Raw genomic sequence first — 56556 nt, 5'->3', positions numbered from 1 at the left:
GCCTAAGCCTGGACAAGCTGAAAGAGACCCTCGATGGACACATCAGTGTTTTCGTAGGGCAGTCCGGTGTAGGCAAATCATCGCTGGTAAACGCCTTGTTGCCGGGCGTGGACACGCGTGTCGGGGCGTTGTCCGAGATAACCGGCAAAGGAACGCATACGACCACCACGGCCCGCCTGTTCCACTTCCCGGGCGGCGGCGATCTGATCGACTCACCCGGTATCCGCGAGTTCGGCCTGGGTCATGTAAGCCGTCAGGATGTGGAAGCCGGCTTTATCGAGTTCGCCGACCTTATCGGGCATTGCCGCTTCCGTGACTGTAAGCACGACCGGGAGCCGGGCTGTGCTTTTCTGGCGGCGCAGGAAGAGGGACGAATTCACCCTCAACGCATGGCCAGTTACCGTCACATTATCGCCAGCCTGCCCGAACCTGAGTACTAGGTCCGGGCAGGCCCTCTTTACCGCTAGGGCTTAGGCGGCGGGCTCATTTGCAGCGCACCGTCGTCGAAGGCGTTGATTTCCTTCTTCAGGTCGATGCCCTTGAGCGGGTTGGCCAGATTACTCGTAGCCTTCACGCTGCCGGGGTTACCGGTCGAGGCACCCGTGTCACTGCCTGCCGGAGCCTGGTCCGGAGTCGCGGCCGGCGGGGTATCGGCTTGGCCGCCATTGTCACCCTCGATGGCCTTCTGAGCCTTCTTGGTCAGAACAACAATGTCGATACGACGGTTGACCGGATCGAGCGGGTCCTTGCGATCGAACAGTGCCGACGAGGCATACCCTACTACACGGGCCACCTGGTTCTCTGGGTAACTACCTGCCACCAGCGCTCGACGGGCCGCATTGGCACGAGCAGCCGACAGTTCCCAGTTGCCGTAGTATCCCTTCCCTACGAACGGCTTGGCATCGGTGTGACCGCTGATGCTGATCTTGTTTGGAACTTCCTTGATCGTATCCGCCATGGCCAGCAGGATATTCTCGAAGTACATCTTCAGTTCAGCACTGCCCGAATCGAACATCGGCCGGTTTTCTGCATCGACGATCTGGATACGCAGGCCGTCCTGAGTGATCTCGAGCAGGATCTGGTCCTTGAAACGCTGCAGATCCGGGTTCTCGTTGATCTTGTTCTGCAATTCCTGTAGGAGCAGTTGCAGGCGCTCCTTGTCGATCTTCTCCGCGATGTTCTCGGCCTGCTGAGCATCAATGCCGCCCGCATCGGCTGGGCTCGGCTTGGTAGTCTGGTCGATCTGCTCCTCATCAGTGCTATCAGGTGAATCCGGCGTCTTAGGGTCATTTTCCATCGTCGGGTTCAGCGTCTGATTGGGAGACGGTGTTGGCGTACCGCCAAGGTCGATCACATAAGGACTTCCGCTTTCCGTAAACCCGATCGGGTCCTGAAAGTAGCCTGAAATGGCGATCCGCTGCTCGGGAGTGGTCGAAATCAACAGCCACATCACCAGGAAGAACGCCATCAGGGCTGTCATGAAGTCGGCGAAGGCAATCTTCCAGGCGCCGCCATGGTGCCCGCCTTCAACTTTCTTGACGCGCTTTATGATAATGGGCTGGTTGTTATCCATGACGGCTTAACCTCACGCGCCGCGCATTGCTTGCTCAAGCTCGATGAAGCTTGGGCGATGGGCGGGATACAGGACTTTACGACCGAACTCGACAGCCACGGTTGGCGGCATGCCCGATGCGGAAGCAACCAGGGTGGCCTTGATGGACTCGAGAACGTTCAGTTCTTCCTTGGCGTCATGCTCGAGCGAGGCCGCCAAGGGTGCAAAGAAGCCGTAGGACGCCAGAATACCCAGGAACGTACCTACCAGGGCGGTACCTACGCTCGCACCAATCTTGATGGTGTCCCCTTCGGCCAACAGGCCCATGGTAATTACGATACCCAGTACCGCTGCCACAATACCCATGGCTGGCATACCATCGGCGATCTTGGCTACGGCATGAGAAGGATGCTCAAGGTCAGCCTTGGTGCTATTCAGCTCCATGTCGAACAACCCTTCCAACTCGTGCGGAGCCATATTGCCAGACGACATCAGACGCAGATAATCAGTGATGAAGGCTGTCATCCGTGCATCTTTGAGGATGGCTGGGTATTTGCTGAAGATCGGGCTTTCGTTAGGCTCTTCAATATCGCCCTCGATGGACATCATGCCCTCACGACGGCTCTTGTTGAGGATTTCGTAGAGCAGCTTGAGCACGTCCAGGTAGTACGCATGAGTGAAGCGATGACCAAACATGGACAAAGACTTCTTAAACACGATCTTGAAGGTGCTGCCCGAGTTGGCCTGTAAAAAGGCACCCAACGAAGCGCCACCAATCGTCAGCACTTCGTAAGGATGCACGAGAGCCATGATACTGCCGCCCGACAGCACGAAGCCTGCGAGTATGCTACCGATGACAACGATAATGCCGATGATCTTGACCATGATTTTCAAACACTTCTAGTTAAACAAGGGCCCACAAAGAGGCTGCTGATTTAGTTATCGGATAATCTGCGCCAGACTGTAGGTATTTCTGTAAGCCATTCATGCGAGCTCTCTATGTCCATTACTACCGCTCGTCCAAATACGCTCGACGCCTGGCTGAAAAGGCTGGAAAGCGTACGTTTATCCGTACCCCAGGAAGTCAAGGAAGATGTCCGCAGGGCTCTTGCCAATGGCAACAAGACCGTTCCTGAAATTGCCGAGGTGGCGCTTCAGTCACCGATCCTGTCGCTGGTGCTGCTAAGGGAGTCCAACCGAAGCCAGCTTGGCCGGGAGAATCCTGCGGTTTCGCTGGAAGTAGCCTTGAGCCGGCTCGGGCTGGGTCCCGCTGAGTACCTGTTATCGGCACTTCCGTCGGAAGCTAAAGAGAAATACTCGCCAGCCCTCTCGCAGCTCCTGTTGATCAGCGAACACGCCATGGCGCAGGCCAATGGCCTCTTCGGCAATACCCTGGCCCGCCTGCGCCAGGAGGTTCGTCTCTCTACGCTTCTGTTCCTGGCGCCCGTGTGGCCACTGGCTCAGGCTTATCCAGAAGTCTGGGAAGAATGGGAGCAGCGGGTACTGGGCAACAACGAGCCGGCCATCACGGTCGAGCAGGAGCTGCTTGGCGTACCCCTTCTGGACCTGTGCCTGACCCTAGCCGAGCGCTGGAGCCTGCCCGCTTGGGTTGTAGACGGATATCGCCTGCTGGTGAAGGACCGTCGCCGCCTGGTCAAGGCGCTGCACATTGCCCACAACGATGCCCATCCTCTTCAGCAGCAACAGCGCTTGGATGAGGATTTGCCGCTACGTCGGTGGCTCACCCAGCCCGGCAACACGATTCTGTTGGCAAATGGTCTGGCCGTAGCTGCCCACCAGAGCTGGAGCAACCCGCATATCCTCCGCTGGCAACGGCTGGTCGGCCTCTATATGCATGAGTCACTGGATCATATTCAGCAGGTCACCCATCAGGCCGCCGCGCAGCATGCTCGCCAACAGTTCATTCCAGGCCTTTGGCATCCGGCCGAAGCCCTGATCTGGCCCTGGGATGCAAGACGCCTGCACTCAAACAGGAAGGCCGCGCCTGACACCCAATCAGCCGCGGCCAATAACCAAACGACAGGCGATGGGCTGGACGCATGGCGCCGATATTGTGCCGAACTGGTAAAGACGCCCAGTTCCTTTAGCAACGGCATCCAGCTGACGGCTTGCGCCAGGGATGCCTTGGCGGCAACCGGCCTGCCACGCCTGCTCCTGTTGACACCCGATGCGGACCAAACAGTGCTCATGGCCCAAGGCATCCATGGCCTGCCCGAAGCAGCCAAGGGGCTTCAGCTGCCTATCAACAATCATCCCCTGCTGCGCAAGCTGATGAGCGATCCCGCCCAACTTCGTATTACCCCGGAGAACAGCGCTCAGTTTCGCCCTCACCTGCCTGGTAATCTGCAAGCCCTGTTTCCACACTCACACATGGTGCTGCGCTCGATGGGCAACAAAGGTCGCGTTTCGATGCTGGCTATCATTGACAACGGAGGCGAGCCGTTTTCCGAGCGCGACCAGCAGGCTATCAATAAAACTGTCACCTGCATCGAGCGTGGCGTGACGAGTTACGCCCAACGACTCACATGATCGCTACAATCGAACCCATGATTTCAGACCGGATGACCTGATATGTCCTTTACAGACCTGCCGCTCGTGATCGAGCCTGCCGACCTTGCCGCCCGCCTCGACACGCCGGAGCTGATTCTGGTCGATCTATCCAGCGCTGCGCATTATGCCGAGGGGCATGTGCCCGGCGCCCACTTCATTGCGCCCCAGCGTACACAATTGGGCAAACCTCCAGCGCCAGGGCTTCTCCCTGAAAAAGCCGACCTGGAAATGTTGTTCAGCGAACTGGGCCATCGCCCTGAGGCCGTTTATGTCGTGTATGACGACGAAGGCGGTGGCTGGGCAGGACGGTTCATCTGGTTGCTGGATGTGATCGGTCATCACCGCTACCATTACCTTAACGGCGGCCGTCATGCCTGGATCGAAGCGGGCCTGCCATTGACGCAGGATGTGCCACCGCCGGTGGATACGCCGGTTAACCTCACGCTGCATGATGAGCCTACTGCAACGCGTGAGTATCTGCAGAGCCGCTTGGGTGCGGAAGATCTGGCCATCTGGGATGCACGCGGGCCACAGGAATATCGAGGCGAAAAAGTCCTGGCAGCCAAGGGCGGGCATATCCCGGGCGCCATCAATTTCGAGTGGACGGCCGGCATGGACCCGGCACATAGCCTGCGTATCCGCAGCGATATGGCCGAAACACTTAATGCCTTGGGGATCACGCCCGATAAGGAAGTGATTACCCATTGCCAGACGCACCACCGCTCGGGATTTACCTATCTGGTCGCCAAGGCGCTGGGCTACCCCCGAATCAAGGGTTATGCCGGCTCCTGGGGAGAATGGGGAAATCATCCGGATACACCGGTCGAACGCTGATAGCAGGTTTCCAGCAGCGAGCCGAATGGCTGTACAATGAAACGAGAACTGGGTCACGGCAATCTGACCCGGCCTTTTCTGTTTTGCCTTGTCTGGCCTCGCCCGCGGGTTCACGCTTCATATATTGCCGCTCAAGGACACACCATGAATTTGAAAGACCGCCTGTTCATTCTTAGCCAGCACGTACTGCCTCATCACTTCCTGTCACGGTTGATTGGCGGCTTCGCCGAGTGCCGGATGCCCTGGTTCAAGAATGCCCTGACGGCATGGTTTGCTCGTCGCTACGACGTGGATATGCGCCAGGCTCAGGTCGAAGACCTGACGGCATACGAAAACTTCAATGCATTCTTTACCCGCAGCTTAAAGCCAGATGCACGTCCGCTACCGGAAGATCCGACAGCCATTGTCAGCCCGAGCGACGGCGAAGTCAGCCAGATCGGTCAGGTCGAGCATGGCCGTATTTTCCAGGCCAAGGGGCATAGCTACAGTCTGCTGGAGCTTGTAGGTGGTGATGCCCAACGGGCTGCACCGTTCATGGGTGGATCGTTCGCGACGATCTACTTATCGCCCAAGGACTATCACCGCGTACACATGCCTATTGCCGGCACGCTGAAAGAGATGGTGTATGTACCCGGGCGAATCTTTTCGGTCAATCACCTGACCGCCGAGAACGTTCCGGAATTGTTTGCCCGCAATGAGCGTGTCGTGTGCATCTTCGATACCGAACGCGGTCCGATGGCCATGATTCTGGTCGGTGCCATGATCGTGGCCAGTATCGAGACCGTTTGGGCCGGTATGGTGACACCACCCAAGCGCATGTTGAAAACAACACGTTACGACGAAGCGGCACGTGCGCCCATTCATCTAAAAAAAGGTGAAGAAATGGGCCGTTTCAAGCTGGGCTCCACGGTTATCGTCCTGTTTGGCCCTGATCAAGTGAACTGGGCTCAGGAGCTAGGCGCCTTCAGCACGGTCAATATGGGACAGCAGATTGGCTCGCCCAAGGTCGCCGAGGTTATCGAGCCTCTGTTGGGAGACGTCTGACACCTGCGACACAGGGACGCTAGCCCGATACCGCTGGCGTCCAGTAGTTGAATATTGGGGATAATGACTGTTATCGCCGCTCAGTCTGGAGAACCGACAGTCAATGGATAGTAAAGGCCCTCAGCAGTTGCTGCGGGTACCGACGCCCACGCAGCGGAGCCTTACGTTCTGCGAAGCCAGCCCCGCCGGATTGAAACGCTGGCTGGACCAATTGCCGCGAGCAAAGCTCGGGGAAGTGGCGCGTCTGTTGTACCAGGGGATGCTGGAAATCAACCAGCTGATCCAGTCGAACGATCAACGTCTGCGCATGCTTGAGTTATTGCGACCGGAAGTGAACCGGACGTGTGTCATGCTCGAACGCCATGTTCTTGACCAGCCCATTGTGCTGGACGAGCGCTCACGCAAGGTAGCCAACCTGTGTCAGGCGCTACAGAACCATATGGCGGCAGGCTACAAGTTGGTGGTGGTCGACGAACTCAATACGCCCTCGCGTGATCGGGCCAGCCTGTTGCCATTGGCCCTACAGCGCGCCATGAAAGGCCTTTACGGCCCGCTGATTCGCGCAGCCCAATTGTATACCCCAGCAGCCGATCATCTCTGGCTGGAGCTGCATCAGCTCTTCCAGATCGCCCTGCGTCTCAACCTGCAGGGCCAGCGTGTACGGGACGACCTACTGACGCGCCCTGACGGCCAGAGTTTGCAGGAGGCCTATGCTGTCCCGCTGTTATTTGGGGCAGCGCGGTGTAACCAGATGCGCCAGCGTCAGATTGCCCAGCTGGTCGAGTACCTCGATCAATGGGCAAATCTCGTGCAGATAAAACCCGCTGACCAGCCAGGCGTACTGTTTGTAGTCGCACCTCAGATCGATGCGCCGCCACGTTACCGAACCCTCCTCAAGGAGGCCAGCCTGAGCGGCCTGCTAGGCCTGTCAACACAGGTATTGGTCAGCCAGATTTCTGATTATCTGGCATTGCCACCGGAGGAGCGCAGCCGTGCACGCCTGCCAGTGCAGCCGGACATCAGCACGGACCTGCTGCAACACCTGCGCGCGGCATGGGGGCAGGAATCCGACCGGGCCTTTCAGCGCACCCCGGGTCAAGGACGCCTGGAGATCTGCATTGGCATGAGTGCGCTGCACTATCACCTTTCGGGTCGCGTAGCCTTTGCCCAGACGCTCAACCTGCCGGAACCGCCCAAGTCCAAGCCGGACTTTGCCCCGGCCGAGAAGACGTCGGATGTATGGTCACTGGCCTTCGATGCCGAGCACAATACAAGTTTGGACGCGCATGAGGAAATCCACTACGACACGCCTGTGGATGTGAAAAGCGAACAGATTGAGCTGGATAAAACCTACCCCCTCTTCTCGCTGCCCATCGTCAATCACAGTCCGGGCGGCTACTGCGTCAGCTGGCCTGGGGAAGTGCCGGACCAACTGCAAGCGGGTGAAGTGCTGGGGCTGCGCGGCCTGAACGAGAACAGCTGGGGGATTGCAGTCATTCGCTGGATACGGCAGGTCCCTGGCAGCGGCACCCAGATGGGCGTTGAGCTGCTGGCGCCTACGGCTCGCCCCTGTGGATTGCAGCTGCTTCGCAAGACCGAGCAACATAGCCAATATCTGAGGGGCCTGCTGCTTCCAGAAATCAAGGCCATAGACCAGTCTCCCTCTCTTATTGCCCCGCGTCTGCCCTTCCAGGAAGGCAGCAAGGTTCAGATCAATCAGAAGGGAGTCGAGCAACAAGGCATGCTGACAAGGCGTCAAAATGCTACCGTTAGCTTCAGCGTCTTCGAATATCGTCTGCTGGAGCAGGCGCGACCGACGCCAGAAACACCCAGGCCGGGAAGCCAGGGACCGTCCTCCAACACAGAGGACGATTTTGACTCCTTATGGAAGTCTCTGTAGATTCCAGCCTCTTCGATTATTAACCGCTTTAACTGTCCGGGTTCATACGTAGACCTATGGCTATCGAAAAGAAGACCATCCGCCTGCTCATTGTTGAGGAGTCACAGAATGAAGCCGAGCGACTGGTAAGTCTGTTTCGAAATGCGGGCTGCGCAACCCGGGCACAGTGCGTCACAGAGCCGGACGAGCTGGCCACTGCACTTCAGCAGAGTTGGGACCTGCTCATTGCGGCGCCCAACTGTGAAGAGCTTTCTCCTCACGAGGCGCTCAAGACCATCAAGCGCCAGGCCAAGGATATTCCGGTTATCCAGCTGGTCGACCCTGAAGAGCCCGACGCGATTACCCAGGCTTTACTGAATGGGGCTCAGGATGCCGTCCCGCTGGGTGAAGACGAACGACTCGTGCTCGTATCCCGGCGCGAGATTGGCAATCTGGAAGTGCGGCGTGCCTATCGCACCGCCGAACTAGCCCTGCATGAAGCAGAAAAGCGATGCCAATTGCTTTTGCAAAGCTCCGAAGATGCCATCGCCTATGTCCATGACGGGATGCATGTTCATGCCAATCCCATTTACCTGCAGCTCTTCGGCTATACGGATGTGGAAGAACTGGAAGGGATGCCGGTCATTGATCTGGTGGCAAGCGATGACCAGCAGGCGTTTCGCGATTTTCTCAAGCAATACTCCAACGATCCCGAAGCCAACGGCACAGCCCGCTTCCTCTGCCAGGGCTTGCGCGCCGATGGCTCTACCTTCACGGCGGACATGAGCTTCTCTCCAGCCACCTACGAAGATGAGCCCTGCATTCAGGTTGTCATCCGTGACGGCGACCAGAACGATGCCGAGCTGGAAGAAAAGCTGCGAGAAGCTACCAGCGTAGACCCTGTCACCGGTCTGCTGAATCGCACCCGGCTTGTGGAGGCGCTGGAAGCGGAAATGGAGAAAGTGGTCCAGCACGGTCAGACAGCCAGCTTCGCCTACCTGCAGCTGGACCGGTACGCGGCCATCCTCGCTGAAATCGGCATTTCCGACATTGATGCGCTGCTGGCCGCCCTGGCCAACCAGCTGAAAGAGCACTTTGTACCGCCGGCGGTGCTTGCACGGTTCAGCGATGATGCATTTGCCGTCCTGGTTCAGGGCGGCACTGCTGAGCAGCTTGAAAGCCGCCTGAAACCACTGCTCCGTCAAGCGGTGTCACAGCCCATTGAAATCAACAAGCGGGCCTTGCAACCCTCCTATTCCATTGGCTTGACGGCTCTTGATGAGCAGACCGTCAATGCGCACGAAATCATGGACCGCGCTCACCGCTGCGCCCTGATGATTGCCAAACAGGGCGGTAATGCCATCAAACGATACGACCCGGCAGAAGAACTGGCCGCAGCGGCCAGCCGAGGCAGCCTGATTGCCATTGTGCAACAGGCGCTGGAACAGAGCCGTTTCCGCCTGCTCTTCCAGCCACTCATCAGCCTGCGTGGTGACAGCCGCGAGCACTATGAAGTGCTGCTCCGCCTGAACAATACTCAGAACGAAGAAGTACCGCCGGCCGAGTTCTTCCGGGTAGCGGAAGAAAGCGGATTAAGTGCAAAGATAGACCGATGGGTAATCCATAACGCCATCAAGGTATTGGTCGACCACCGCGCCCGTGGGCACGATACCTGCCTGTTCATTCACCTGTCCGCCGCCTCGCTACAGGACGCAAGACTCCTGCTCTGGCTGCAGGCGGCCTTGCAGGCCGCTCGCTTACCGGCTGAATCCCTGATCTTCCAAATCAGCGAGGCCAATGCTCTGGCTCACCTCAACCAGACCAAGATCATGGCCAACGGCCTGAAAAAGCTGGGGCATCGCGTCACTCTAGGTCAATTCGGCTGTGCATTGGCGCCGTTCAATATTCTCAAGCAGGTTCCAATCGATTTCCTTAAGGTAGACGGCTCGTATGTCCGCGACCTGGGCAATCCGGAAAACCAGGAAACGCTGAAAAACCTCATTAGCGGCATTCAAGAGCATAAAAAGCTGTGCATCGTGCCGTTCGTTGAAAACGCCACGATCCTCGCAACGCTCTGGCAGTCTGGTGTGAATTACATCCAGGGTTACTACCTGCAGGAACCCAGCCAGGCAATGAACTATGAATTCGTCGCGGACGAATAAGCGGCAGACATGAAAAAGCCGGCAATAGCCGGCTTTTCTTTCAGCGCCTGATCAAAGCACGTGGTCTCGGTCTCTGACACCCAGCAGATACAGCACGCCATCCAAACCCAGTGTTGTAATTGACTGGCGCGCCGACTGACGCACAAGCGGCTTGGCGCGAAAGGCAACGCCCAACCCGGCCAGACCCAGCATAGGCAAGTCGTTTGCCCCATCCCCTACGGCAATGGTCTGTTCAAGGCTCAGCCCTTCCTTCATGGCCAGTTCACGCAGCAGATCGGCCTTGCGCTGCGCGTCCACAATGGGCTCTACCGCCACACCGGTCACCTTGCCGTCCACTGTTTCCAACTCGTTGGCATAGACATAATCGATGCCCAGCCGAGCCTGGATCTGACGGGCAAAGTAAGTAAAACCGCCGGACAGGATGGCGGTCTTGTATCCCAATCGCTTGAGCTCGGAAAACAGTCGCTCGGCGCCTTCGGTCAGGCGCAGCCCTGCACCGATGTCTTCGAGTACCGTTTCAGGCAGGCCGTTGAGCAGGGCGAGTCGCTCCTTGAAGCTGGCCCTGAAATCGAGCTCACCGCGCATGGCTCGCTCGGTAATGGCGGCAACCCGCTCTCCGATACCAGCGGCCTTGGCCAGCTCATCAATGACTTCCGCCTGGATCAATGTTGAATCCATATCGAATACGGCCAGTCGCCGATGGCGGCGGAACAGCGTGTCAGCCTGAAATCCGATATCCATCTCAAGGTTCTGGATCGCAGCGAAAAAGGCAGCCTTGAGCCCCTCCAGATCCTGCGGCTCACCCGCCAGCGTAAATTCCAGCGCAGCACGCTCCCTGGCGTCAGGTGCCGACAGCCGCTCGATACGCTCAATGGTCATACCGTGGGACTCGACAAGTTCGCTCACATGCTGAACCTGGTGGGCGTCCAGCTGGCGTCCCATGAGCGTCAGGATATGGCGAGGAGCCAACTCGCTGGCCTGCCACGCGGCATAAGCCTCTGCATCCAGAGCAGCCAGATGCACTCTCGCTCCCAAGGCCGCAGCGCGCAGTTCGAGCGCTTCACCCAAGGCAGCGGCATCAGCGCCTTCGGGCAACTTGATGAGCAACGCAAGTGTTACGGCCCCCTGCACACGACTCTGACGAATATCCAGCAACGCTGCGCCTGACTCGGCCACTACGCTCGTCAATGCAGCACTCAAGCCGGGTCCGGCATACCCGGTGCTGGTAATGAGAAGAATGTCTCGCAAGGCGCAGCCTCCACCAAGGGGTCAAAAACCCGATTCTACCTGTTTCCGAAAACGGTGCAGAACCACCCATACGCAGACGAGTGGTTGACGGACTCGGTTAGTACGCTTTAACGACCTCTGGTCGCTGGTTATACTTCGCCCCACATTTTTGCCCAAAGAATTCACCAGTGACCCGGCACGCGACCGTCAAGCCCGACAATTTCTTCGTTCTGCTGTTTCGTGCAATGCGCCAGCGCCGTGTTCCTATCGCGCTCCGCATTGTTTCCCATAGCCTTATTCTCGTCATCGCCGCCCTGGTGATCTATGCCGTTGTCGTGGCCTTGCAGTTCCGGCATGCCATGCAGCAGCAGGCCGATGCCGTAGGTCAGACGCTGGTTACCCAGACGGCCGCCTCAGCGACGGAGCTGCTGGTATCCAACGATACGCTGAGCCTCAACGTGCTCTTGGGCAATCTGGCGCGTAATCCGCTGGTTGCCCACGCGGCAGTGTTCAGCCCGGATAATCGTGTACTGGCCGAAGCAGGCACCCGCCCGACGCGCAATCTTCTGGGCGAGGCGGAAGGCATCTACTCCACGTCGATCAAGTTTCAAGACGTGACCACTGGCCAGCTGCGTATCAGTCTGGACATGAATCAGTTCCAGCAACCCATGGTGATCAGCCTGCAAAACATGGGATTGTTGGCGCTTATTCTGTTGATGCTGACTCTGATTCTCAGCCTTCGCCTGGGCCGCAACATTTCCACGCCCCTGCTGGAGCTGCGCGTCTGGCTGCGTGACCCGGATGATCCGGCTCCCAGCGTTGGTCGTCAGGATGAAATTGGTGACTTGGCACGTCAGCTCCAGGCGCGGTTGGTCTCGGAAAAACCCAAACCGGCACCGGTTAAACCGTCCAAGAAAGCTAAGGCAGCAGCTCCGGTAGAAGGCGACGAGGACAACCCGTTCCTCGATGAAAGCGCCGGTATCAAGGTTCGCTCCACCTCACCACGCAAGGCTGCCGCAGCCGCTAAGAAACCGGCCAAAGCACCGGTGACTACCGAAGACGGTGACGACGAGTTCGACGAAGACGCCTTTGCCGATGTCATGCCGGACGAGGTAGAAAACGAAGTTGTAGAGACAGCGGCAGCCGCCGAGCCCGTTACACCGGCCATGGCGTCAGAACCCGACATCGTTTCCAGCGCGGTACTGGCGATCCAGCTCGGGTCTCAAGAGCAGTTACGCAAGCTGCCCCGCGCGCGTCTGGTCAGTCTTCTGGAGCGTTACAGGGATTGCCTGGAGCAGGCCACCTCGCTGTACAAGGGTGAACTGCATAGCCTCATCGATGGCGGCAGCCTGATCCTTTTCCACGAAACCCAGGGCGAAGATGATTATCTGACTCATGCCTTGTGCTGCGGTGAAATCATGCGAGCGCTGGGCCATGCCCTTCAGGTCGAAGTAGCCGACAGCGGGATCACGCTGCAACTGCAGCTGGGTCTGACGCAGGGCGAACGTCTAGTGAACCTGAAGCTGCCCGAGCTGCTCAATAACGACACGGTCCGGAACGCTATCGCACTCAGTCGGCACAGTCGCAACCTGCTCCTGGTCGAGCGCAGCATCGCCGATGATGAACTGCTGCGCCAGCGTGCCCGAATCCGCTCTATTGCGAGTCCAGAAGGTGCCAGCTGTGTCGAACGCCTGCTTGAACCCTATTCGTCTACCCTTGAACGCCATCTGGTTCGTCTCGAATCCCGTTAAAGCCGGCACACGCCGGCTGGCGGCCCGCATCCATCAGGGCCGTTCCCTCTGGATGGTAAGGCCGCCCTATCGGGCGACCCGAGCGCTTCTTCCCCTGGGGCTCGCCATGAGCCTCGTAATTCTTCCCGCCCCTTTCGCTCAGGCAGCCGAGATCCGTCTGCCGGATGGCTCGGTCTACCACGGCGATGTGGAGCGCGGACGCCTACAAGGTGAGGGGCGCCTCGATTGGGCCAATGGCAACTGGCTGCGGGCCTCGTTCAGAGACGGCCTGGCCGAAGGCCTGGGCGAGCGGTTTTTTGTGGATGGCACCCGCTATCGAGGCCGCTTTCACCATGGCCTCTATGAGGGCCAAGGGCAGCTGACCTCCCCCAGCGGACGTTACGAAGGCTCCTTCCACCGGGGGATGTACCATGGCAAAGGGGTCTTGGAGTCCAATGACGGCTGGCGTTACGAAGGTGATTTCTTCGAGGGCCGCATGCAGGGCCGCGGCGCGCGGACTGAAAGCGACGGCAGTCAATATAACGGCATTTTCACGGATGGCCGCCTGAACGGCAGAGGTCAATGGGTCGATCAGGAAGGCAATCTGTACGAAGGCAACTTTGTTGACAGTGCTTTCTCCGGCCAGGGTCGCTATCAAAGCGTAGATGGTAATGTCTGGGAAGGGTCCTTCCAGAAAGGGGAAATGACCGGCCAAGGCAAGTACCATGGCAGCGATGGCAGCCGTTACAGCGGCAGCTTCAAAAGCTGGCAGTACCATGGGCTGGGGCAATACACCGAGGCAGACGGCAGCGTGTATATCGGTGACTTCCTGAACGGCCAGTTCGATGGCAATGGCACCTACACCCATGCCGATGGGCGCCGCGAAAGCGGGCTCTGGAGCGAAGGCCAGTTCATCCGCAGCGATGACGGTGTTTACCAACCTGACCCCATGGAAGTTGCGCTACTGGAACAAGGCGAGCGCCTGGGTCAGGAACTCAATAACGTCCGTCCCTCTACGGCCAGTACCGAGCTTTACGGTATTACTCTAGCAGGCGATGGCGATCAGCGCGTGTTTCAACGTGAAGCCGATTATGTCGCCAAGCTGATGGTCAATCGTTTCAATGCCCGTAGCGTGGTTCGCCTGATCAATCAGCGTGATCTTAAAAGCGTAACCCCACTGGCAACGCGGGAAAATCTTCATCGCGCCATTGCCACCCTGGCCGAGCGCTCAGGGCCTGAGGATTTGATCTTTGTCTACCTCACCAGCCATGGCTCCTCCGACCATCGTTTATCCTTGAGCGAGCCGGGTCTGCAACTGGCCAGCTTGCCGGCCATTGAGTTTGCGTCCCTGCTTGAGCCGCTGAAGAACCGCGACAAGATCGTTGTCGTTTCAGCCTGCTACAGCGGCGGCTTCCTTCCCCCGTTGCAAGATGACCATACCATGGTCATTACCGCCTCACGTGCGGACCGGACGTCTTTTGGCTGCACGGACGAAGCGGACTTCACTTATTTTGGGAAGGCCTTGTTTGCAGAAGCCTTCCAGGCAACAGACGATCCCGAGCAGGCATTTTCGATCGCCAGCAAGCGTGTCGCCGAGCGCGAGGCGGCACAAGGGTTCGAGCCATCGGAGCCGCAGATCTGGGCGCCGCCTGCTGTTCTGAAAAAATGGCAGGCCTATCGCGCTGGATCAACCAGCCACGTTGCAGAGCAATGAGCCTTTCGCTCTGAAATGTTGTCCGATGGGATAAGGGCGGGCATTACAACGAAGCGGACCGGGCAGAAGCGCGGGCCGCCTACCTGCTCCGCCAGTCATGCTCATCGAAAGGAGCTTTGCGATGCACCTGACTCCGCAACATGTCCTGATTACAGGCGCCACGGGGCTTACCGGCGAACACTTACTGGATCGCCTGCTGAATGAGCCAACCATTCAACGTGTCCTGGCGCCCACCCGCCGACCACTTCCTGCTCATCCACGCCTGGAAAACCCGGTTGGCGAATTGCTGGATGTGCTGCCTCAGCTCACCGGCCCGCTGGATACGGCCTTTTGCTGCCTGGGCACCACGATCAAGAAAGCTGGCTCACAGGAAGCCTTTCGCGCCATTGATTATGACCTGCCCATCGCTGTCGGACGTCGCGCACGCGAACTGGGTGCCAGACACTTCGTGGTTATCAGTGCCATTGGTGCCGACGCTTCCTCCTCGATCTTTTACAACCGGGTAAAAGGTGAGCTTGAAGAGGCACTACAGGATCAAGGCTGGCCGCAGATCACCTTTGCACGCCCCTCGCTGTTGCTCGGCCCCCGTAACGAGCAGCGGTTGGGCGAGCAGATTGCCGCCCCGCTCTCCCAGCTGCTGCCTGGCAAGTGGCATGGCATTGAGGTCTGCGTGTTGGCACGAGCACTCTGGCGACTTGCGTTGGAGGAAGGCGACGGTGTTCGTTTTGTCGAGTCGGACGAGCTACGCCGGCTGGGGCGTTGACGCACTGGCCAGGGCCTCCTCAACCAGCCAGTCATGCAGTGAACGTACACGTGGATCAGCGAGAGCACCTTGCGCATAAAGCAGGACATAACGCTTGCGCGCCGGTACGGATACCCCGAAGGGAATAACCAACGCACCCCGCTCCAGCTCGTTAGTGATCAAATGACGCCGCGCGATGGCAACCCCCATGCCGGCAATGGCCGCCTCAATAGTCAGGTGATTGCGATTGAACGTATGACCTCGCCTGACATCCAGTGCAGGGGCGCCAATGGACGCCAGGTAAAACTCCCACTCGGCATATTCATAACTGCCGCGCCAGGCGGTGATGTCATGCAGCAATGGGTAATGATCCAGCGCCTCGGGACGATCAAGTGGCGGGCGCCCCTCCAACAGCGAAGGAGCACACACCGGAAATATCTGCTCGTCCAGCAACGACGTGGATGCAAGACCAGGATAACTACCGTCATTAAGATCAATGGCAAGGTCAAACTCGCCCTCGCGCAGTGACCATGAACTGTCCTCAGCAACAACCCGAAGCTGGATATCCGGAAAGCGAGCCTGCAGCTTGGGTAGCCGCGGCATGACCCATTTGCCGAGAAAGGAAGGAATCGAGCGTAGCCGGAGCACGCCGCCAAACTGACCGGCATTCAGCCGCCGCAGCTCCGCATCCACAAGCCCGGAAGCCTGATTGACTGTTGAGGCCAGCCGTTGCCCCTCCGCCGTCAGCTCCAGCCCACGGGCCATTCGGTGAAACAGCTTGAACCCCAACCGCTCTTCCAGCTGTCGCATCTGCTGGCTAATGGCGCCTGGCGTTACATGCAACTCCTCGGCGCAGCGGGTAAAGGACAGGTGGCGTGCCGCACAGGCAAATACTTGAAGCCAGGCTTGCGTTTGCGCGTTCAGGATCCGGCTCATGGGTTTAGCTCTACTAAAGGGTCGCTTAGAACGTATCGATTGTGCAGGGAGGCCGCTTTTCCCATGATGATCCTCAGACTGTTACGTACGTTACGGTCACCATTGAACCTCAAATCCAGGACTTCAGCATGGCCATCAGCGTATTCGACCTGTTTAAAATCGGCGTGGGTCCTTCCAGCTCTCACACGGTAGGCCCCATGCGAGCCGGTGCATTATTCGTCTCCACCTTACGTGAGCAACAATGCCTGGAACAGACTCGCCGGGTAGAAGTACGCCTGTATGGCTCTCTGTCCGCAACAGGTGTCGGGCACGGGACTGACCGTGCAACGTTGATGGGGCTGATGGGAGAGTGGCCAGACCGGGTTGATCCCGACCGGATCGAGCCCTGTATCCAGACGCTCAAGCTTGAAAACACGCTTATGCTCGGGGGTAGCCATCCTATCGAGTTCGTCTGGACCCGAGACCTGCATCTGCTCCATGAGAACCTGCCTTACCATCCCAATGCAATGACCATCACCGCATTTGGCGAGACTGGAGAGCTGTTCGAGGAGACTTATTATTCCGTGGGCGGCGGTTTTGTTGTCGACAGCCAACAGGCGGCCAGCGGTCAGCGTGATCAGGATACCACTGCCCTGCCCTATGATTTCTCCAGCGCAGCGGAGCTGCTCCGTTTATGCCGCGAGCATGGGTTGTCCATTTCCGCCCTTATGCTTGCCAATGAAAAAGCCTGGCGCAGTGAGGATGACATTCGCGCAAGCCTTTTACAGATCTGGCAGACCATGCGCGAATGTATTCGGAATGGGCTAGCCCATGAAGGTGTACTGCCGGGCGGCCTTAAAGTCCCACGTCGCGCTGCTCGCCTACACCGTAGCCTGCGGGCGATGACCAACCCGAGCGTTATCAGCTCGACGCTTTCAGCCATGGAGTGGGTCAACCTGTTCGCCTTGGCGGTCAACGAGGAAAATGCCGCGGGAGGTCGCATGGTAACGGCGCCTACCAATGGCGCGGCGGGCATCATTCCTGCGGTACTGATGTACTACATGAAATTCAACCCGGATGCGAACGATGAAGATGTCGTGCGCTATCTGCTGGCTGCGGCCGCAGTAGGCATCTTGTGTAAAAAGAATGCCTCGATCTCAGGCGCCGAGGTGGGGTGTCAGGGCGAAGTGGGCTCGGCCTGTGCCATGGCGGCTGCCGGGCTGGCCGAGCTGCTGGGCGCAACGCCAGAACAGGTGGAAAATGCTGCGGAAATCGGCCTTGAGCATAACCTGGGCCTGACATGCGACCCGGTGGGAGGACTGGTTCAGGTGCCCTGTATCGAGCGCAATGCCATTGCCGCCGTGAAAGCCATCAATGCCGCCCAGATGGCGCTACGCGGTGACGGAGAACATTTCATCTCGCTGGACCGAGTCATTCGTACCATGCGTGATACCGGTGCCGACATGCAGGACAAATACAAGGAAACCTCTCGGGGTGGGCTCGCTGTCAGCATGGTTGAATGCTGATCAAGGGTTGACGCACGCGCCCGGCTTTTCAAGAATCCAAGCTCTACCGAATGGGAGCCCCTCATGAGCCTGGATTCAGTCCGCGACTTTTTCACGACCCACGCCCCGGATATTCACATCATTGAGCTTGAAACCAGCACCGCAACCGTTGCCCTGGCGGCCGAAGCACATGGCGTCGAGCCGGGGCGAATTGCCAAAACGCTTGGACTGAAGATTGGTGAGCTTGAGGTGCTGCTCGTGGCACGAGGCGATGCACGACTGGACAATAAAAAGCTCAAGGCTACGTTTGGCGGCAAAGCCAAGATGCTGGATGGCGAGCGCGTGCAGCTGCTGACCAGCCATCCGGTAGGCGGCGTTTGCCCATTCGGACTGGCAACGCCCATGCCGGTATATTGCGATTGCTCGCTCAAGGCTTTTGATGAGGTCCTGCCGGCAGCTGGCGCAATCCACAGCGCCGTGCGCATTACCCCGCAACGGCTGGCCGAACTGGTCGAGGCCCAATGGGTGGATGTCTGCCAGGAACCGACCGAGTAGCTGGCAGACATTGGCGCTACATCAGACGACGCTGACCGACTGGGATGCCAATAGTGCTTCCTCCTCACGGTAACGCACGATCTCCTCAATGGTCAGCACAGGTATCCCGTGCTGCTGCGCGTAGTGCTCGACATCAGTACCACGCGCCATGCTGCCATCAGGGTTCATCAGCTCGCACAATACGGCCGCCGGACGTAGCCCTGCCAGCATGGCCAGCTCCACCGAGCCCTCGGTATGACCGCGCCGAGTCAGCACCCCACCTTCACGCGCGCGCAAGGGAAAGATATGCCCGGGGCTGACGATTCGGCTCCGACCTTCGCAGGAGTCCAGCGCGGCCCGAATAGTGATCATCCGATCAGCAGCCGAAACACCGGTAGTCACACCTTCCGCCGCCTCGATAGAAACTGTAAACCCTGTTCCATGACGTGCCTGGTTATTCTTAACCATGGGTGGCAGGTCCAGGCACCGCACACTGGCATCATCCAGGCACAGGCAGACAATACCGCTGCCATCCCGGATCATCTTTACCATCGTGCTCAAGGTGAGGTTTTCGGCAGCGGCTACCAGATCAGCTTCGTTTTCGCGGTCGGCATCATCCAGCAAAAGCACTGGGCGCCCCTCGCGGTAGGCTGCTACAGCAGCATGCAGGCGGGAATGGCGTTGTGGGTCGAGCATAGGCATGAAACGTCCTCGTTGGAGTGAGTGAACGTTTCAGGGCAAAAAGCGCAGACGCTACTTATGCCAGGCGGCATAGGCAGACAAACGCATCTTCTTTCATCCGGACTATGACCGTCGGCCCTGGAATCACACCAGGTCTGCTGACCTCCGACGTATCGGAGCGCTCGCGGGCTTGCCACCATGTGGTTTACCGCCGGTGGGGAATCTCACCCCGCCCTGAAGACCCGACCGACTATAACGAAGTGAAGCCGCCTTCGCCAATGCCTGGGGATAGCTCAACTGCCTCCGCGAACGTTCAGCCCGATACCCAACACCTTTGCCAGGGCAAGGGGGAATAACACCGTGTCCACCAGCAGACTGCCCGGCAGATCGAACCCGGGATAGGCGGGAGCCTCTACGCCAAAGCGCTCCGTTGGACAGCAGCCCCCTTGAATGGCATACCAGTCCAGCCGGGTTCCCGAGTAAACGATCGGAGCGCCCGACTTACCCGCATTAAGCGTGCTGACGCTGGCGCAGCCACTCAGTACAAGCACCAGGCACGCACAGAGAAACCTACTCATCGCTCACCAGATGATGCTCGCCCCACCGGGGCAGCATGTCTTGGGGAATACTCAACGTATTAAGGATCCGGGCCACGACAAAGTCGATCAGATCATCCACCGTTTGCGGCTGGTGATAGAAACCTGGCGCAGCCGGAAGAATCGTCGCGCCCAGGTTGGACAGCTTGAGCATGTTTTCCAGATGAATACTGGAGAATGGTGATTCTCTGGGTACTAGAACCAAGGTGCGCCGCTCCTTGATGGCCACATCGGCAGCGCGCTCGATCAGGTTATTGCAGGCACCTGTTGCAATGGCGGACAGCGTACCGGTCGAGCATGGGCAAACCACCATGGCTGCCGGCGCACTGGAACCTGACGCCGGAGGCGCCATCCAGTCGCTCTGGCCAAAGACTCGAATCTGCCCGGGCGCAGCACCAGTGTATTCTGTCAAAAACGCCTGCATGGCCTGAGGTTTAGCCGGTAGCGCCACATCGGTCTCAGTGGCCATGACCAGCTGTGCAGCCTTGGAGATCAGAAAGTGAACCTCACGCTCCTCCTGCACCAGACAGTCAAGCAGCCGTAATCCGTATTGAGCGCCAGAAGCGCCGGTCATTGCCAGGGTGATACGTTCCGGTCCGCTCATGCAGGGCCTCCTTCACGCAACGCAGCAGCCAGCTTGCCGTGCAGACCACCAAACCCGCCGTTACTCATGATAACTACATGGGTCCTGCCTTTCGCCGCCTCTTTAACGCGCGCGATAATGGCCTCAAGCGAGTCGCAAACAACCGCCGGGACAGGGCAATTCGCTGCTGTCTCGGCCAGATCCCACCCCAGGTTCGGCGGTGCATACCAGATAACGGAGTCGGCCTGTCGAACACTGTCCGGCAGGCCGTCACGGTGGGCGCCCAACTTCATCGAGTTGGACCGTGGCTCGATGACTGCAATGATGGATTCCTCTCCTACACGTGCCCGCAATCCTTGAAGCGTAGTGGCAATGGCCGTGGGATGATGGGCGAAGTCATCATAGATCGTGACGCCGTTGATTTCGGCAACCGTTTCCATTCGGCGCTTGACGCTCTTGAATGCATTCAACGCCTCGATCCCTTGAGGCGGCACGACGCCTACATGCCGCGCGGCGGCCAAGGTGGCCAGAGCATTGGCTACGTTATGCTGGCCGGTCAGACTCCACTCAACCGTTCCCTGTGTCTTCCCATCGAAGATTACCTCAAACCACGAGCCGTCCTCATGGAGCAAGCGGGCCTGCCACTGCCCGCCCTCTCCTGTCGTCTGAACCGGCGTCCAGCACCCCATCGTCAGGACATGAGACAGCGCTTTTTCAGCAGTTGGATGAATGATGAGTCCTTCACTTGGAATCGTACGCACCAGATGATGAAACTGCCGCTCGATCGCTGCCAGATCAGGAAAGATATCGGCATGATCGAACTCAAGATTATTCAGGATAGCGGTGCGCGGTCGATAATGGACGAATTTGGAGCGCTTATCGAAAAAGGCGCTATCGTACTCGTCAGCCTCTACGACAAAGAAAGGCGTTCCGCCCAGCCGGGCGGATATCCCAAAATTTTGGGGTACACCGCCAATCAAGAAGCCCGGGCTCATGCCTGCATGCTCCAGCACCCAGGCTAGCATGCTCGTGGTGGTGGTCTTGCCGTGGGTACCCGCTACAGCCAGAACCCAGCGTCCCTGCAATACATGATCTGCCAGCCATTGCGGTCCGGATACATAGGGCAACCCCTTGTTCAGGACATGCTCCACAGCCGGATTACCCCGGGAGAGTGCGTTGCCGATCACGACCAGATCCGGCGCCGGTTCAAGGTGGGCAGGCTCGTATCCCTGCATCAGCTCGATACCCTGTGCCTCCAGCTGCGTACTCATGGGCGGATAGACATTGGCATCGGAACCGGTCACCCGATGACCCAACTCCTTGGCCAGCACGGCCAGAGAGCCCATGAATGTCCCGCAGATGCCGAGAATGTGGATATGCATGAATAACCCCTGACAAGCGAGGCCCTGGCAGCCCCATTGAAAACGAGCCGAAGGTTAGCACAGCGCCGTCAGGACTCTATGGGTTCATCCGCCTCGTGAATCACGAAATTCCATCTGATCCCAGCCGAGCTCCGACCTTGAAAGAGAAGAAAGCAGATATCCGTGCGGTAGATCGCAAATCCCACCCTACCGTTTACCCTAATGGCTACTCGCGACCTAGAGCCTTCGCCCTATAATGGAGCTTCGACCCGCTGCCATAGATAGGCTGTACATGGACTTTAACCCGATCGATCTGATCCTCCACCTCGACGTTTACTTGGAAATGCTGGTCAGCAACTATGGGTCATGGATCTATTTCATCCTGTTCCTGGTCATTTTTTGCGAAACGGGCTTGGTAGTCATGCCCTTCCTGCCCGGTGACTCATTGCTGTTCATTGCTGGTGCCATTTGCGCAACAGGCGGCATGGACCCTTGGCTTCTGGGTAGTCTTCTTGCCTTTGCGGCCGTTGCCGGTGACAGTACAAACTATGTCATTGGCCGAACCCTGGGTGAAAAGCTTTTCTCGCGACCAAACTCCAAGATATTCCGTCGTGACTATCTGGAGCGCACCCAGGCGTTCTATGCCCTGCATGGCGGCAAGACCATTACCCTGGCGCGATTCCTGCCCATCATCCGAACGTTCGCGCCATTCGTGGCGGGCATCGGTCGCATGCACTATCTCCGTTTTCTGGGCTTCAGCGTCCTGGGCACGTTCCTCTGGGTAGGCGGCCTGGTCACGCTGGGTTACTTCTTTGGCAATGTGCCGTTCATCAAGCAGCACCTGTCCATGCTTGTTATCGCCATCATTGCCATCTCGCTGCTGCCCATGGTCATCAGCATGGTCAGCCGTCGCCTGCGGCCGAGCCCCAGCCGCAGCGAAATCGGCTAACGCATGTGGTCCCTGCGCGCCTGGCGGGATCGACGTGTCCTTGAACGGACCGTTATCCCGCCGGCGCTCTGGGATGAAGTTCATTCCCGCCTGCCTTTCCTCGACGGACTCCCGCCTGAATCTGATCAACGGCTTCAACAGCGCAGCATCCTTTTTCTGGCGCATAAACGCCTGACGCTACTGGGTGACATTGCGCTTGCTGACGTTGACCGCCTGGCCCTGGCTGCCCAGGCCCAACTGCCCTTGCTATACCTGCCTGAGGAAGACTGGTATGGCAACTTCCACGAGCTGATCCTCTACCCCTCGGACTTTGTCAGCCCACAACGCTACCGTGACGATAGCGGAATCGAACATGAGGAAAGCGAAAGCCATAGCGGTGAGGCTTGGCTACAAGGTCCAGTGATTTTGGCGTGGTCGGGTGTTCAGGAGAGCGGCGACTGGACGGGTTACAACTTGGTCATTCATGAATTGGCGCATAAGCTCGACATGCTCAACGGCGATGCCAATGGCCTGCCCCCACTGCACCGGGACATGTCGCTTCCTCGCTGGGCTGAGGTCATGCAGGCTGCTTACGATGACCTCAACCGACAGATTGATACCCATAAGGAAACACTGATCGATCCCTATGCCAGCGAGCATCCTGCTGAGTTCTTTGCCGTCTGCTGTGAATACTTCTTTACCGCACCCGATGTACTCGATCAGGCATACCCGGATGTTTATATGCAGCTACGTCAGTTTTTCCGTCAGGATCCACTGACGCGGCTACAGGCATTGGCTCAGCGGATTTCAATTCCCGCAGCCGAGTCACCTCCACGAGGAGCGTTCGGCGAACCCTGATAGGCCAAGGGAACCTCCTCCAGAAACTCCAGCGACCGAACAGGCATACCGAACTTGATGCCACGCTGATCCAGCTCCTTGAGCAGTGCCAGATTGATGTTCTGTTGAATATCCATGTACTGGTTGTAGTCCGCGCTCAACACGTAATACACCACCTCGAATTTCAAGGCGCTACTTTCCAGTGCCAGCAGATGCGCACGATCGAAACGGGTGTTCTCCAATGACGTGACAATCTGCTTTACGAGTGGAGCAATTTCACCAACTTGATCGGCAGGTGTGCGGTAACTGATATCGAACTGGAACAGCACCCGCCGTTCGGACATACGCTTATAATTATGGATCGTCTGCTGCAGCAGCTTCGTGTTGGAGCAGACCACCTGCTCACCGCTAAGGCTGCGAATACGCGTGGTCTTGAGGCCGATGTATTCAATGGAGCCGGCAATATCGCCAAATACGACGAAATCACCTTGCTCGAAAGGCTTGTCGATACCAATGGACAGCGAGGCAAACAGGTCACTCAGCACATTCTGAACGGCCAGCGCGACGGCAATACCACCAATACCCAGGCTGGCGACGAACGCCGTGATATCCACACCCAGGTTGGAGAGTACTGCAAGCAGAACCACCGTCCACAAGGCTACCCGGACCATCAGCGAAATCATGGTCATGGTGAGCTGGCTGCGCTGATGGCCATTCCTGTTCTGCAGCGCCGAACGTGCCCACAGCAGAATTGCGCCATCGACCCACAGCCCGAACTGTAGAGCCAGGACCAGGAACCAGATATGGCTGACGCGTGCCTCCCAGCTTGGGCTCAGATCAATGACATACAGTCCGATCTGAATAGCCATGAGCAGAATCAGCAAGCGACTGGTTCGACCAATGATCTCGCCTACGTAATGTGCCCAACCGCTGTTTGCCCGGGAGGACCAATTCACAACGCGACTGGTAACGGCTGTAACGAGCCGGCGAATGACGCCATAGCTGATGATAGTAATGACAAGTGCAAGCGCCAGGTTGATGGCTGTCGCCTCATTGATCCATTGGAACATGCCGATGTTGTCTCCGATTCAGAGGAAAGCTGCCCCGCCCTCTAACAGGCAGGCCTCTTTTTTCGGGTCCGTTACCGTTACAAAGTTCCTGCTTTGAACCTTATCCCACCCCAAGGCTCGAATCGCGGGTCAAATATGCCTATACTCCAAACCACATCAATTTGGCCTACCAACAAAGGTGAGTCGCTCTATGAGCTATAGCAAGATTCCGGCCGGCAAAGACGTGCCGAACGACATCTACGTCGCGATTGAAATCCCGGCTAACCATGCACCCATCAAATACGAAATCGACAAGGACAGCGATACTCTGTTTGTCGACCGGTTCATGGCGACCCCGATGTTCTATCCGGCCAACTATGGCTATATCCCCAACACGCTGGCTGATGATGGCGATCCCCTCGACGTGCTCGTCGTAACGCCTTACCCGGTTACACCAGGCGCCGTCATTCGCGCACGTCCGGTTGGCGTACTGCACATGACCGACGAAGCCGGTGGCGATGCAAAATTAGTTGCCGTTCCGCATGACAAACTGTCTGTGCTGTACCATGATGTAAAGGAATACACCGACTTGCCGGCTCTGCTGCTGGAGCAGATCAAGCACTTCTTCGAGAACTACAAGGATCTTGAAAAAGGCAAGTGGGTAAAAGTTGAACGCTGGGGCAATGCTGAAGAAGCCCGTGCGGAGATCTTAAAGGCAGTCGCGGCTTACCAAAAATAAGTCGCTACTACCTCACGAAGCCGGCCACAAGCCGGCTTTTTAACGCCTATCGTTTTACCCGGTTTCGGTCAAACCTGAACAAAGCCAGACCTTTGGCTCTGCATCGACTCGTTGAGCGCTATCCAAGGCGGTCATCTAGCGAATAGTGCGGGAGGGTATAACGCTCAGCGAAAGGTGCCCTTTTGGTTTTTTGTCATCGCTGGACTGTGCGCAACCCAGCGAAGCGTCAAGCTCTCGAAGAGCACACCACGGGGCCTTATCCTTTAAACCCCTTTGCCACCAGATAGACCTCCCTTGAGCGCGGCCGCGATGCCTCTGGCTTGCGTATCATCACCTTCTCGAATGAGGTGCGAACGTCTTTCAGAAACTCGTCGGAGCCCTCTCCCTGGAATACCTTGGCTACAAGATTGCCGTTGGGCTTGAGGACCTGACGCGCCATATCAAGGACGAGTTCGACCAGATACATCGAGGACGCCTGATCGGCAGCAGCGATGCCACTGATATTGGGAGCGATGTCAGAAATGATCAGATCAGGTTGATTACCATCGAGCTTGTCGAGAATCTGCTGGAACACCGCGTCGTCGGTGAAATCGCCCTGGATGAAGTCGACGTTCTCCAGCGGGTCCATCGGCAGAATGTCACTAGCTAGAACCCGTCCCTTCTCGCCTACGAGACCGCCAGCCACCTGTGACCAACCGCCCGGTGCGGAGCCAAGGTCCATGACCAGCATGCCGGGACGTATCAGCTTGTCCTTCTCGTTCAGCTCGATCAGCTTGTAACTGGCACGAGAACGCAAGCCATCCTTCTGAGCCCGCTTAACATAAGGATCGTTGACGTGTTCATCCAGCCAACGGCGGCTGCTTTTGGATCGTTTCATGAGGGAGCCAAGCACGGAAAAATTCAATGGGAGAAGCAGACCAACGCCTGGGAAAAACAGAAAGCGGTTGGACGCACAATGGCAACGATTATAAACCGATAATATAAGACTGGTGGGCAGGGATCGTGTAGCACCCCTTAGGCAGGACTGTCAGGGAGGGATAGAGAGAGGTATAATTTACCTCTTACCCCACCCTTTCTAAAGCTTCCTTTGCCGGAGTCACCGGCCAGGATTACCGCCATGATTCGCATCAACGAACTGTCCCTGCCTCTTGATCATTCCTCGGATGAGTTGCGCAAGGCCATTGTCAAACGCCTGGGCATCAGCGACGCCGACTTGCTGAACTTCACTGTATTCAAGCGCAGCTACGATGCACGCAAGAAAAACAGCGTCATTCTGTTCATCTATATCATCGATCTAGAGGCACGCAACGAGGCGGCAATCCTGGCGCGCTTTGCCGATGACAATCATGTACGTCCAGCACCGGATACCCACTACTACCCAGTAGCTCAGGCGCCCGCCCACTTGCGGGAGCGCCCGATAATCGTAGGCTTTGGTCCTTGTGGATTGTTCGCGGCGCTGCTGCTCGCACAGATGGGATTCAAGCCCATCGTACTGGAGCGCGGCAAGGATGTACGTAAACGCACCAAGGATACCTGGGCGCTGTGGCGTAAAAAGATCCTGACGCCGGAATCCAACGTGCAGTTTGGTGAGGGAGGAGCCGGCCTGTTCTCGGACGGTAAACTCTATAGCCAGATCAAGGACCCCAAGTTCTACGCCCGCAAAGTGATGCACGAGTTCGTCCGCGCTGGCGCGCCGGAAGAGATCATGTATGTGAGCAAGCCGCATATCGGCACCTTCCGTCTCACCGGCGTGGTCGCAGCGATGCGAGAGGAGATCATCGCCTTGGGTGGCGAAGTGCGCTTCGAGAGTAAAGTGACCGATCTGCTGATCGACAACGGCCAGCTTGAAGGTGTGGTGTTAGCCAATGGCGAGACAATCCGCAGCCGCCATGTGGTGCTCGCGCTGGGCCACAGCTCTCGCGATACCTTCCGCATGCTACATCGCCAGGGCGTATATATCGAAGCCAAACCTTTTGCGGTGGGTTTCCGCATCGAGCATCCGCAAGGCATGATCGATCAGGCTCGCCTGGGCAAATACGCCGGCCATCCGGAGCTGGGCGCCGCCGATTACAAATTAGTGCATCACGCCAAAAACGGTCGTGCCGTCTACAGTTTCTGCATGTGTCCCGGCGGGACCGTAGTGGCCGCCACCTCCGAGCCGGGGCGCGTCGTGACCAATGGCATGAGCCAGTACTCGCGCAACGAGCGCAATGCAAACTCAGGCATTGTTGTGGGTATCAACCCGGAGCAGGATTTCCCAGGCGACCCGCTGGCTGGCCTGGATCTGCAAGAACGCCTTGAGTCCCGGGCCTACGAGCTGGGCGGCAGCGATTACTGCGCACCAGCACAATTGGTGGGCGACTTCATCCGTGGAGTGCCGTCGACCGAACTTGGCGAGGTAGAGCCCTCCTACAAGCCCGGCGTACGCCTGGGTGATCTTGCGCCCGCGCTGCCAGACTATGCCATCGAAGCCATCCGCGAAGCACTGCCGGCATTCGGCAAGCAGATTCGTGGCTTTGATCGTGATGATGCCATTCTCACAGGTATCGAAACCCGCACGTCCTCTCCTGTCCGCATTACTCGCGACAACGAGACCTTGCAAAGCCTCAACCTGCGCGGCCTGTATCCGGCTGGTGAAGGTGCCGGTTATGCGGGGGGCATTTTGTCGGCGGGCGTAGATGGAATTAAAGTTGCCGAGGCTTTGGCCAAATCGCTTCTATCGGACTTTGAGATGGCGAACATACAGCCCAGCCGAGCGGCGTCTTGATGAAATTCGATGACGTCAAAAAACTTCACCAGAAGAAATACCGGGCCGAGTTCGGTTATTTTCTGGTGGAGGGCGAACACCTGCTGCTGGAGTTACAAAAGGCGGCGCTACAGAATCCGCTGCTACAGAGCAGTCAGCTCTATGTAACCGAGGCCTATGAACACTGGGCAAGCTCGTTTGAAACCCATGTGATCAGTGACCGCCAAATGGCGCAGATATCCGATACCAAAACACCGCAGGGCGTTATTGCGCTGGTACCGATGCCGGCCACTAACGCACCGGGTTGCGCGCCTGCTGATAACGAGCGCGCCATTTACCTGCATGAAATTCAGGATCCGGGCAATCTCGGCACCATCCTGCGCACGCTGGTATGGTTCGGTAACTTTCGCTGCTTGCTTAGCCCTGGCAGTGTTGATCCGTACAACCCTAAAGTTGTTCGCTCCAGCATGGGCGCCATTTTTCATGCTTCCATTGAGTTGGACGTGAAAATAGATTCGCTGCGCACACGGTTTGACCGCATTGCCTGTCTGGACATGAGTGGTGATCACGTTCAATCGGCAGCGTTTAAGACATTCGATTGCTATCTGTTCGGCAATGAAGCGCGCGGCGTACCCCATGAGCAATTGACCATACTTAATGCGCAGCCTTTTACCATTCCCGGATGCGGCGCTATCGAATCGCTGAACCTGGCATCAACAGTCAACATGTGTGCGTATGAGCTGAGTCGATAGCCGATATCAGGAACGTCACCTCGCTTAATAAAAATCGGATCGCGTGCTCGACGCTCACGTAACGATGTAGCGAGGAGATAGTTTCAACTGCGCCATGAAATACTCAGACAGTGGTTTTTGCTCCACAAAAGCGCATCTGTTTTCTATTTTTTCAGGCAGAAAGCCCCTGAAATCAAATTGTCATGCCCTGGCGCGATAGTTGCTATGTGTGTTGGCCAGCGAGCAAACAGTTTCGCTTGGTAACACCTTATAGAGTGCACTTCCTCCCGGACCGATGCCTTGGCGTCTGTCCAGCCGTATACGGCCTTGTCCTGGCGCTTACCCCATCGGCTCCTGGACAGGGCCGTTCTTATTTCCGCTGCAAGTATTTACTCGGCTTCCACGCCTCTGCTAGTGTCCCGCGATTGTGTATCACCCCCGAGATTGCCAATGGCCCGCAAGAAAGCTCCCGATTTCGAACACTCCCTGGCAGAACTGCAAACCCTGGTCGAGCACCTGGAAAGCGGTGAGCTTTCCCTCGAAGAATCACTGGGCGCCTTCGAACAGGGTATTCGCCTGACCCGTGAATGCCAGAGTGCACTGAGTCAGGCTGAGCAGAAAGTCCAGATTCTGCTCGAGCGCGACGGAGTCATGACCGAATCCCCCTTCGACGTACAGGGCGACGACACATGATCAAGGATTATCAGGCTCGCAGTCAGGCACGTGTCGACGCCATGCTGGACACCCTGTTCGTTTCGCCACGTCCGGAGCTCGATCGCCTGTATGAGGCAATGCGTTATAGCGTCATGGGTGGCGGCAAGCGTGTGCGCCCCCTGTTGGTGTATGCCGCCTGCGAAGCCCTTGGGGGAGAGCCCTCTCAGGCCGACAATGCTGCGTGTGCCGTCGAGCTGATCCACGCGTACTCACTTGTGCATGACGACTTGCCGGCTATGGATGACGACGACCTGCGCCGTGGCCGTCCGACTACGCACAAGGCTTACGACGAAGCGTGTGCCATTCTGGCAGGCGATGCACTGCAAACATTTGCAGTTGAAATACTGACCAACGCACCGCAAACGGCCGAGACACGTTTGGAAATGCTTAATATCCTGGCTCAGGCCTCTGGCCCTGCCGGCATGGTAGGCGGTCAGGCCATTGACCTTGAGTCCGTTGGTAGACAGATAGACCAGACGGCGCTTGAAATCATGCATCGTCACAAGACTGGCGCACTGATCGAGGCCAGTGTCCGCCTGGGTGCATTGGCCAGCGGCAAGGCCACGCTCGAGCAGCTGGATGCCCTGAGCCGCTATGCCCGCGCAGTAGGATTGGCCTTTCAGGTACAGGACGATGTGCTGGATGTAGAAAGCGACACCGCCACCTTGGGCAAGCGCCAGGGCGCAGATGTTGCGCGGGACAAGCCAACCTACCCGGCCCTGCTGGGCCTGGATGAAGCCAAGCATTATGCGCAGCTATTGTGTGAACAAGCCCAGCAGGCCTTGCAGCACTTTGGCGAGTCTGCCGAACCCTTGCGGGCATTAGCACTCTACATCGTCCAACGCCGCCACTAGTCACACACAGAACAGCTCGAAGCTCTATATGACGGTTCACTGTTGGGTGACTGGAGGGCTTCGGGTAAACTTCGATCTTTCATACCTTATAACGATGACCTGATGCCCAAGACGCTGCACGAGATTCCACGCGAGCGGCCCGCCACGCCATTGCTCGACCGCATCGACACCCCGGCTGCGCTGCGCCACCTGAGCGAGCACGAGCTGGAAACGCTCGCCGATGAGTTGCGCCACTATCTGCTCTATACCGTCGGGCAGACCGGCGGGCATTTTGGCGCCGGCCTCGGGGTCATCGAACTGACCGTTGCGCTGCATTATGTGTTCGATACACCCGACGACCGCCTTGTCTGGGATGTCGGCCATCAGGCTTACCCGCACAAAATACTGACCGGACGCCGTGACCAGATGGGTACACTGCGCCAGAAAGGCGGGGTCGCTGCCTTTCCGCGTCGCTCTGAAAGTGAGTACGACACCTTTGGGGTTGGCCACTCCAGCACCTCGATCAGCGCGGCGCTGGGCATGGCCATTGCTGCCCGCATGCAAGGCAGCAAGCGCAAGTCCGTTGCGGTGATCGGTGATGGCGCCCTGACCGCAGGCATGGCATTCGAAGCGCTCAATCACGCCTCCGACGTAGAAGCCGACATGCTCGTCGTTCTCAATGACAACGACATGTCGATCTCCCATAACGTGGGAGGTCTGTCGAATTACCTTGCCAAGCTCCTGTCCAGTCGCACGTATCAGAACATGCGCGAGGGTGGGAAAAAGGTACTGGCCAAGCTGCCTGGTGCGTGGGAAATCGCCCGCCGTACCGAAGAAGCTGCCAAAGGAATGCTGGTTCCGGGCACCCTGTTTGAAGAGCTGGGCTGGAACTACATTGGCCCCGTCGATGGGCATGACCTGCCGACGCTGATCACTACCCTGCGCAACCTGCGTGACGCCAAAGGTCCGCAGTTCCTGCATATCGTGACCAAGAAAGGCAAGGGTTTCAGCGCTGCCGAAGCAGCACCTATCGAATATCACGCCATCACCAAGCTTGAGCCCTTGGATGCGGCACCCAAGAAGCCTGGTAGTCCCAAATATTCGAACATCTTCGGCGACTGGCTATGTGACATGGCGGCAGCTGACCCAAAACTGGTAGGTATAACACCTGCCATGAAGGAAGGCTCCGACCTCATCCGCTTCAGCGAGCAGTATCCAGACCGCTATTTCGATGTTGCGATCGCCGAACAGCACGCCGTGACACTGGCAGCTGGTCTGGCCTGTGATGGTGCCAAGCCGGTAGTGGCGATCTACTCCACCTTCCTGCAGCGCGCCTACGACCAGCTGATCCATGACGTAGCCGTACAGAACCTCGATGTGCTGTTTGCCATCGATCGCGCCGGTCTGGTGGGTGAAGACGGCCCTACACATGCCGGCAGTTTCGATCTGTCGTTCCTGCGCTGTATTCCTGGCATGGTGATCATGGCGCCCAGCGATGAGAACGAAATGCGCCGTATGCTGACAACGGGTTACCGGTTCAAGGGACCCGCGGCTGTCCGCTATCCACGAGGCAGCGGCCCTAACGCAGCCATTGAGCCAGGGCTTGAGCCACTGGAAATCGGCAAAGGCGTTCTTCGCCGTCAAGGTCGCAGGGTTGCCTTCCTGGTATTTGGCGTACAGTTGAAAGAGGCCTTGCAGGTAGCAGAAGGCCTTGATGCAAGCGTGGCCGACATGCGCTTCGTCAAGCCATTGGACGAAGCCCTGATCCGGGCACTCGCAGACAGCCACGACCTGCTGGTTACGATCGAGGAAAACAGCATCATGGGCGGTGCAGGCAGCGCCGTGAATGAGTTCCTTGCCCGAGAAAACCTGCTCAAGCCGATCTTGAATCTGGGCCTGCCCGATTACTACGTCGAGCATGCCAAGCCGAGTGAAATGTTGGCTGAATGCGGACTGGATGCACTTGGCATCGAAAAGGCCGTTACGCAGCGCCTAGCACAGCTTGAAGCCAATACAGCTTCCGAGCCCGTTCCGCTTGTACTCGCTTCACGCAATCCCTGACGGGACACGTTGGGACAGGCCCGCTTAGCGGGCCTTGTCTATCAGCTCACACAGCCTGACCACTGCGTCCAGCATGCCATAGCTGGGCCGTTCAAGCCGCTTGTCACCTACAGCCCAGAGTTGGTGGTGTGCCACCGCCTTTAATGTTGGCCACTGTCGCCATGGTTCGAGCTGAGCCTGATCCATGGCCAGTATCACCTCGGGGTTTCTTGTGAGCACAGCTTCTACACCCACCTGCGGCGCCGGTTGTGAGAGATCAGCGAATATATTCCTGCCCCCACATACCTGTATGGCATCGCTGATAATTTGCGTACTTCCTACGGTATACAGTGGTTTATCCCAGACTTGATAGAACACATGTACAGTCGGCAACTGCCTGTAGCGGTTACGCACGCTGGCGAGTCGCTCACGAAACTGGCTCACCAAGCGCTGCCCTGCACCGGGAGCGCCCACCGCCTGAGCGATGCGAGCAAGTCCGTCAGCCAACTCATCCAAACGATGGACATCCAGAGTTTCAATGGTGTAGCCCAACTGCTTGAGCTGCTCGCGCTGGGCGGGCGGCACTGCGCCGGGCCAAAGCAAAATAAGGTCAGGATGCAGCGAGACAATCTTTTCGATGTTGACCTGACCATAACGCCCAACGGAAGGCAGCCCGGATAAGGAAGCAGGACGCTTGCCTGCATCCAGTACGCCTACCAAGCGGCTCTCTACGCCCAGCTCCAGCATGATATCGGTCATCGAAGGCGCCAGACTGATGACGCGTTCGGCGGCCTGAGAGAGAACGCAGCAGAACAGCAAGCAGACGCCGGTCAGAACCGAACAGCACCTGCCTGCCTTCATCAGGAAGGAAGGACTTCGCCTTGATGGATATTGCCGAGCATGTGGCCCAGCTTGCCAGCCTTGGTGGCTAGGTAACGCTTGTTATGAGGGTTGAGGCCCGTCTGCAGCGGTACACGCTGTGCTACGGTAATTCCCAGGTCCTCCAAGGCTTTAACCTTGCGAGGATTATTGGTCATCAGCTTCAATGCATTGACGCCCAGATGCTTGAGCATTGGCTTGCACAGGCTGTAGTTACGCTGATCCGCACCAAAGCCCAGGCGTTCATTAGCCTCAACCGTATCAGCTCCTGCGTCCTGCAGCTCATATGCGCGAATCTTGTTCAAGAGACCGATGCCACGCCCCTCCTGGCGCAAGTACAGGATAACGCCACGGCCTTCTTCAGCAATGGCTCGCATTGCCGCCTCCAGCTGAAAGCCGCAGTCGCAGCGTAGGCTGAACAGGGCATCCCCCGTCAGACACTCGGAATGTAGACGCCCCAGCACCGGCTCACCGTTGGCAATATCGCCAAGGGTCAGCGCCACGTGCTCCTTACCATCGGACTCATCGAGAAAGCCATGCATGGTAAAAATGCCAAAGGGCGTAGGTAATTGGGATGCGGCGACGAAAACGACAGACACCGTCAGGCTCCTATCGGAAAGAGGGTTATAGTATACCATTCATGAACAGAGACGGCTCAGTCATAAAGGCTATGAGGCTATTGCGCTTGAAGCTATCACGTCAGTTCTTGGCCTCGACATACAGGACGCCCTGATCCTCGCGCCAGCCAACCCGGTTGAGAAAACTCATGCCCAGTAGCGTTTCTGTCGGATGACCGCCTGCCAACACCATGGCCTCGACACCCAGCACCTCAATGGTGCCAACCTTGACGCGATCCAGGCGTACAAGCCAGGCCCTTCGGGTTCCGCCTGCCGTGTTGACCTGTACCGGCCGCCCTTTCTGGTAATCCAACCCAAGACGGTTCGCCAGCTCTTCGTTCATGGCAACAGTCGAGGCGCCGGTGTCGATCAGAAACTCGATAGGCTGGCCATTTATAGAGCCCGACGTCCAATAGTGGCCGTCATTTCGGCGAGCAATGCTAAGTTGGCGCTTATGCGGCGCAGCAAAGCCGTCACTGTATTCACGTGAAAGCATGAACGTTTGATTGGTTTCTCCAATCCGCAGCACCGCTTCCCGGCTCGTCGCGCTGACCAGCTCGACCTCGCCCTGTCGCTGACCGACTTTGAGCATTTTGCGCTGACCATCGATATTGATTACGGCTGCGCCGTTGAACAGACCTACCACTTGAACCTGAGGCGCGGCAGTTACCAGCGCAGGCAGCAGACTCAATACACCGATACCGATCCATTTGCGCACCACACCGCCTCCTTGTAGCGCCTGCGATCAGGACAGCGTCCCGATATGCGCCCAGCTCCAGCCCAGTCCCTGCATAACTGCCCAGGCAAACACACCGGCCAGCACATCATCAACCATGATACCGACGCCGCCTTGAACATGACGATCAAGCCAGCTGATCGGCCAGGGCTTCAGAATATCCATGAACCGGAACACGGCAAACCCCACCAGCCACCAGGCCCAGCCGGCCGGAGCCATCCAGAAAGTGATCCAGATGCCTACCATTTCGTCCCAGACGATACCTTCGTGATCGTGCACACCCATGTCATCCGCGACACGGCCACACAACCAGAACCCGAATATCATCAGCGCAACCAGCAGCAGCCAATAGCCCCAGTCCGGCAACAGATGCCAAAGCGGGACAAAGGGCAACGCCACCAGGGAGCCCCAGGTACCAGGTGCCTTGGGCAACGTACCTGAGCCAAAGCCAAAGGCCAGAAAATGCCAGGGATTACGCCACACCGCCGGTGTAGCCGGCCCTGAGCTAACAGGTCTGCTCACGAAATGGCTCCCAGGACAGATAAATCACCAGCACGATACGTCATGGCTTCATCGCAAAATGTTGATAACCGCCCCGCAAGGGTGTGACATCCCGGCCAATGGCGTCCTGTACCTGAACCCCCTGCCCAGAGGCAACGCGCCCAATGACACCTACCTGGGGGAAGTCTGCCTGCAATGACTTGAGATACTGTGCAGGCAATGTAAAGGCAAGCAGGTAATCATCACCGGCGGACATTGCCAGTGAGCGAATCTGCTCAGGCTCAAACAGTGCCGCCAACGCAGGGCTGACCGGCAACCTTTCATTCTCAATGATCAGCTTGACGTTCGAAGCGGCCGCGATATGGCCGCAGTCGGCCAGGAGCCCATCGGATATATCCAGCGCTGCGGTAGCCCGACCTCTTAGCGCAAGCCCCAACTCGAACTGAGGCGCTGGCGACCAGTAACGCGCCACGAGCGTATCAACGTAGGCGCCCCGCTCCTCGCGTTGCCCCAAGACAAAGGGCAAGGCTCCGCCAGCCTCTCCAGGCGCACCGCCGACACAGAGTAAATCGCCCGGCTGGGCACCCGACCGCGTCAACGCGTGCACGTGGGGTACGGAGCCAAAGACAGTCAGGGTCAGAGAGAGCGGCCCGCGGGTTGTATCACCGCCGATCAAGGCCAGGCCACAGGCCGCAGCCATGTGATCGAGTCCTTGAGCAAACCGCTCCAGCCAGCCTGGGTCGACCTCCGGCAGCGTCAGCGCCAGGGTGAAACCAAGGGGTGCGGCCCCCATGGCGGCCAGATCGCTGGCGCTGACAGCCAGGGCACGTTGCCCCAGCAGAAAGCCATCGCAGACCTCTGGAAAATGCACCCCGGCTGTCAGCGTATCGGTAGAAATCGCTAGTTGCTCGCCTGGGCGAGGCATAAGCAAGGCACAATCGTCGCCCAGACCGAGCGCGATATCCTTACGTGGCTGTGCGCAGCGCGCGGCAGCAAAATAACGGCGGATCAACTCGAACTCGGTCATGGCTACAGTCAACGCTTGGCGCGTAATTCAGCAGCGCGCAGCTTGGGCGCCAACTTATCCAGTACACCGTTGACGAACTTGTGCCCGTCGGTTGCACCAAATACCTTCGCCAGCTCGATACCCTCGTTGATAACGACCTTATAGGGAACATCGATACGGTTGCGCAGTTCGTAGCAGGACATGCGCAGGATCGCGAGTTCAACCGGATCAACGTCTTCCAGCGGGCGGTCCAGGCAAGGGGTGATCAGATCATCGATCTCGGTTTTCAGGCCAGGAATGCCATGCAGGATCTCATGGAAATAAGCGCCATCAACATTGGCGAAATCGTTGTCCACACGGAACTGGGCTTCGATCTCGTTGATCGCCTGCCCCGCCATATGCCACTGATACAACGCCTGAACCGAAAGGCTGCGGGCTTCACGACGCGCAGCAATCTTGCCGCGCGGAGCTTTGGGCTTTTGGCCGTCTACAGCGCTCACTTGGCCTCCAGCTGCGACAGCAGGCTTACCATTTCAAGAGCAGACAGCGCCGCTTCGGCACCTTTGTTACCCGCCTTGGTGCCCGAACGCTCGATGGCCTGCTCGATGGAATCGACCGTCAACACGCCAAAGGAGACCGGCACACCGAACTCCATGGAAACCTGCGCCAGGCCCTTGGTGCACTCGCCAGCAACGTAGTCAAAATGCGGAGTGCTACCACGAATCACAGCGCCCAGCGCGATGATGGCGGAGTATTCGTCACGCTGGGCAGCCTTCAGGGTAGCCAGCGGAATTTCAAAGGCGCCAGGAACGCGGATAATGGTGATGTCTTCCTTGCGGATACCATGGCGTACCAGGGCATCTACGGCACCTTCAACCAGGCTTTCAACCACAAAGCTGTTGAAGCGGCCAACCACTAGGGCAAAGCGGCCTTTTGGGGCAATGAAAGTACCTTCAATGGTCTTCACGGTCATGAGCAGGTCTCGTCTGTTAAAGAACCGGGGCGTTTTCGTACGCCCCGCAAATAAATCCGATCGTCGGCGCGACGGTTCTCAACCATCGCACCGTTCAGGCCATCCGTAGGCCGGTTTATACGGGAGGCAGGTATTCTACAACTTCAAGGTCAAAGCCGGATATGGCATTGAACTTCATCGGTGCACTGAGCAGACGAAGCTTACGTATGCCCAGGTCACGCAGGATCTGCGAACCAGCGCCTACGGTGCTGTATGTACTCTGCGGCTTGGGCTTGCTGACCGGCTCACGCAGGTGAGTGAGCAAGTCGTCGCCTGCCAGGGAATGCCCCAGCAGTAACACCACGCCTGTGCCAGCTTCCGCGACCTTGGTCATGGCATCGCGCAGACTCCAACGGCCTTCCTGATTCACCAGCAGCAGATCGCGCAGCGGGTCCATATTATGCACGCGCACCAGGGTCGGTTCATCACTCTTGATGGTACCCATAGTCAGCGCCAGATGAACGTCACCTTCCACCTCGTCACGGTAGGTGACCAGATTAAAGCGTCCCAGCTCGGTTTCCAGTGGCTGTTCGTCGATCCGCTTGACGGTATGCTCGTGCAGCAGACGATAGTGGATCAAATCGGCAATCGTACCGATCTTCAGCCCATGCTCTTCGGCAAAGGCTTCGAGCTCCGGACGACGGGCCATGGTGCCGTCATCGTTCATGACCTCACAGATCACCCCGGTCGGCTCAAAGCCTGCCATGCGCGCCAGATCGCAAGCCGCCTCGGTATGTCCGGCACGGGCCAGCACACCGCCCGGCTGAGCCATGAGCGGGAAGATATGACCTGGGCTGACGATATCGGCGGCCGTTGCTTTTTTAGCCGCGGCCACCTGTACGGTACGTGCGCGGTCTGCAGCGGAAATACCTGTCGTCACCCCTTCGGCCGCCTCGATGGAGATGGTGAACTTGGTGCCGAAACCCGAGCCATTGCGGGCTGCCATCAACGGCAGGTTCAGCGCCTCGCAGCGCTCCTTGCTCATCGGCATGCAGATCAAACCACGAGCATGCTTGGCCATGAAGTTGATGTGCTCAGCCTGCACGCACTCAGACGCCATGATGATATCGCCTTCGTTCTCGCGATCCTCATCATCCATGAGGATGACCATCTTGCCTTCACGGATGTCCTGGATAATTTCTTCGATACTGTTCAGTGCCACGGAAGTCTTCCTTTACGCTCAGGAGTTGAGATAGCCGTGTTGGGCCAGGAATTGTTCGGTAATACCGCTACCCTTCTGCGGTTCGGCAGCCTTGTCACCCATGAGCAGGCGCTCCAGGTAGCGGGCCAGCAGATCTACCTCCAGGTTGACCTTACGGCCGGGGCGATAGTCCGCCATAATGGTCTCGGCCAGGGTATGCGGTACGATGGTCAGTTCGAACTCGGCGCCATCCACCGCATTAACGGTCAGGCTGGTGCCATCAACGGTGATCGACCCCTTCAGGGCAATATAGCGCGCCAGCTCGCGAGGAGCGCGGATACGGAACTGTACGGCGCGGGCATTATCCTGGCGTGAAACCACTTCACCCACGCCATCCACATGCCCGCTAACCAGATGACCACCCAGACGGCTGGTTGGCATCAGAGCCTTCTCAAGATTGACCCGACTGCCAATCTTCAGATCAACAAAGGCTGTACGCGCCAGCGTCTCGCGGCTGACATCCGCCCAGAAACCATCACCGGGAAGCTCTACGGCCGTCAGGCATACGCCACTGACGGCAATACTGTCACCCAGCTTTACATCGGCAAGATCCAGCTTGCCGGTCTGTACATACACGCGCATGTCGCCACCTTTAGGCGTCAGCGCGGCGATCGAGCCTATGGCTTCGATGATGCCAGTGAACATGTCTACCTCGAAACGTCAGAAATAAGGGGCGCCGGGGCACCTGAAACGGGTTTAGCCACGATATGCCAGTCACGGCCCACGGGCGTGATCTCGATGATTTCAAGCTCAGGCGCTTCGCTCATGACTTCAAGCGGCCACGCCAGTAACGGACGCGCCGTCGAGCCCAACAGCTTGGGCGCCATGAAGAAATGGAATTCGTCGACCAACCCCTGCCGCGCGAACGCACCGGCCAGCCGGGGGCCAGCCTCGACCAGCACCTCGTTCATGCCACGGTCAGCCAGAAGCTGTAATAACGGCAGCAGGGCGATATGCCCCTGATCCTCGGGAAGCGTCAGCAATTCATGCCCTTGGGACTGGTACTGCACTGCTCGCTCAGTTGAAAGGGCCGCGACCCAGGCATGTCCTGCCTGAAAGAACGCCGCGTCCAGCGGGACGCGATATCGGCTGTCCACTAGTACACGCTGGGGTTGGCGGCCCATGGCAAGCGCAGCCTGCTCCACCGTCTCGCCAAGCTCTTCAGCGCGCACGGTCAGCCGAGCCTTGTCCATCAATACCGTATCGGCACCGGTCAACACTACACTGGACTGTGCACGCAAGCGTTGTACCTGGGTGCGGGCTGCAGGGCCGGTGATCCATTGGCTTTCACCACTGGCCATCGCTGTTCGGCCATCCAGACTCATGGCGAGCTTAACGCGTACGAACGGAAGGCCCGTGACCATACGCTTGATAAAGCCCTGGTTAAGCGCCCTGGCTTCATTTTCGAGTACGCCACAGGCCACCTGAATACCTGCCTCTGCGAGCCGCTTGAGACCACGGCCGGCCACCTGTGGATTCGGATCTTGCATGGCAGCCACCACGCGTCCGACCCGAGCACTGACCAAGGCGTCGGCACAGGGCGGCGTACGGCCAAAGTGACTGCAGGGTTCCAGCGTGACATAGGCGGACGCGCCCTGTGCACGCGCGCCTGTCTGACGCAGCGCATGGACTTCGGCATGGGGTTCGCCAGCACGCACATGCCAGCCCTCACCAATGACCTGGCCATCCTTGACGATGACACAGCCCACGCGGGGATTGGGATGAGTGGAGTACAGCCCCTGACGCGCCAACTCGAGCGCACGGGTCATGTAGAACTGATCGGCCAGTTCCGAAGCGTTGGGATTGCCTCCGCGGCCGGCGGCGCCAGCATGATCAGAGGAATCGACAGTAGACATGAAACGTCCTCGCTAAACATGAGTGAACGTTTCAGGGCAAATAGGCAAAAGCTGCACGCGTACGCTTTCCGGCACGCGCAGACAGACGCATCTTCTTTCATCCGGACTATGACCGTCGGCCCTGGAATCACACCAGATCTGCTGACCTCCGACGCATCGGAGCGCTCGCGGGCTTGCCACCACGTGGTTTACCGCCGGTGGGGAATCTCGCCCCGCCCTGAAGACCGGAACGACTATAGCGAAGTAGAGCCTCTGCCAGCAATGGGCTAGCGACAAATGACCCACTGCAGCGGTCAGGCTTTACTCGGATCACGGGCCAGCCGATCAATTTCCTCACGAAACTCGGACAGATCCTGAAACTGACGATAAACGGACGCGAAGCGGATAAAGGCAACCTCATCAAGCTTGCGTAGCTCTTCCATCACCAATTCACCCACGACACGGGACTTGATCTCGCGTTCGCCCGTCGCGCGCAGCTTGTGCTTGATATAGGCAATCGCCTCTTCCAGACGCTCGATACTGACCGGGCGCTTTTCCAGCGCACGCTGCATACCGGCCCTGAGTTTTTCCTCGTCGAAAGGCTGGCGAGTACCGTCCTGCTTGATCAGGCGCGGCATGACCAGCTCAGCGGTCTCGAACGTTGTAAAACGTTCCTGGCAGTTCAGGCACTCACGACGGCGGCGCACCTGCTCGCCTGCTGCAACCAGGCGTGAGTCGATGACCTTGGTGTCGTGGGCACCGCAAAAAGGACAGTGCATGTCAGAAGCAGCCGAAATAAACGGAGGGCCATGGTAGCGCATCCTGCCTGAGAAGGAACCTTGCAAGGCCTCAAGAATCGACAGAACACGTCTGGCGGCTCCGTGACACAATCCTCTTCCCGCCGGTCGTGGGTTGTATAAGAATGCGCCGCCGAATCTGCCCTGGAGCCGTTACCATGTCGTTGCGCCCGCTGTTGCCCGTGTTGTTGATCAGCCTGCTTGCAGCCTGCTCTGAAAAGCCTGTTGCACCGGCAGAACCTGCCAAAGAGCCCGAGCCGGTGGCCGGTGCGCCACGCCCCGGAAATCTGCGGGAGGTCTCTGGAACGTTACGGACACCAGACGGCGCCATCGCACCAGGTGCACAAGTTGAAGTGGCCATGCTGGTGATCGACAGTCAGGACCGTCCCCAGCGGCTGCTCGCCAGCGAGACATTGACTGGCAATGGCAAGGCCCTGGCGTTCCGCCTGCCCTTTAATCCAGAGGTATTTCCCCAGAACGCCAAGGTCGAACTGCACGCTCGCGTCAGTCAATCCGGTCAGCTGGTCTGCTACCTGTCTCCCGTCACGATCAATCAGCCTAATACCCAGGTTCTGGGCGAATTAGTGCTGGATCAGACTCCATGACCCCACCCGCCACCCTGCGAGCAGCGCTAAGGGATCTGCTGGGTGATGCTGAACTGAGTATTCAATCCCTGCCAGGATGCGACATCGCGCTCTGGTTGATCGATCCCGCCAACATGGAGCGTGCTTTTTCACCCGAAGAAACACAACGACTGCTGGCGTCCCCACCCTACTGGAGTTTTTGCTGGGCCAGCGGTCTGGTACTGGCCCGTTGGCTGGCCGAGCAGCCGGAGTGGGTACAAGGCAGGCGCGTGCTCGATTTTGGCAGCGGGTCAGGGGTTGCCGCAATTGCTGCTGCCAAGGCGGGGGCCGCTGAAGTAGTAGCCTGTGACTGCGATCCGCTGGCCTTGGCCGCCAGCCGAGCGAATGCGGACCTGAATCAGGTGACGCTGGAGTACTCCGACGACTTCTTTGCTGAGGCCGACCGTTTCGATTTGATCATTGTGGCCGATGTGCTGTACGACCGTGCGAACCTGCCCTTGCTGGACGATTTTCTGAGTCGCGGACAAAGCGTGCTGATAGCGGATTCCCGAGTCAAGAATTTTGACCACCCTCGGTATACAGCGCTAGCAAGCCGGGAGGCCTGCACCTGGCCGGACCTTGCCGAGCCGGCTGAATTCAGATGGGTTAATCTCTACCACGCACAACGTACTTGCTGAAGGTTGTTTTCGGCAGGCGCGTCTCCACATATAGTTCATCTTTTCGTTACCCGAGTCTGTCTATGAGCCAGGACACGTCCTACATTTTTGATGCGACGCTTGAGAACTTCGAACAGAAGGTCATGGAGCAGTCGTTCAACACGCCCGTACTGGTCGATTTCTGGGCCGAGTGGTGTGCGCCCTGCAAGGTACTGATGCCTATGCTGGCCAGCATCACCGAGTCCTTTGGCGGTGCACTGCATCTGGCCAAGGTCAACTGTGATATCGAGCAGGAACTGGTAATGCGTTTCGGCATTCGCAGCCTGCCGACGGTCGTCCTGTTCAAGGACGGCCAACCGGTCGACGGCTTTGCGGGTGCGCAGCCTGAGTCTGCCGTTCGCGCCATGCTGGAGCCACATGTACAGGCGCCTGCACCCGAGGCCGAGAACCCGCTGGACGCCGCACAGTTGCTGTTTGATGAAGGTCGTGCTGGCGAAGCGGAGGCCGTACTCAAGCAGCTCTTAGGTGAAGACAATACCAATGCGCCCGCGCTGATTCTCTATGCGCGCTGCCTTGCCGAGCGCGGCGAACTGGATGAGGCTGAAACGATACTGGGTGCAGTCACTGGTGACGATCACAAGCAGGCGCTGGCAGGTGCGAAAGCACAGCTGACCTTCTTGCGCCAAGCTGCCAGCCTGCCTGATGCAGCCGATCTAAAGGCGCGTCTGGCTCAGGATCCATCCGATGACGAAGCCACCTATCAGCTTGCCGTCCAGCAATTGGCGCGCCAGCAATATGAAGCGGCTCTGGATGCCCTGCTCAAGCTATTCATGCGCAACCGCACCTATGGTGAGGACCTTCCTCGCAAGACCATGGTGCAGGTGTTCGATCTACTCGGCAACGAACACCCGCTGGTCGCAACCTACCGCCGTCGTCTCTATCAGGCGCTTTACTGATGCCCGTCGGGCGCTGGCTCCTGGCCGGCGCCCGCCCACACAAACACCTGTGCCTCGTCTGTTTTCTCGATCCGGATATTCGGGTTATGCCGCAGCCGTACAATCAGCTGCTTGGCTGACCCCACGTTACCTGCCAGCTTTTCCAGCGCACTTAGCAGATGAGGCCCCTCGATACGCCGCTCCTGCTCGACCAACGCAAGCACCGACTCCCACAGGGGATCGCTACGAGTCTTTGGCACCGGAACAGGCGTATTGGACGGCACAGGCTGAGCATGGTTAAGCCCCTCGGCAAGACGAGTCCAGTCTTCTGCTTCCAATTCGACCGTCAGATCCACCGGCCACGCGCCTATTTTCCCCTGGATACGGATCATCGTTATCGCCTTTTTTGAACCATGTCTTATGATGCCACGTGCCAGTGGGTGAGAGCATGGCTATTGCGGCCATCTTTTGTTACGACATAACATACAGTCAAATCCATCAATGGAGCTGACCATGCGTTCGTTGCTGCTTGCCCTGCCGTTTGCCGTATTGCCTCTTACTGCTGCCTTTGCCCACGATGAACATGATCACTCACATGGAAGCCTGGGCGCCCATGAGCATGGCGTCGCACAACTCAACGTCGCGCTGGATGGCAACTCGCTGGAACTGGAACTACACAGCCCTGCCATGAACCTGGTGGGCTTTGAGCATAAGGCCCAGTCCGATCAGGACAAGAAAGCCGTCGAAATGGCCAAGCAGCAGCTGGCCAACCCGATTACCTTGTTTGGCATCCCAGCCGCCGCAGGCTGCAAAGTAAGCAGGACTGATCTGGACAGCCCCCTATTTGGTTCTGAAGAGCACCATGACCATGACCATGACCATGACGATCATGATAGCCATGCCAAGGGCGAGCACGAGCACGCTCATAGCGACATCGACGCGGACTACACCCTCGTCTGTGAAAATCCAAAAGCGCTGACTGCGCTGGACCTGGCGGGCCTGTTCAAGCAATTCCCAGCCACACACAAGGTCAATGTTCAGGCCATTACCGCTCAAGGCCAGAAAGGTGAAGAGCTGACGCCTGCCCAAACTCGCCTCGCGCTATAACCGTTCCCCTTAAAACGGGTAGCCTCCCTACTTTGCTGCCCGTTCTTTTTATGCCAAGGCCACCATGAGCGCATTAATCGAACTCAACGACCTGGGCTTCGCCTGGCCCGATCAGCCCGAGCTACTGGATATCCCTCATTTTCAGTTGCAGCGCGGCGAAGCCGTCTTTCTAAAAGGCCCCTCAGGTAGTGGCAAGACTACCCTGCTGGGCCTGCTCGGCGGTGTAAACAAGCCAAACCGTGGACACGTCAGGTTATTAGGAGAAGACCTCTCCAGCCTGTCTTCTGCGCGTCGTGATCACTTCCGCGTCGACCATACCGGCTATATCTTTCAGCAGTTCAACCTGCTGCCCTTTCTATCTGTTCAGGAGAATGTCGAACTCCCCTGTCATTTTTCGGCCCTGCGCTCGCAGCGCGCCAAAGAGCGCCATGGCAGCCAGGCAGAAGCGGCGCGTGCCCTGCTTTCCGCTCTGGGGCTGGGCGAGCGTACCCTGGGAGAGCGTCGCGCAGGAGCTCTTTCGATTGGGCAACAGCAACGTGTAGCGGCAGCGCGCGCACTGATCGGTCAACCCGAACTGGTTATTGCAGACGAACCCACTTCAGCGCTTGATGCCGATACTCGAGAGGCCTTTTTGAACCTGTTATTCGCCGAATGCCGCGCCGCCGGCTCAAGCCTGCTCTTTGTCAGTCACGACCAGGGGTTGGCCCCGCTTTTTGACCGCAGCCTGTCCCTGCTTGAACTCAACCGCGCGGCGCGACCGGCAGAGGTGTGAGATGTACTTGTTTCGCCTGGCACTCGCCAGCCTTTCCAATCGTCGCTTTACTGCCCTCCTGACCGTATTCGCCATCGCGCTATCAGCCTGCCTTTTGCTGGCAGTCGAACGTGTTCGCACCGAGGCCAAGGCCAGCTTCGCCAGTACCATTTCCGGAACTGACCTAGTGGTTGGCGCACGCTCCGGAGCGGTCAACCTGCTCCTGTATTCGGTATTTCGCATTGGCAACGCCACCAACAACATTCGCTGGGACAGCTATACCCAGCTGGCCGAAAACCCCAAGGTCAAATGGGCCATTCCGCTTTCACTGGGCGACTCCCACCGTGGCTATCGGGTGCTGGGTACCAGCCAGGCCTATTTCGAGCATTACCATTATGGGCGCAACCAGGCACTCACGCTCAGCGAAGGCAAGCCATTTCAGGATATCTACGATGTAGTGCTTGGTGCCGAAGTCGCTCAAGCCCTGCATTACAAACTGGGCGACCATATTGTTCTGGCCCATGGAGTCAGCACAATCAGCCTGGTCGAGCATGGGGACAAACCGTTCACGGTAGTGGGTATCCTCGCGCGGACGGGCACGCCCGTGGATAGAACACTGCATATCTCCCTTGAAGGCATGGAAGCTCTTCATGTGGACTGGCAGAACGGTGCACCGGCGCGTGGCGCAGGCAAGATCAGTGCAGACCAGGCCCGCCAGATGGACCTGACACCCAAGGCCATCACCGCCGTGCTGCTCGGCCTCAATAGTAAAGTCGCCACTTTTGGTCTCCAGCGCGCCATCAATGAATACCGCGGAGAGCCGCTGATGGCCATCTTGCCAGGTGTTGCGCTCCAGGAACTCTGGAGCCTGATGGGCACCGCCGAGCAGGCACTGTTCATCGTCTCCCTGTTTGTGGTTCTAACCGGCCTGATCGGCATGCTGACGGCTATTCTGACCAGCCTTAATGAGCGGCGGCGAGAGATGGCTATCCTGCGTTCGGTGGGCGCCCGCCCGTGGCATATCTTCAGCCTGCTGGTAGCCGAAGCCTTCGCGCTGGCACTGGCAGGTGTCGTGGCCGGGCTTGCCCTTCTCTATGTGGCGATTGCTATCGCGCAGGCACCCGTACAGGCTTATTATGGCCTGTATCTGCCTCTGGAATGGCCTTCACGTTACGAGTGGACGTTACTGGGCGGTATCCTGATCGCTGCGCTGTTGATGGGCTGTGTTCCTGCCTGGCGCGCTTACCGTCAATCCCTGGCCGACGGCCTGTCCGTTCGCTTATAGCCTCAAAGACCGGAGCGTCCATGTATCGCGTGCTGTTGGTGCTTGCCCTGCTGTTCACCTCCTCCGTCTGGGCAGCGCCTCGCGCGCTTTCCTGGGGGGAGCTGATCCCGGAGGGCGCACCGCCGCCTCCGCCACCTGCACCCTTGCATCAGGGCTCACTGGATGAAAGTGGGCCTGCCGCCTTGCAGCAATCACCCAATGCTCCCGTGGTAAAAGCGCTGGAAGGTCAGGAGGTCAAGCTCCCAGGCTACATCGTGCCAATCATGGTGACTGAGGAAGGGGAAGTCACCGAGTTCCTGCTAGTACCCTATTACGGTGCCTGCATTCATGTACCTCCGCCTCCGTCCAACCAGATCGTCTATGTCAAAGGCGCCAAGGGCGTTGAACTGGCCCAGCTACATCTTCCGTACTGGGTAGAAGGTACGTTGCATGTTGATTCAGCCAGTACGGACATGGCTGAAGTCGGTTATCAGATGCAAGCCTCTCAGGTAACTCATTATTCGCTGTAATCAGCGTTTCGTTGAGCCAAGTCAACATATGATGCATCTCTCATCCTTAACATGTCGTTAGCCAACTAAACAACATGCTTTGGAGTGCATCATGCGCAAGCTGCCCCTAACCGCCGCCCTGCTGGCCCTCACCGCTGTTTCTCCGCTCGCCCTTGCCCACCAGGCCGGTGACATCATCATCCGTGCTGGCGCAGCGACCGTGGATCCACATGAAGACAGCGGCAATATCTCGGCCGCAGCAGCGGGCGGCAAGGTTGCAGGGACCAAGGCCACCGTTGACTCCGATACTCAGCTTGGCCTGGCAGCGGCCTACATGATCACAGACCACGTCGGCATCGAGCTGCTGGCCGCAACGCCGTTCAATCATCGGATCGGTGTAAAAGGCCTGGGCATGCTCGATGGCAAGCTGGCAGATGTCAAGCAGCTGCCACCTACCCTTTCGCTTCAATACTATCCGCTGAACCCTCAGTCCCGTATTCAGCCGTACGTAGGCGCCGGTATCAACTACACCCTCTTCTTTGACGAGGATCTGACCAGCAGCCGCAAATCCGCAGCCGGTGGCGGCTTCAGCAATCTGAGCCTGGACGATTCCTGGGGTTATGCGTTTCAGGCAGGCGTGGATTATCAGCTAACGGATTATCTGCTGTTCAACGCCGCCGTCTGGTACGCCGATATCGACACCAAGGCGACCGCCGACTCGGCGCTGGGTCGCGTAAAGGTTGATGTCGATATCGATCCCTGGGTCTACATGGTAGGTCTGGGCTATAAGTTCTAATCAGTAACCGGCAAAAAGGCCTTCATATGAAGGCCTTTTTGCCGGTTAATTCGCCCCGCCTTCCTTCCTGGCCTTTGCCAACTCGGCGCGCCGCTTGCGGGCTTCCTTGGGATCTGCAATCAACGGTCGATAAAGCTCAACCCGATCACCTGCCTCCAGTACGCGCGTATCTGCATCAGAAATGACCTTTCCAAAGAGCCCGACAGCCAAGGTATCGATCGGCACCTTTGGAAAGCGCTCAGCCATTCCGGACAGCTCCAAGGCTTCACGTACGGTGGTACCTACCGGAACTTCTAGCGTGATCAGGGCCTGCTCGTCTGGCAAGGCCAGCGCGACCTCGACATTTATCCGCTCAGCCATACAGCTGCTTGGCCCGTTGGCAGAACGCATCAACCATGGTGTTTGCAGCCTGATTGAATAGCGGGCCCAAGGTGGCCCGAATCAAAGCGCCCTGATACTCGAACGACAGGTCCAGCGAGATCTTGCAGGCTTTCTCACCCAGTGCCTTGAACTGCCAGACGCCATGCAGCTGACTAAAAGGCCCCTTTTCCAGATCCATGACGATGCATTGATCCGGCGTCAGCGTATTGCGTGTCGTGAACTGCTGGCTAAGCCCACCTTTGGCGACCGTCAATCCTGCACGCATTTCGTTTTCGCCCTGCTCCAGTATCTGGGCAGACGAACACCAGGGCAGAAATTCCGGGTAACGCTCCACGTCATTTACCAGCGCATAGAGCGCCGAGGCGGGGTAAGGCAATAAAGCCGAGCGTTGTATATGCGTAGTCATTGGTACCTCAATTCCAAAACTGTGCGGCAAACACAATGAGAATGCCTAGAGGGGCAACGTAGCGCATCAGGAAAAGCGCCAGAGCGAATAAGGCCGGGCTGCGCACCGACAACTCATCCCTCACCTGCTCACGCCCCATTACCCACGCTGCGAACACTACAAAGAACAGACCGCCGAGCGGCAACATGATTCGCGACGTCAGAAAGTCGATGACGCCAAAGAAATTCAACCCGCCTTCAGCGCCCCATTGATACAAGTGGAAGTGCCCCGCCTCGCTTACGAAGAACTTGGCCTGCTCCCACAGGTTGAACGATAACACTGTGCCTAGCCCGACCAGCCAGCAGATGAAAGCCAGAATGACAGTCACCCAGACGCGGCTCAGTCGGGTGCGCTCGATCAGGTAGGCCACCATCGGCTCAAGCAGAGAGATTGCCGAGGTCCAGGCGGCAATCGCCACCAGCACAAAGAACACCAGCCCCACGATCTGCCCCATGGTCACACTGCCGAACGCCAACGGCAGCGTCACGAACATCAATCCCGGTCCTTCACCAGGATTCAGGCCTGCCGCAAAGACGATTGGAAAAAGCGCCACCCCCGCCAGGAGCGAGACGAATGTATCCAGCAAGGCAACCGCTACGACGGTCTTGCCCAAAGAAGAGGACTTCGGCATGTACGCACCGTAGATCATCAACGAACCTACGCCTACGCTCAGCGAAAAGAACGCATGCCCCATCGCAGGAAGCAGGCCCTCCATGAGCCGCGAGGTATCAAAATGGAACATGAAGTGCAGCCCTTCCATGAAATGTCCCGTTGTCATGCTATAGCCCAGCAGAAGCAGCAACAGCACAAACAACAGCGGCATCAGGATACGCAAGGCTTTTTCCAGGCCATTCACCACCCCCTTGGCAATAACCCAGGCGGACAACACCATGAACAGGGTGTGCCACAAGGTCATTCGCCAGGGATCGGAGGTCAACGCACCAAACAGTGCACCGGCTTTAGGTCCATCGACACCTTGAAAATCGCCACGGCCGACACCAAGAATATAGTCAAGCGACCAACCGCCAACGACGCTGTAGAACGATAGGATGAGCAAGGCATTAACCATGCCGGCCAGCGCTGCCCAGGACCATCTTGGTGATCGGGCAGCGGCTACTGCCAGATCACGCATGGCATTGGCCGGACTTTGCCGGGCACGCCGTCCAATCAGCGTTTCCGCCAACATGACAGGCAAGCCAATCAAGGCGATGCAGACAAGGAACATAATGACAAATGCACCGCCACCATAAATCCCTGTCATATAAGGGAACTTCCAGATGCTCCCCAGGCCTACAGCGGAGCCGGTCGCGGCTAATATAAACACCCAGCGGCTAGCCCACCCGCCATGCACGGAAACCTGATCATTTGCCATTGAAGTTATCGGTACTCAAAAAAGTTGGCTATTGTCCGACTTTCACCGCTCCCTCTCAAGCACATGGCGGTTGCCCCACTGACTCCCCTATAATGCGCGTCTATGGCCAAACAAAAGAAAATCTCTTCCGGAACCATCGTGCAGAACAAGAAAGCGCTGCACGACTACTTCATCGAAACCCGCTTCGAGGCAGGCATTGCCCTGTCCGGCTGGGAAGTCAAAAGCCTGCGCGCAGGCAAGGCACAACTGACAGACAGCTATGTTCTGCTCAAGGATGGCGAGGCCTGGCTGCTTGGTAGCCACATCACCCCCCTGCAGACAGCCAGCACCCACGTCATTGCCGATCCTCAGCGCACTCGCAAGCTGCTTCTACACAAACGAGAGCTAGGCAAGCTGTTTGGTGCAGTGCAACAGAAAGGCTTCGCCTGCGTTGCGTTGTCCATTTACTGGAAAAAGCACCTGATCAAATGCGAAATTGCCCTGGCGAAAGGTAAAAAAGAATTCGACAAGCGTGCGACAGAGAAAGAGCGCGACTCGAATCGAGAGATCCAACGTGCTATGCACAAGGATCAGAAATAATAAAAGGCGCTCCAAGCGCCTTTTTATACCTTCGAAAAGTCTTCCGTCTTCTGTCGGCGCTGTGAGCGTGCAATACGCTGCGCTTCTTCCTGTGCTTCTTCCAGCACTTCCTGCACATAATGAATGTGTCGGCTGGCAATTTCCCGTGCATCGTCAGCACGCCGCTCGATGATGGCCTGATACAGCTCCCGGTGCTGCTGCATCAACATATCCCGTGTCTCGCTACGCTGTGCGTACATACCGCCGATATTGGTCACTACATTGCGCTTGAGCAAATCGAACAGACCGCGAATGGTATGCAGCAGGATAGCGTTGTGGCTGGCTTCGGCGATAGCCAGGTGAAAGCTGGCGTCTGCTGACCCCTCTTCCGAGCGGGAGATCGTTTCAGGTTGCGCATAGCAGTCCTGCAAAGCCTTGAAGGCCTGCGTCAAACGCTGATGATCGAGTTCGGTCGCACGCAAGGCGGCGTAATAAGCGCAAGAGCCCTCAAGCATGTGGCGAAACTCGAGCAGGTCCTGCCGTGTTTCTTCACGACTTTCGAGTAACTGAAGCAAGGGATCGCTAAACGTGGAGCCGAACGAGGTAGCAACGTAAGTACCGCCGCCCTGGCGACTGATCAATACTCCCCGAGCAACCAGCTTCTGAATCGCCTCGCGTAGCGAGGGCCGTGACACACCAAAGCGCTCCGCCAGCACCCGCTCGGCCGGCAACCGCTCACCGGCCTTCAGTGAACCCTCAACAAGCAGCGCTTCAATATGTTCAACGATGTCATCCGACAAACGACGTTGGCGTACCTGATCGAACCCCATCTCCATCCTCTGATATGCCTGCCAGAGCGGCGGCGTTGATTTTGAGCCAAACGGCCTTCGCGCATCCAGACTAAAGTCTTAAAAAGCAAGGTTTGACAGACTTGCCAGGCAACTTTTAACCTCAACCGTCAGCCATTGTAAATTGGTATGACCAATTTAGACATTAAGAAACCGATACGCTTATCGGAGCACCGCCCCCTACACAACAACAATCAAGGGAGCTCTACATGGAAACCTGGCAACAGCTGTATACACCGCTTGGCAGTCTGGGCTTGTCCGCCACGGCGGCACTTGTCCCTATCGTGTTTTTCTTTCTTGCATTGGCTGTCTTTCGCATGAAGGGTCATCTCGCCGGAACCATTACCCTGGCGCTATCCCTTGGTATTGCCATTCTGGTCTACCGGATGCCGGTAGAAAAAGCGCTGGCAGCGGCCGGGTATGGATTCCTTTATGGCCTATGGCCAATCGCCTGGATCATCGTCGCAGCGGTTTTTCTCTACAAACTGACCGTCAAAAGCGGTCAGTTCGATGTCATCCGCAGCTCAGTCCTTTCCATTACGGATGACCAACGTCTGCAGGTGCTGCTTATCGGGTTCTGCTTTGGAGCCTTTCTTGAAGGCGCCGCAGGCTTTGGCGCACCCGTCGCCATTACCGCAGCCCTGTTGGTGGGTCTGGGACATAATCCGCTCAAGGCGGCAGGTCTATGCCTGATTGCCAATACCGCCCCGGTTGCATTCGGAGCTCTAGGTATTCCAACAATCGTAGCGGGCCAGGTAACCGGCATTGATGCTTTCAAACTGGGCGCCATGACCGGTCGCCAGCTTCCACTGCTGTCTCTGCTGGTCCCCTTCTGGCTCATGGCCATGATGGATGGCATGCGTGGTCTGCGCGAAACCTGGCAGGCAGCCCTCGTATGTGGTAGCAGCTTTGCCGTTTCCCAGTACTTTACCTCGAACTACATCGGCCCTGAGCTACCCGACATCACCTCGGCCCTGTTCAGCATGGCTTCGCTGACCGCCTACTTGAAGCTGCGTCAAAGCCGTCACGCCGTCGCCCAAGAGGTGGTCGGGGTCAGTGCAGGCGGGGCAGCAACCCTGGGCGGCGGCCCCGGCTTTGGCCGAGCACCAGGCAACCGCACACCTTCGCCCTATACACTGGGACAGATCATCAAAGCCTGGTCGCCCTTCCTGATCCTGACCGCGCTGGTTACCGTCTGGACACTCAAACCCTTCAAAGCAATGTTTGTCGCAGGTGGCTCACTCTACAGTCTGGTCATTAATATTTCGGTGCCGTTCCTGGACAGGCTTGTTCTCAAGACTGCACCGATTGCGACAGACCCTACTCCAATAGCTGCGGTCTTCAAATTCGATCCTATTTCTGCCACAGGTACAGCGATCCTGATTTCGGCTTTTATCTCCATGGCAATCCTCAAGATCAAGCCTGGCGTAGCACTGTTCACATTCAAGGAAACGCTGGTGGAGTTGCGATGGCCAATCCTTTCGATTGGCATGGTGCTGGCCTTTGCGTTCGTAACCAACTATTCCGGCATGTCGACAACACTCGCTTTAGTACTGGCGGGAACAGGAGCGCTCTTCCCATTCTTTTCACCATTTCTCGGTTGGCTCGGGGTTTTTCTAACAGGATCGGATACCTCTTCAAACGCTCTCTTCGGCTCTCTACAGGCCACCACTGCCCATCAAATTGGAGTATCGGACACCCTGCTGGTTGCGGCTAACAGCAGCGGCGGCGTAACAGGCAAAATGATTTCACCACAGTCGATTGCCGTTGCCTGTGCTGCTACCGGCATGGTTGGGAAAGAATCTGACCTGTTCCGTTTCACCCTGAAACACAGCCTGATCTTCGCCACTGTTGTAGGCCTTATCACGCTGGTCCAAGCCTATGTACTCACCGGCATGATCCTTCACTAACAGATAAAGGCGAATTAAGAAGTTGCCGCCAAGACACCGGTGCCGGGCTCGTCCCGGCACTGCCATAACCCCATCCCACAGGATGGATAACCGGGCAAACCCGGAGACGCCTGAATGAGTGAGCTTTTTTATAACGCAGCGCCCAATGCCACCCGCATCGCGCCACCCATTCCAAAGCAGCGGGAATACCCCGCGCAGAAGCCGCAACACGTTTATTTATTTGGTACCTGTGTTGTCGATTTGTTTTATCCAGAAGCAGGCATGGACAGTATCCGTCTGCTGGAGCGTGAAGGTATTACGGTCCATTTTCCCCAAAGTCAAAGTTGCTGCGGGCAGCCTGCCTATACTTCCGGTTATACCGAGGAAGCACGCGAAGTCGCACGAGCACAGCTGGGCCTGTTCCGTCAGGACTGGCCGCTGGTTGTTGTTTCGGGATCATGCGCAGGCATGATTCGTCATCACTATTCGGAACTGTTCAAACATGAGCCTGCTACGCTTCGTCAAATCGAAGCACTGGCCGACCGAACCTATGAATTGGCCGAATTCCTGCTCAACGTTTGTAAAGTTGACCTCAAGGATCGCGGGGCGCCTACCAAGGTTGCACTTCATACCTCCTGCAGCGCACGCCGCGAGATGAATACACACCTCCATGGCAGAGCCTTACTCGCTCAGCTAGAGGCGGTCCAACGGGTGGATCATGACCATGAAAGCGAATGCTGCGGCTTTGGCGGTACTTTCTCGGTCCGTATGCCAGATATCTCTGGTGCCATGGTGGCAGACAAGACACGTGCTCTTCAGGAATCGGGTGCTGCTCAAATCGTGACCGCTGACTGTGGCTGCCTGATGAACATCAATGGTGCCCTGGAAAAGCAGAACGCTACATTGCGTGGGCAGCATCTTGCCAGTTTCATCTGGCAGCGAACCGGAGATAGCGTATGAACCAGATGACCCGAATTCCCGCGCTGGAGATTCCCACACCACCCTTCAAGACGCGAGCGCGCCAAGCGCTGAACGATGAGCAGCTGCGCCGTAATTTCCGTGTTGCCATGGATTCACTGATGACCAAACGCCTGGCCATCATGAGTGATCCTGATGAGCGTGAGCGGCTACGAGAGATGGGCAATCGCATTCGTGCAAGGGCGCTTTCCAAGCTGCCTGACCTCCTTGAAAAGCTGGAAGCCAACCTGGCACGCAACGGTATTCAGGTTCATTGGGCAGAAACGACAGACGAAGCCAACGCTATCGTTCAGTCAATCGCCGAGGCACACAAGGCCACACGCCTGATCAAGGGAAAGTCCATGGTCAGCGAAGAGATGAACATGAACCATGTGCTGGAAAAGCAAGGTATAGAGTGCCTTGAGTCAGACATGGGTGAGTACATCATCCAGCTGGCCGGGCAGAAACCTTCGCATATCATCATGCCTGCGATTCACATGAATGCTGCCCAGGTGGCCTCACTATTCAGCAACACCCTTGGCACCGAATACACCACAGATGTCGATGAACTAATTCAAACGGGCCGGCGCGTATTACGACAAAAATTTTTCGAAGCAGATATCGGCATATCAGGCGTTAACTTCGCAGTAGCTGAAACAGGCACTCTGCTGCTTGTTGAAAACGAAGGGAACGGCCGCATGTCCACAAGCGTTCCTAACGTACATATCGCTGTCACTGGAATAGAAAAAGTTGTGGAAAACCTGCGTGACGTCGTGCCGTTGCTATCGCTTTTGACACGCTCAGCATTAGGCCAGCCGATAACTACCTACGTGAATATGATCTCAAGCCCACGCAAATCCGATGAGCTGGATGGGCCACGAGAAGTGCACCTTGTTCTTCTAGACAATGGCCGCAGTCAGGCCTTTGCTGATGGAGAGTTGCGACAGACACTTAACTGCATTCGCTGTGGGGCCTGCATGAATCACTGCCCGGTCTATACCCGTATTGGTGGTCACGCCTACGGCACGGTATACCCTGGCCCTATTGGGAAGATCATATCGCCACACTTACTGGGGCTGGAAAACACGCCGGATCACCCCAGTGCTTCATCGCTGTGTGGTGCCTGCGGAGAAGTCTGCCCCGTAAAAATCCCCATTCCCGCGCTGTTACGCCGCTTAAGGGAAGAAAACGTTAAGCCACCGGAAGCTACCCCTTATCTCATGCGCGGCCAAGGCAGCAAGTTCTCTCCGCGTGAAAGACTGACCTGGAAAGGCTGGAAGACACTCTACACATCCCCAACGCTCTATAAATCTTTTGCCTACCTCGCAACACGCTTTCGAAATCTTACTCCCGGAAATGTTGGGCCATGGAGCGAGAACCATGCTGCGCCCAAACCCGCCTCAAGATCACTTCACGAGTTGGCTCGTGAGCACCTAGGGGAGGACAAAGCATGAATGCCCGCAGCAATATTTTAGGCAAACTTCGGAAAAGCTTGGCTGGCACAACGCCTGTGAAAGATGACTATGACGTATCACTAGTAACCCAACCCTGGAGCTATGCGCCTGAGGAGCGCATCAGTCGACTACGAGCACTTATGGAGGCGGTTCATACAGAGATACACCTCACCACAAAAGAACGTTGGCCCGCACTGGTCGAACAACTTCTTCACGACAAACAAATTCCTAGCCTGCTTATAGCCCCTCAGACACCCCATGGCGACCAGCTTACGGCCTATTGGAAAGATAAAGCGGGACTTCCTTTTCTCAAGGCCTATGACCGCCCAATTGAGGAATGGAAAGCGGAACTCTTCAACGAGACCCCAGCCAGCTTAACGGGGACGCTCGGAGCCATAGCAGCAACAGGTAGCCTAGTGCTCTGGCCAACCCGTGAAGAACCTCGACTAATGAGTCTGGTTCCACCCGTTCACATTGCTCTCCTACAGGCCAGCAAGATCGAAGACAACCTTTATACGTTTCACGACAAATACCAGTGGCCGGAAAGTATGCCTACCAATGCATTGCTCATCTCCGGGCCATCCAAAACCGCTGACATAGAACAAGTACTAGCGTACGGCGCACATGGTCCCAAGGATTTGGTCGTCCTAATAATTGAAGATGCTTAACTTACATAGCGGTTTGGAGCGCGCTTCTGTAAGGGTATTTGAAGTATTTCTTTAAAAGATAAATGAAACGTAAGCGGCCGATAGCAGTCCACTCGTATGAGGCTGGTTAGTCCTTTAATGGAGCCAGCAAGGTCCTTCTGACTTAGCCTGGAAATTCGCTTACGTCATTCATGTTCAAGGAGATGTCTATGAAACGCACCGCTTTAGTAGCTGCCGTAGCTGCCCTAATGGCTTCACCTGTTTTTGCTGAAGATCTTTGCGCTATTCAGCTGCAAAAAATTGATGACGCCATGAAAACCACACCATCAATGGCAACCGCTACCGCAACAGACTCCAATGTCCAGGTGCAACGTATCAAAGAGCTTCATGAAGAGGCGGTAAAGCATCAACAAGCAGGTGATACCAAGAAGTGCATCGCCTCGGCCAACCAGGCATTATCCCTGATCCGCAAACCAGGCGGAGAGACAGGTGGCAGCAAATAAGCAGCTCTTGTAGGCCGCGTAGGAAAAGCAGCCTATCTCTTTTATTTTCTGCTGCAAAAGCAAAACCCC

The 56556-nt window shown here is 57.5% G+C and carries 59 protein-coding genes and 2 riboswitches (1 of these 61 only partly in view); of the genes, 33 read left to right on the top strand and 26 right to left on the bottom strand.

Annotation, left to right across the window (positions count from 1 at the left end):
- On the top strand, window positions 1–440 hold the final stretch of the coding sequence (gene rsgA / locus B3729_RS14840) for a small ribosomal subunit biogenesis GTPase RsgA (RefSeq protein WP_286788259.1). It extends 580 nt beyond the left edge of the window; the window shows 440 of its 1020 coding nt (coding positions 581–1020); its start codon lies beyond the left edge, outside the window; its stop codon occupies window positions 438–440.
- A 23-nt stretch (window positions 441–463) separates the two neighbouring features.
- Here the strand turns inward: rsgA and motB are convergent, their stop codons facing one another.
- Both motB and motA read right to left on the bottom strand, forming a co-directional pair.
- Complete coding sequence (motB, locus tag B3729_RS14835; RefSeq protein ID WP_074823347.1) at window positions 464–1573, bottom strand: flagellar motor protein MotB; 1110 nt, start codon at window positions 1571–1573, stop codon at window positions 464–466.
- Between the two features lie 12 nt (window positions 1574–1585).
- Entirely contained in the window at window positions 1586–2437 is an 852-nt protein-coding gene (motA, locus tag B3729_RS14830) for a flagellar motor stator protein MotA (protein ID WP_010796910.1), read from the bottom strand.
- A 114-nt stretch (window positions 2438–2551) separates the two neighbouring features.
- Here motA and B3729_RS14825 point away from each other — a divergent pair, with 114 nt between their 5' ends.
- From B3729_RS14825 to B3729_RS14805, 5 genes are all read left to right on the top strand, one after another.
- Window positions 2552–4102, top strand: a complete 1551-nt coding sequence (locus B3729_RS14825) for an HDOD domain-containing protein (protein ID WP_286788258.1) — start codon at window positions 2552–2554, stop codon at window positions 4100–4102.
- A 42-nt stretch (window positions 4103–4144) separates the two neighbouring features.
- Window positions 4145–4957, top strand: coding sequence for a thiosulfate sulfurtransferase (gene rhdA, locus B3729_RS14820; protein ID WP_010796908.1), 813 nt, complete (start codon window positions 4145–4147; stop codon window positions 4955–4957).
- A gap of 150 nt (window positions 4958–5107) precedes the next feature.
- Window positions 5108–6001 (top strand): archaetidylserine decarboxylase, encoded by an 894-nt coding sequence (asd, locus tag B3729_RS14815; RefSeq protein WP_286788423.1) that lies wholly within the window; start codon window positions 5108–5110, stop codon window positions 5999–6001.
- A 103-nt stretch (window positions 6002–6104) separates the two neighbouring features.
- Window positions 6105–7901 carry a molecular chaperone gene (locus tag B3729_RS14810; protein ID WP_286788257.1) on the top strand — a complete coding sequence of 599 codons (1797 nt, stop codon included), beginning with the start codon at window positions 6105–6107 and terminating at the stop codon, window positions 7899–7901.
- Window positions 7902–7957: 56 nt separating this feature from the next.
- Complete coding sequence (locus tag B3729_RS14805; protein WP_286788256.1) at window positions 7958–10042, top strand: EAL domain-containing response regulator; 2085 nt, start codon at window positions 7958–7960, stop codon at window positions 10040–10042.
- Window positions 10043–10093: 51 nt separating this feature from the next.
- Here the strand turns inward: B3729_RS14805 and serB are convergent, their stop codons facing one another.
- A complete protein-coding gene (gene serB / locus B3729_RS14800) occupies window positions 10094–11290 on the bottom strand; it encodes a phosphoserine phosphatase SerB (RefSeq protein WP_286788255.1) in 1197 nt (398 codons plus the stop codon).
- 167 nt (window positions 11291–11457) lie between these two features.
- On the opposite strand from serB, the gene B3729_RS14795 reads away from it, so the two are divergent.
- The 3 genes from B3729_RS14795 to B3729_RS14785 all read left to right on the top strand — a co-directional run bounded on the left by B3729_RS14795 (window position 11458) and on the right by B3729_RS14785 (window position 15476).
- Window positions 11458–13020 carry a histidine kinase gene (locus tag B3729_RS14795; protein ID WP_286788254.1) on the top strand — a complete coding sequence of 521 codons (1563 nt, stop codon included), beginning with the start codon at window positions 11458–11460 and terminating at the stop codon, window positions 13018–13020.
- A complete protein-coding gene (locus B3729_RS14790) occupies window positions 12950–14713 on the top strand; it encodes a C13 family peptidase (RefSeq protein WP_286788253.1) in 1764 nt (587 codons plus the stop codon). Before B3729_RS14795 ends, B3729_RS14790 begins: the two co-directional genes overlap by 71 nt.
- Before the next feature lie 121 nt (window positions 14714–14834).
- On the top strand, window positions 14835–15476 hold the full coding sequence (locus tag B3729_RS14785) for an oxidoreductase (protein WP_074823364.1): 642 nt from the start codon (window positions 14835–14837) through the stop codon (window positions 15474–15476).
- On the opposite strand, the gene B3729_RS14780 is transcribed toward B3729_RS14785, so the two are convergent.
- A complete protein-coding gene (locus tag B3729_RS14780; RefSeq protein WP_010796900.1) occupies window positions 15456–16391 on the bottom strand; it encodes a LysR substrate-binding domain-containing protein in 936 nt (311 codons plus the stop codon). The genes B3729_RS14785 and B3729_RS14780 overlap by 21 nt on opposite strands.
- A 128-nt stretch (window positions 16392–16519) precedes the next feature.
- On the opposite strand from B3729_RS14780, the gene B3729_RS14775 reads away from it, so the two are divergent.
- Both B3729_RS14775 and B3729_RS14770 read left to right on the top strand, forming a co-directional pair.
- Window positions 16520–17896, top strand: coding sequence for an L-serine ammonia-lyase (locus B3729_RS14775; protein WP_286788252.1), 1377 nt, complete (start codon window positions 16520–16522; stop codon window positions 17894–17896).
- 63 nt (window positions 17897–17959) lie between these two features.
- Window positions 17960–18430, top strand: a complete 471-nt coding sequence (locus B3729_RS14770; RefSeq protein ID WP_010796898.1) for a YbaK/EbsC family protein — start codon at window positions 17960–17962, stop codon at window positions 18428–18430.
- Between the two features lie 21 nt (window positions 18431–18451).
- On the opposite strand, the gene ribB is transcribed toward B3729_RS14770, so the two are convergent.
- From ribB to mpl, 4 genes are all read right to left on the bottom strand, one after another.
- Window positions 18452–19111 carry a 3,4-dihydroxy-2-butanone-4-phosphate synthase gene (gene ribB, locus B3729_RS14765; protein ID WP_374940296.1) on the bottom strand — a complete coding sequence of 220 codons (660 nt, stop codon included), beginning with the start codon at window positions 19109–19111 and terminating at the stop codon, window positions 18452–18454.
- An 81-nt stretch (window positions 19112–19192) separates the two neighbouring features.
- Window positions 19193–19336: riboswitch (FMN riboswitch) on the bottom strand.
- 47 nt (window positions 19337–19383) lie between these two features.
- Window positions 19384–19668, bottom strand: a complete 285-nt coding sequence (locus tag B3729_RS14760; RefSeq protein WP_125887338.1) for a YceK/YidQ family lipoprotein — start codon at window positions 19666–19668, stop codon at window positions 19384–19386.
- Complete coding sequence (ubiX, locus tag B3729_RS14755; protein ID WP_010796895.1) at window positions 19661–20290, bottom strand: flavin prenyltransferase UbiX; 630 nt, start codon at window positions 20288–20290, stop codon at window positions 19661–19663. The genes B3729_RS14760 and ubiX overlap by 8 nt, the downstream gene beginning before the upstream one ends.
- On the bottom strand, window positions 20287–21651 hold the full coding sequence (mpl, locus tag B3729_RS14750; RefSeq protein ID WP_286788251.1) for a UDP-N-acetylmuramate:L-alanyl-gamma-D-glutamyl-meso-diaminopimelate ligase: 1365 nt from the start codon (window positions 21649–21651) through the stop codon (window positions 20287–20289). The genes ubiX and mpl overlap by 4 nt, the downstream gene beginning before the upstream one ends.
- Before the next feature lie 271 nt (window positions 21652–21922).
- On the opposite strand from mpl, the gene B3729_RS14745 reads away from it, so the two are divergent.
- Complete coding sequence (locus tag B3729_RS14745; RefSeq protein WP_010796893.1) at window positions 21923–22579, top strand: DedA family protein; 657 nt, start codon at window positions 21923–21925, stop codon at window positions 22577–22579.
- Window positions 22580–22582: 3 nt separating this feature from the next.
- Complete coding sequence (locus B3729_RS14740; RefSeq protein WP_286788250.1) at window positions 22583–23416, top strand: zinc-dependent peptidase; 834 nt, start codon at window positions 22583–22585, stop codon at window positions 23414–23416.
- On the opposite strand, the gene B3729_RS14735 is transcribed toward B3729_RS14740, so the two are convergent.
- Entirely contained in the window at window positions 23356–24465 is a 1110-nt protein-coding gene (locus B3729_RS14735) for a mechanosensitive ion channel family protein (RefSeq protein ID WP_239382079.1), read from the bottom strand. The genes B3729_RS14740 and B3729_RS14735 overlap by 61 nt on opposite strands.
- 190 nt (window positions 24466–24655) lie before the next feature.
- On the opposite strand from B3729_RS14735, the gene ppa reads away from it, so the two are divergent.
- Window positions 24656–25183: an inorganic diphosphatase gene (gene ppa, locus B3729_RS14730; protein WP_010796890.1), complete on the top strand. Its 528-nt coding sequence runs from the start codon at window positions 24656–24658 to the stop codon at window positions 25181–25183.
- A gap of 256 nt (window positions 25184–25439) precedes the next feature.
- On the opposite strand, the gene rlmE is transcribed toward ppa, so the two are convergent.
- On the bottom strand, window positions 25440–26060 hold the full coding sequence (rlmE, locus tag B3729_RS14725) for a 23S rRNA (uridine(2552)-2'-O)-methyltransferase RlmE (protein ID WP_019366818.1): 621 nt from the start codon (window positions 26058–26060) through the stop codon (window positions 25440–25442).
- Window positions 26061–26300: 240 nt separating this feature from the next.
- On the opposite strand from rlmE, the gene B3729_RS14720 reads away from it, so the two are divergent.
- From B3729_RS14720 to dxs, 5 genes are all read left to right on the top strand, one after another.
- A complete protein-coding gene (locus tag B3729_RS14720; RefSeq protein WP_286788249.1) occupies window positions 26301–27950 on the top strand; it encodes an NAD(P)/FAD-dependent oxidoreductase in 1650 nt (549 codons plus the stop codon).
- Window positions 27950–28681: a TrmH family RNA methyltransferase gene (locus B3729_RS14715; protein WP_019366820.1), complete on the top strand. Its 732-nt coding sequence runs from the start codon at window positions 27950–27952 to the stop codon at window positions 28679–28681. The genes B3729_RS14720 and B3729_RS14715 overlap by 1 nt, the downstream gene beginning before the upstream one ends.
- A gap of 429 nt (window positions 28682–29110) precedes the next feature.
- Window positions 29111–29353 (top strand): exodeoxyribonuclease VII small subunit, encoded by a 243-nt coding sequence (locus B3729_RS14710; RefSeq protein WP_286788248.1) that lies wholly within the window; start codon window positions 29111–29113, stop codon window positions 29351–29353.
- Window positions 29350–30228 carry a (2E,6E)-farnesyl diphosphate synthase gene (gene ispA / locus B3729_RS14705; RefSeq protein ID WP_122043606.1) on the top strand — a complete coding sequence of 293 codons (879 nt, stop codon included), beginning with the start codon at window positions 29350–29352 and terminating at the stop codon, window positions 30226–30228. Before B3729_RS14710 ends, ispA begins: the two co-directional genes overlap by 4 nt.
- Before the next feature lie 102 nt (window positions 30229–30330).
- Entirely contained in the window at window positions 30331–32268 is a 1938-nt protein-coding gene (dxs, locus tag B3729_RS14700) for a 1-deoxy-D-xylulose-5-phosphate synthase (RefSeq protein WP_239383732.1), read from the top strand.
- Between the two features lie 24 nt (window positions 32269–32292).
- Here dxs and B3729_RS14695 read toward each other — a convergent pair whose 3' ends face one another.
- From B3729_RS14695 to nrdR, 11 genes are all read right to left on the bottom strand, one after another.
- Entirely contained in the window at window positions 32293–33108 is an 816-nt protein-coding gene (locus B3729_RS14695; RefSeq protein WP_286788247.1) for a cobalamin-binding protein, read from the bottom strand.
- Complete coding sequence (gene ribA / locus B3729_RS14690) at window positions 33108–33725, bottom strand: GTP cyclohydrolase II (RefSeq protein ID WP_019366825.1); 618 nt, start codon at window positions 33723–33725, stop codon at window positions 33108–33110. Before ribA ends, B3729_RS14695 begins: the two co-directional genes overlap by 1 nt.
- A 100-nt stretch (window positions 33726–33825) precedes the next feature.
- On the bottom strand, window positions 33826–34464 hold the full coding sequence (locus tag B3729_RS14685) for a retropepsin-like aspartic protease family protein (protein WP_312124378.1): 639 nt from the start codon (window positions 34462–34464) through the stop codon (window positions 33826–33828).
- A gap of 24 nt (window positions 34465–34488) precedes the next feature.
- The gene (locus B3729_RS14680) at window positions 34489–35001 is read right to left on the bottom strand and encodes a phosphatidylglycerophosphatase A family protein (protein WP_286788245.1); all 513 of its coding nucleotides are present in this window, start codon (window positions 34999–35001) and stop codon (window positions 34489–34491) included.
- Between the two features lie 40 nt (window positions 35002–35041).
- Window positions 35042–36007, bottom strand: coding sequence for a thiamine-phosphate kinase (gene thiL, locus B3729_RS14675; RefSeq protein ID WP_286788244.1), 966 nt, complete (start codon window positions 36005–36007; stop codon window positions 35042–35044).
- Between the two features lie 8 nt (window positions 36008–36015).
- A complete protein-coding gene (gene nusB / locus B3729_RS14670) occupies window positions 36016–36486 on the bottom strand; it encodes a transcription antitermination factor NusB (protein WP_010796878.1) in 471 nt (156 codons plus the stop codon).
- On the bottom strand, window positions 36483–36959 hold the full coding sequence (ribE, locus tag B3729_RS14665) for a 6,7-dimethyl-8-ribityllumazine synthase (RefSeq protein WP_010796877.1): 477 nt from the start codon (window positions 36957–36959) through the stop codon (window positions 36483–36485). Before ribE ends, nusB begins: the two co-directional genes overlap by 4 nt.
- Before the next feature lie 115 nt (window positions 36960–37074).
- Window positions 37075–38160, bottom strand: a complete 1086-nt coding sequence (ribBA, locus tag B3729_RS14660; RefSeq protein ID WP_122043615.1) for a bifunctional 3,4-dihydroxy-2-butanone-4-phosphate synthase/GTP cyclohydrolase II — start codon at window positions 38158–38160, stop codon at window positions 37075–37077.
- Window positions 38161–38178: 18 nt separating this feature from the next.
- Entirely contained in the window at window positions 38179–38844 is a 666-nt protein-coding gene (locus B3729_RS14655) for a riboflavin synthase (RefSeq protein WP_010796875.1), read from the bottom strand.
- A 2-nt stretch (window positions 38845–38846) separates the two neighbouring features.
- Entirely contained in the window at window positions 38847–39968 is a 1122-nt protein-coding gene (ribD, locus tag B3729_RS14650) for a bifunctional diaminohydroxyphosphoribosylaminopyrimidine deaminase/5-amino-6-(5-phosphoribosylamino)uracil reductase RibD (RefSeq protein WP_286788422.1), read from the bottom strand.
- Window positions 39969–40140: 172 nt separating this feature from the next.
- Window positions 40141–40284: riboswitch (FMN riboswitch) on the bottom strand.
- A gap of 64 nt (window positions 40285–40348) precedes the next feature.
- Complete coding sequence (nrdR, locus tag B3729_RS14645; RefSeq protein ID WP_010796873.1) at window positions 40349–40813, bottom strand: transcriptional regulator NrdR; 465 nt, start codon at window positions 40811–40813, stop codon at window positions 40349–40351.
- 176 nt (window positions 40814–40989) lie between these two features.
- Between nrdR and B3729_RS14640 the strand changes: the two genes are divergently transcribed.
- From B3729_RS14640 to trxA, 3 genes are all read left to right on the top strand, one after another.
- Window positions 40990–41436 carry a YbaY family lipoprotein gene (locus tag B3729_RS14640; protein ID WP_150348130.1) on the top strand — a complete coding sequence of 149 codons (447 nt, stop codon included), beginning with the start codon at window positions 40990–40992 and terminating at the stop codon, window positions 41434–41436.
- Window positions 41433–42092 (top strand): class I SAM-dependent methyltransferase, encoded by a 660-nt coding sequence (locus B3729_RS14635; protein WP_150348131.1) that lies wholly within the window; start codon window positions 41433–41435, stop codon window positions 42090–42092. The genes B3729_RS14640 and B3729_RS14635 overlap by 4 nt, the downstream gene beginning before the upstream one ends.
- A 62-nt stretch (window positions 42093–42154) precedes the next feature.
- Window positions 42155–43027: a thioredoxin gene (trxA, locus tag B3729_RS14630; protein ID WP_219650913.1), complete on the top strand. Its 873-nt coding sequence runs from the start codon at window positions 42155–42157 to the stop codon at window positions 43025–43027.
- Here trxA and B3729_RS14625 read toward each other — a convergent pair.
- Window positions 43021–43398, bottom strand: a complete 378-nt coding sequence (locus B3729_RS14625) for a hypothetical protein (protein WP_019366835.1) — start codon at window positions 43396–43398, stop codon at window positions 43021–43023. The genes trxA and B3729_RS14625 overlap by 7 nt on opposite strands.
- 121 nt (window positions 43399–43519) lie before the next feature.
- Between B3729_RS14625 and B3729_RS14620 the strand changes: the two genes are divergently transcribed.
- The 5 genes from B3729_RS14620 to B3729_RS14600 all read left to right on the top strand — a co-directional run bounded on the left by B3729_RS14620 (window position 43520) and on the right by B3729_RS14600 (window position 47433).
- Entirely contained in the window at window positions 43520–44113 is a 594-nt protein-coding gene (locus B3729_RS14620) for a DUF2796 domain-containing protein (RefSeq protein ID WP_286788243.1), read from the top strand.
- A 64-nt stretch (window positions 44114–44177) separates the two neighbouring features.
- Window positions 44178–44885 carry an ABC transporter ATP-binding protein gene (locus tag B3729_RS14615; RefSeq protein ID WP_286788242.1) on the top strand — a complete coding sequence of 236 codons (708 nt, stop codon included), beginning with the start codon at window positions 44178–44180 and terminating at the stop codon, window positions 44883–44885.
- A gap of 1 nt (window position 44886) precedes the next feature.
- Window positions 44887–46149, top strand: a complete 1263-nt coding sequence (locus B3729_RS14610) for an ABC transporter permease (RefSeq protein WP_122043624.1) — start codon at window positions 44887–44889, stop codon at window positions 46147–46149.
- A 20-nt stretch (window positions 46150–46169) separates the two neighbouring features.
- The gene (locus tag B3729_RS14605) at window positions 46170–46658 is read left to right on the top strand and encodes a DUF3299 domain-containing protein (RefSeq protein ID WP_286788241.1); all 489 of its coding nucleotides are present in this window, start codon (window positions 46170–46172) and stop codon (window positions 46656–46658) included.
- A gap of 91 nt (window positions 46659–46749) precedes the next feature.
- Window positions 46750–47433 carry an OmpW/AlkL family protein gene (locus B3729_RS14600; RefSeq protein ID WP_286788240.1) on the top strand — a complete coding sequence of 228 codons (684 nt, stop codon included), beginning with the start codon at window positions 46750–46752 and terminating at the stop codon, window positions 47431–47433.
- Window positions 47434–47478: 45 nt separating this feature from the next.
- Here B3729_RS14600 and B3729_RS14595 read toward each other — a convergent pair whose 3' ends face one another.
- From B3729_RS14595 to B3729_RS14585, 3 genes are read right to left on the bottom strand one after another with little or no spacing between them, the layout of a single operon-like run.
- Complete coding sequence (locus tag B3729_RS14595; RefSeq protein ID WP_286788239.1) at window positions 47479–47793, bottom strand: RnfH family protein; 315 nt, start codon at window positions 47791–47793, stop codon at window positions 47479–47481.
- A complete protein-coding gene (locus B3729_RS14590; protein ID WP_010796862.1) occupies window positions 47786–48220 on the bottom strand; it encodes a type II toxin-antitoxin system RatA family toxin in 435 nt (144 codons plus the stop codon). The genes B3729_RS14595 and B3729_RS14590 overlap by 8 nt, the downstream gene beginning before the upstream one ends.
- Before the next feature lie 7 nt (window positions 48221–48227).
- Window positions 48228–49631 (bottom strand): sodium-dependent transporter, encoded by a 1404-nt coding sequence (locus B3729_RS14585; protein WP_074823433.1) that lies wholly within the window; start codon window positions 49629–49631, stop codon window positions 48228–48230.
- Between the two features lie 102 nt (window positions 49632–49733).
- Between B3729_RS14585 and smpB the strand changes: the two genes are divergently transcribed.
- Entirely contained in the window at window positions 49734–50210 is a 477-nt protein-coding gene (gene smpB / locus B3729_RS14580; RefSeq protein WP_010796860.1) for an SsrA-binding protein SmpB, read from the top strand.
- Window positions 50211–50233: 23 nt separating this feature from the next.
- Here smpB and B3729_RS14575 read toward each other — a convergent pair whose 3' ends face one another.
- Window positions 50234–51019, bottom strand: a complete 786-nt coding sequence (locus B3729_RS14575) for an FCD domain-containing protein (RefSeq protein ID WP_286788238.1) — start codon at window positions 51017–51019, stop codon at window positions 50234–50236.
- A gap of 227 nt (window positions 51020–51246) precedes the next feature.
- Here B3729_RS14575 and B3729_RS14570 point away from each other — a divergent pair, with 227 nt between their 5' ends.
- The 5 genes from B3729_RS14570 (at window position 51247) to B3729_RS14550 (ending at window position 56487) form a co-directional block, all read left to right on the top strand.
- Complete coding sequence (locus B3729_RS14570; RefSeq protein ID WP_286788237.1) at window positions 51247–52947, top strand: lactate permease LctP family transporter; 1701 nt, start codon at window positions 51247–51249, stop codon at window positions 52945–52947.
- 114 nt (window positions 52948–53061) lie between these two features.
- Window positions 53062–53886 (top strand): (Fe-S)-binding protein, encoded by an 825-nt coding sequence (locus B3729_RS14565; protein ID WP_010796857.1) that lies wholly within the window; start codon window positions 53062–53064, stop codon window positions 53884–53886.
- Entirely contained in the window at window positions 53883–55337 is a 1455-nt protein-coding gene (locus B3729_RS14560; protein WP_010796856.1) for a LutB/LldF family L-lactate oxidation iron-sulfur protein, read from the top strand. Before B3729_RS14565 ends, B3729_RS14560 begins: the two co-directional genes overlap by 4 nt.
- Entirely contained in the window at window positions 55334–56005 is a 672-nt protein-coding gene (locus tag B3729_RS14555; protein WP_010796855.1) for a LutC/YkgG family protein, read from the top strand. Before B3729_RS14560 ends, B3729_RS14555 begins: the two co-directional genes overlap by 4 nt.
- A gap of 188 nt (window positions 56006–56193) precedes the next feature.
- Window positions 56194–56487 (top strand): hypothetical protein, encoded by a 294-nt coding sequence (locus B3729_RS14550; protein WP_010796854.1) that lies wholly within the window; start codon window positions 56194–56196, stop codon window positions 56485–56487.
- Window positions 56488–56556 lie beyond the last annotated feature (69 nt).

Source organism: Pseudomonas sp. UBA3149, assembly GCF_002364655.1.
Taxonomy (GTDB): Bacteria; Pseudomonadota; Gammaproteobacteria; order Pseudomonadales; family Pseudomonadaceae; genus Chryseomonas; species Chryseomonas luteola.
This window is presented reverse-complemented; position numbering and strand designations above follow the sequence as displayed.

Coding starts and splice junctions, on each gene's coding strand:
- B3729_RS14550 (WP_010796854.1), top strand. CDS start 56,194: ATGAAACGCACCGCTTTAGTAGCTGCCGTAGCTGCCCTAATGGCTTCA.
- ribB (WP_374940296.1), bottom strand. CDS start 19,111: ATGCCTATGCTCGACCCACAACGCCATTCCCGCCTGCATGCTGCTGTA.
- B3729_RS14625 (WP_019366835.1), bottom strand. CDS start 43,398: ATGATCCGTATCCAGGGGAAAATAGGCGCGTGGCCGGTGGATCTGACG.
- B3729_RS14555 (WP_010796855.1), top strand. CDS start 55,334: ATGAATGCCCGCAGCAATATTTTAGGCAAACTTCGGAAAAGCTTGGCT.
- B3729_RS14825 (WP_286788258.1), top strand. CDS start 2,552: ATGTCCATTACTACCGCTCGTCCAAATACGCTCGACGCCTGGCTGAAA.
- ispA (WP_122043606.1), top strand. CDS start 29,350: ATGATCAAGGATTATCAGGCTCGCAGTCAGGCACGTGTCGACGCCATG.
- B3729_RS14655 (WP_010796875.1), bottom strand. CDS start 38,844: ATGTTCACTGGCATCATCGAAGCCATAGGCTCGATCGCCGCGCTGACG.
- B3729_RS14570 (WP_286788237.1), top strand. CDS start 51,247: ATGGAAACCTGGCAACAGCTGTATACACCGCTTGGCAGTCTGGGCTTG.
- ubiX (WP_010796895.1), bottom strand. CDS start 20,290: ATGAGCGGACCGGAACGTATCACCCTGGCAATGACCGGCGCTTCTGGC.
- B3729_RS14775 (WP_286788252.1), top strand. CDS start 16,520: ATGGCCATCAGCGTATTCGACCTGTTTAAAATCGGCGTGGGTCCTTCC.
- rlmE (WP_019366818.1), bottom strand. CDS start 26,060: ATGAAACGATCCAAAAGCAGCCGCCGTTGGCTGGATGAACACGTCAAC.
- dxs (WP_239383732.1), top strand. CDS start 30,331: ATGCCCAAGACGCTGCACGAGATTCCACGCGAGCGGCCCGCCACGCCA.
- B3729_RS14785 (WP_074823364.1), top strand. CDS start 14,835: ATGCACCTGACTCCGCAACATGTCCTGATTACAGGCGCCACGGGGCTT.
- B3729_RS14590 (WP_010796862.1), bottom strand. CDS start 48,220: ATGACTACGCATATACAACGCTCGGCTTTATTGCCTTACCCCGCCTCG.
- B3729_RS14605 (WP_286788241.1), top strand. CDS start 46,170: ATGTATCGCGTGCTGTTGGTGCTTGCCCTGCTGTTCACCTCCTCCGTC.
- ribD (WP_286788422.1), bottom strand. CDS start 39,968: ATGACCCGTGCGCTCGAGTTGGCGCGTCAGGGGCTGTACTCCACTCAT.
- mpl (WP_286788251.1), bottom strand. CDS start 21,651: ATGCATATCCACATTCTCGGCATCTGCGGGACATTCATGGGCTCTCTG.
- B3729_RS14710 (WP_286788248.1), top strand. CDS start 29,111: ATGGCCCGCAAGAAAGCTCCCGATTTCGAACACTCCCTGGCAGAACTG.
- B3729_RS14600 (WP_286788240.1), top strand. CDS start 46,750: ATGCGCAAGCTGCCCCTAACCGCCGCCCTGCTGGCCCTCACCGCTGTT.
- motA (WP_010796910.1), bottom strand. CDS start 2,437: ATGGTCAAGATCATCGGCATTATCGTTGTCATCGGTAGCATACTCGCA.
- B3729_RS14740 (WP_286788250.1), top strand. CDS start 22,583: ATGTGGTCCCTGCGCGCCTGGCGGGATCGACGTGTCCTTGAACGGACC.
- smpB (WP_010796860.1), top strand. CDS start 49,734: ATGGCCAAACAAAAGAAAATCTCTTCCGGAACCATCGTGCAGAACAAG.
- B3729_RS14780 (WP_010796900.1), bottom strand. CDS start 16,391: ATGAGCCGGATCCTGAACGCGCAAACGCAAGCCTGGCTTCAAGTATTT.
- B3729_RS14565 (WP_010796857.1), top strand. CDS start 53,062: ATGAGTGAGCTTTTTTATAACGCAGCGCCCAATGCCACCCGCATCGCG.
- B3729_RS14715 (WP_019366820.1), top strand. CDS start 27,950: ATGAAATTCGATGACGTCAAAAAACTTCACCAGAAGAAATACCGGGCC.
- B3729_RS14770 (WP_010796898.1), top strand. CDS start 17,960: ATGAGCCTGGATTCAGTCCGCGACTTTTTCACGACCCACGCCCCGGAT.
- B3729_RS14745 (WP_010796893.1), top strand. CDS start 21,923: ATGGACTTTAACCCGATCGATCTGATCCTCCACCTCGACGTTTACTTG.
- B3729_RS14615 (WP_286788242.1), top strand. CDS start 44,178: ATGAGCGCATTAATCGAACTCAACGACCTGGGCTTCGCCTGGCCCGAT.
- B3729_RS14610 (WP_122043624.1), top strand. CDS start 44,887: ATGTACTTGTTTCGCCTGGCACTCGCCAGCCTTTCCAATCGTCGCTTT.
- trxA (WP_219650913.1), top strand. CDS start 42,155: ATGAGCCAGGACACGTCCTACATTTTTGATGCGACGCTTGAGAACTTC.
- B3729_RS14760 (WP_125887338.1), bottom strand. CDS start 19,668: ATGAGTAGGTTTCTCTGTGCGTGCCTGGTGCTTGTACTGAGTGGCTGC.
- B3729_RS14575 (WP_286788238.1), bottom strand. CDS start 51,019: ATGGGGTTCGATCAGGTACGCCAACGTCGTTTGTCGGATGACATCGTT.
- B3729_RS14805 (WP_286788256.1), top strand. CDS start 7,958: ATGGCTATCGAAAAGAAGACCATCCGCCTGCTCATTGTTGAGGAGTCA.
- B3729_RS14640 (WP_150348130.1), top strand. CDS start 40,990: ATGTCGTTGCGCCCGCTGTTGCCCGTGTTGTTGATCAGCCTGCTTGCA.
- B3729_RS14810 (WP_286788257.1), top strand. CDS start 6,105: ATGGATAGTAAAGGCCCTCAGCAGTTGCTGCGGGTACCGACGCCCACG.
- B3729_RS14635 (WP_150348131.1), top strand. CDS start 41,433: ATGACCCCACCCGCCACCCTGCGAGCAGCGCTAAGGGATCTGCTGGGT.
- thiL (WP_286788244.1), bottom strand. CDS start 36,007: ATGACCGAGTTCGAGTTGATCCGCCGTTATTTTGCTGCCGCGCGCTGC.
- B3729_RS14695 (WP_286788247.1), bottom strand. CDS start 33,108: ATGAAGGCAGGCAGGTGCTGTTCGGTTCTGACCGGCGTCTGCTTGCTG.
- B3729_RS14735 (WP_239382079.1), bottom strand. CDS start 24,465: ATGTTCCAATGGATCAATGAGGCGACAGCCATCAACCTGGCGCTTGCA.
- ppa (WP_010796890.1), top strand. CDS start 24,656: ATGAGCTATAGCAAGATTCCGGCCGGCAAAGACGTGCCGAACGACATC.
- ribE (WP_010796877.1), bottom strand. CDS start 36,959: ATGACCGTGAAGACCATTGAAGGTACTTTCATTGCCCCAAAAGGCCGC.
- B3729_RS14585 (WP_074823433.1), bottom strand. CDS start 49,631: ATGGCAAATGATCAGGTTTCCGTGCATGGCGGGTGGGCTAGCCGCTGG.
- rhdA (WP_010796908.1), top strand. CDS start 4,145: ATGTCCTTTACAGACCTGCCGCTCGTGATCGAGCCTGCCGACCTTGCC.
- B3729_RS14720 (WP_286788249.1), top strand. CDS start 26,301: ATGATTCGCATCAACGAACTGTCCCTGCCTCTTGATCATTCCTCGGAT.
- nrdR (WP_010796873.1), bottom strand. CDS start 40,813: ATGCACTGTCCTTTTTGCGGTGCCCACGACACCAAGGTCATCGACTCA.
- B3729_RS14595 (WP_286788239.1), bottom strand. CDS start 47,793: ATGGCTGAGCGGATAAATGTCGAGGTCGCGCTGGCCTTGCCAGACGAG.
- motB (WP_074823347.1), bottom strand. CDS start 1,573: ATGGATAACAACCAGCCCATTATCATAAAGCGCGTCAAGAAAGTTGAA.
- B3729_RS14560 (WP_010796856.1), top strand. CDS start 53,883: ATGAACCAGATGACCCGAATTCCCGCGCTGGAGATTCCCACACCACCC.
- B3729_RS14620 (WP_286788243.1), top strand. CDS start 43,520: ATGCGTTCGTTGCTGCTTGCCCTGCCGTTTGCCGTATTGCCTCTTACT.